Raw genomic sequence first — 57,671 nt, forward strand, 5'->3', positions numbered from 1 at the left:
TGCGTAGTCTGCTGCGCTCATTGAGCCCAGTACCTCATCCTGGTAGGTCGTTAAATTAAAGATTGAAACACCATCTGTATCACTACTACCATCATCGCAAAGCGCATAAGGAGCCGACGGCTCTATAGCAATTGGCCTTGGATGTGCTATCAGCTCTACCGTTACAAGGGTAATACAACCCGGAGCCAGTGTAGATTCTAATCGTATATAAAGCGTTTGGTTAAACGCCACTACATTATTGTAGCTGTCAAGATCTGTTATAGCATTGGTACCAAACTGAGAATCTTCCTCGGTTTCATAAATGCTTACGGCAACGTTAGGCTGTCCGTTAAGGGCTTCGGCAAGAGCCGGATTAAGGTTAAATGTACCATGGCCCAAGTCATCGAACGCGCAGGTTGTTAACGGCTGCGGAAACGTAGCAAGCGGTGGCTGCACTATGGTTATAACAAAATCGCTCTCATCGGTACAATTAGGTACTGTATTGGTTTCACCAAAAATATAAATGGTTTGTGTATTGGTAATAACCGTACCCGGAGGCAGCAATGTGCCCTGCCCACCCGGTTGTGTAAAATAATTACCTACCGCTAACTGAGGTAGCGTATAGGTTATACATGCGTAAAAGTCATCTATTTCAGGAACATCAATACTGTTAACCGTTACGTGGTACACGTGCTGATCTGAACAGGTTGTTGTTGGCGAACCCGTAGCGGCATAAATATATATATTCTGGCTCTGGGTAATCTGGGTACCGGCTGCAAGTTGTGTACCGCCCCCGTTGGTTTGTGTATAATAGTTACCTACGGTTAACGCAGGCAGCGTATATGTAAAACATACCGCAAGGTCGCCCTGGGTATCATCTACCACAGGTGTTACAAAAATAGTAATCGGCATTAGGTGCTCATCATTACAGTTTAGCCTTCCGCCAAGTTCGGCATAAACGTATAATGTTGTTGACTGTGTAATTACATCGCCAGCATTCATCATTACCTGGCCGGGTACATCGGGCCCGCCCGAAAGTGTATAATAATTGCCCACGGTAAGCGCAGGCAGCGTGTAACTGTCGCAGGCTTCCTGAGGGCCGGGATTATCGGCATCTATAGAAAGTACATCGATCTGGAAACTGTTTTGCGTAAAACACTCGCTGCTCGTGGCCGACTCTGCATAAATATACATAAGCATACTCTCTGTAATAAGATCATCCGCGCTGTAGGCTATCTGCCCCGGCACGTTTGGCCCGCCCGGCAATGCAAAGTAGTTGCCTGTAATTAGCGGTGTAAGAGTGTAGCTATCGCAAATTTCTACGGCAGATCGTGCATCTGCAATTGGGGTAACGTGTATAATAACATCAAAACTTGCCTCATCGGTACAGTTTGGCGATGTGCCTGTTTGTGCGTATACATAAACCGTTTGGTTCGTAGTAAGTACCGTGCCGGCATCAATCACACTGCCGGTACCGCCTGCTCCGGTATAGTAATTACCTATGGCAAGTGGCGGAAGCGTATAACTGTCGCATCGTTCAACTATAGCATCAAACGCAGGCAATACCGGGGTTTGGTTAATGGTTATGGTAAACACATTATTATCGGTACAGTTTGGCGTGGTGCTGCTGGCTACGTAAACATACAAATCTTGTGTGGCGGTAATAACATTACCTGCAAATTTAGGTGTACCGGTACCGGCAGGGCCGGTAAAGTAATTACCAAAAAGTAATGGTGGCAGTGTATAGCTATCGCAGGCCGAAACATCCGGTGGTGCCTGTGGGTTAACAATAACCTGGAACATATGTTCGGCTACACAGTTTGGTGTACCGCCGCTCTCTGCATAAATATAAATATTTTGTGTAGATGAAATAGCCTGGCCTTCTACCAACTGCGTACCTGAGCCGCCAGGGCCTGTATAGTAGGCACCCACGGTAAGGTCAGGCAATATATAACTTCCGCAGACTGCTATTACTCCCGGGTTAGGGATTTGAGGTAACGGAAGGATGGTTAAATTAAAGCTTTCTTCATCCGAACATATAAAGGTAGTGCCCGTTTGCGCATATATGTAGATAGTTTGCGATGCAGTTACATTGCTACCCACAGGCAACAAGGTACCCTGGCCGCCACTTTGTGTGTAATAATTACCCACAGTTAAAGCCGGTAAAATGTACCCGCCACATGCTGTTTGATCGGGCATATCGGTTACCGTTGGGCCCGTTACCGTAACCTGAAAACTGTGCTGGGCACGGCAGTTAGGGTATTGCGGATTAAAATTAAAGGTATAAACGGTTTGGCTGGCAGTTAAAACCGTACCAGCTGGCAATAATGTACCGGTACCGCCCGGGCCTGTGTAATAGTTACCGTTTACATTAGGTAGAAGGGTGTAGCTTCCGCACGACATTACATCGGCAGGGTCATCTGCAATAACCGGAGGTAGTATGGTAATTATAAAACTGTCATCGTTAGTACAGTTAACCCCTGATGTTACGGTAGCATGAACATATAGTGTTTGGCTTGCTGTAATCACGGTTCCGGATGGTATTACACTTCCACCACCATTAGGCTGATTCCTGTAACTGCCCATTGGCAACTGGGGCAGCGTGTACCCAGAAGCACATGCGGTTACGTTTACAGGTGCAATAGAGCCTGATATTATGGTAACGGTAAAGGAGTCCTGCGCAACACAGTTAGGCGTGCCGCCGCTTTGCGCATAAACGTATATAGTTTGAGATGTAGTAATGCTGCTGCCCGCTGCAAGTACAGTACCGGTACCATCGGGCCCCGTGCGGTAGCTTACTCCCGCAGGAAGCGCCGGTAAGGTATAACTGTCGCACACACGCACGTTAGATACTGCCGGAACAACAGGCTCCGGCGTTACAGTTACTATAAAGTTGCTTTCGGCAACACAAAACGGCTCTGCTGTAGACACTGCATAAACATAAATGGTTTGGCTGGTAGTAATTTCTGTACCTGCCGGTATAAGCGTACCTGTTGCTCCGGGGCCGGTGTAATAATCGCCTATTAGGAGCTCCGGCAAGGTATAGCCGCCGCAAACACTGTGGTCTCCGGGATTATCAGCTTCTTCTCCAATAACAATTACATCAAATACCCTCTGCCTCCTGCATCCAAACTGGTTGGGTGGGCTTAGTACATATACGGGCTGGCTTTCATCTAAAATAGTACCCGCAGGTATAGGGCCCTGCCCATCAGGGAGGTTAAAATACCCTGCGCCTGCCGGTAAAGGTGGCAGTGTATAGCTACCGCAAGCCTCAGCGTCAGTAATCGGATCAAAAACAGGCAACGGGTTTATGGTTACTGTAAACACCTCTTCATCGGTACATGTACCTCCTTGCGAAAAGGCATAAATGGTTTGTGTTGTAGCAATTGCAGCACCCGCGGCAATTGGGTTACCTGTGCCACCTGATCCTGTAAAATATCCGCCTATTGGCAACTCCGGTAAATTGTAAGGCCCACAGTTGGTTACATTTGCAATATCGGGTATATCGATGTTATAAACCGTTACTGTAAAGCTGTTTTCGGCAGTACATGCCGGGGTTGTATTTGTAGTGGCGTAAATGTATATGGTTTGTGTACTGGCTATAACTGTACCGCCCGGTATAACTGCACCTGTACCGCCCGGGCCTGTATAGTAATTTCCTGTTGTTAATACAGGCAGTGTATACGGCTGGCAAACGGCCATGTTACCTGGATTTGGTATAACCGGGTTGGGAACTATGGTTACCGTAAAGTTTGTAGTTTGGGTACATGCTGCTACAGCAGGTATATAAAAATAAATGGTTTGTGTTGTTGTTATAACCGTACCGTTTGCTAACTGGGTACCGGTACCGCCCGGGCCTGTGTAATAAAACCTTCCCGGCGGCAACGCAGGCAATGTGTAGCTTTGGCAGGCTGTAACACTTGGAGGAACCGTAGCGCCCGAAGTAGCAATATTAACCACAAAGGTGTGCTGGTTGGTGCAATATGGAGCTACGTTAGATTGTGCGAAAATATAAATTGTCTGGGTTGTGGTTATCTGCGAAAAGTTAGGTATTTGTGTACCTGTACCGTTAGGGCCTGTATAATAATGCTGCCCGTTAGGAAGAAACGGCAAATTATAAAAATTACAGGCAAAAACATTTGCCGGGGTTGCAACTACAGGCACCGGCCCCACTGTAATAGTAAAGCTTGTAATATCAAAACACGAAACCGAAAAATTACGCTGTATTCGTGCATAAATGGTAGCGCTCGCACTGGTATAGTTACCAGGGTTTAGTATGGGGCTGGTATTATTGGTGGCATTAGCCATACTGGTAAAATACGTAATGGTATTTTGGTTGGCAGGCTGTGCACCCAGTATAGATGCATCTAATTGTGTAAGGTTAAATAATGATGTTATACCCCCCGCCGTAGTGGCACACTGTATTATATTAGCCGGTTGGCCGGCCACCGGAGGCTCTACCGTTAATAACTGAAACGATACTACAACATAGCAATCGTTATTACTGTTTTTTACCCTTGCATAAATAGTCTGGTTACCGGCACTGGTATACATACCCGGCAGTCCGCCGGTATTAGCTTCGGCAGCAGCCTGGGTAGTATGGTAAGTTACAATCGTTGCAGGGTCTAAAGTCTGCTTAATAATCGGGGTATTAATATTAAGGTCGTATACATACTGTCCTCCGGAGTTTTCGCACGCCAAAAGGTCTACCGGCTGTGTGGCAGGTATAGGTAAGGCGGCCTCTATTAGTACCGTTTGCTCCGCTGTACACCCTGTAACAGGGTTGGTAATAGTTAGCTCATAGCTGCCTGTTTGCGCTATTGTAATGGTGCTTCCGCCTGCAACAGGCTGGTTATCTTTAGTCCATGAAAGGTTAAAATCGGTTTCGCTAAGGCCTGTATTTATTGTATAGGTATTATCGTTACACAATGCACCGCCATTTGCCACGGTTTGGTCTTCGCCCACCACCTGGTGGCCCAGGTTAAAACTGCCTTCCGGGAAAAACACTGCCGAGTCATAAGCACCATCTACACCCGATTGGCCTGCGTCATCTGCAATTACTAATTTTATATGGTACTGGTCTCCCACCACAAGATCGTGTGAGGCATTTAGCAAAACGGTCTGGCCTTCAAAATTAGTGGCCGAAGCCAGTGCATTACCCCCACCGTTAAATAATCCAAAATATTGAGAATTTACGCCGCACGAAGAGTTGTATAGAGCATTGCTTATTGTAGCTACAGATATAGGCTGCGAGGTATTTGGCACTACTGCCACATTTGTGGTAACACCTGTGTTAAGGTTGGTAAGTAAAAATACAAATGAATCTTTAGAGTCGCACTGGTAGGTGCCGTACTCTTCGGACGCGAAAAGAAAATCGACTGAGAAATTACTTGTTACAGCCTTAAAATCAAACTCAAGCACAGTAGCATTGCGGGAATTCATGGTAATACCCTGGGCTGCAAGTGCCGCTTCCAGGCTGGCATCACCAAGCCATAACGGCGATGTAGCGCTTGATATACCTGTATTAGGCCCCTGTGCTGCCGTAGCATTACCAGTAGAAAGTACTACACCACTCGCGATAGGAAAATTGGGATTGGTATTTTGAAAGTATCCAATACCATTACCCTGCGCGTAGCCATAATCAATACCGGTGCTTTTTGTAATATTGGCAACTTCGGCAAGGCATGCATCCCTTACCAAAATTTGATTTACCAACTGCGCAGGCGTATAAGCATTAGTGCTTACAGTAATGTTTTGGCTAAAACCCTTAACGATAAACAAAAGGGCAATAATCAGTAATTTTTTCTTCATAATTTATAAACAATAAACAAGCAATTTCTCACAACTCACAAATCCTCTTTTAAACCCTTAGTTTACAATGTTTTAAATATTTTACGCAAATATAAAACAGATAGTAAAATGTTCTTATTTTTTATGATAAAATATTATAGAATAATCATTTTTTAGATAAAATAGCGAATAAATCCGATAAATAACAATTATTTACATTGCATAAAAAGGTATTTAATCATATATTGAAATCTAAAACTTATTAATAAATGTTAATTGGCAATTAATTTGTATGAAATTATGTGCAAAAGTAATCTAATAAAATTCCCGTCATAGTGTCAAAAAGTTATTTATATGTTAAACAGCTTGACATATATTTCCCCCGCTATTTTAACAATTGTTGAGTTAACATTAGGTCTCTAAATGTTATTATTACGTAAAACAACTACGCAAAATTGCGGCGGGAAGTTTAACAAATTACCAATAAGTTTAACCAATTCGGTAAAGTGCTATGTATTGTCGCCAAACTGTACTACATGAATAATTCACAATTAAAACAATTTAACATTCGTTGAATATTTTCTTATATTTTAATTGATTATTTTTGCGTAAAGCAATAATGATATGTACGACAGGATAAGGGAAAAGCTAACAATTTTAGCCGATGCAGCAAAGTATGATGTGTCCTGCTCATCAAGCGGTGGCAACCGCAAGAACGACAATAAAGGCATTGGGGACAGCAGCAATGGCATTTGCCACACCTATACCGAAGATGGCCGTTGTGTATCGTTACTAAAAATATTGCTTACCAATCATTGTATTTACGATTGTGCTTTTTGCGTGTCGCGCAAGAGTAACGATGTTAAACGTGCCGCTTTTACGGTAGACGAGGTTGTGGAACTTACCATGAGCTTTTACCGCCGTAATTATATTGAAGGTTTGTTTTTAAGTTCAGGTATTTTTAAAAACGCCGATTTTACTATGGAACGCCTCGTGCGTATTGTAAAGCGCCTGCGTATAGAGGAGCGATTTAATGGTTATATTCATTTAAAGACTATTCCCGGCGCGAGCCAGGAACTGCTTACCGAAGCGGGCCTGTATGCCGACCGTATGAGCATCAACCTTGAAATGCCCACCGAGGCCGGACTTAAATTATTGGCTCCGGAAAAATCGCACGAGGAGGTTAAAAAACCATTGGGGTTTATTCAAAGCACCATAACCCAGTTTAAAGACGAGAAAAAAACAGGGCTTATAAAAAGTGTTCCCAAGTTTGTGCCTGCCGGGCAAAGTACCCAGATGGTTATTGGTGCCACGCCCGAGACCGACATGGAAATTATGTACAGTGCCGCCCAGTATTATAAAGATTTTTCACTTAAGCGGGTATACTACTCGGGTTACATCCCTATTAGTCATGACACGCGCATGCCGGTTATTGGCAGCCAGCCTCCCCTATTGCGGGAAAACCGTTTATACCAGACCGACTGGCTAATGCGATTTTATGGCTTTGAGGTGCAGGAGCTGCTTAACCTTAAAAATCCGCATCTTGATACCGATATGGACCCCAAGCTGGGCTGGGCATTGCGCAACCTGGACCAGTTTCCTATAGACATTAATACGGCAGATTACAGGATGATACTCCGCGTTCCCGGTATAGGTGTGAGCTCCGCCCGAAAAATTGTGGAGGCCCGTAAATTTGGCAGGCTGCGTAGCGACCAGCTTAAAAAAATTGGTATTGCCTACAACCGCGCCAAACACTTTATACGCTGTGCCGATAGCCCTTATTTTATTAACGAGCCCGATGCACCGCACCTTAAAAACCTTATCCTGGCAGAGAGCAGCAGTAAATACCTTAAAGTGCCGCAAAGCCAATTGAGTTTGTTTTAACTCCTGCAAGGTTTTAAAAACCTTGTAGGTATAAGCCATTAAAATAAATGACCACCTATATTTTCGACGGTTCTTTTGAAGGGCTGCTTACCGCAATATTTGAGTTTTACGACCGTAAGGAAACGGCCGTACAACTGGTATGGGATAAGCTGTACCAGCCTGCCATATTGCAGGAGTCGTTAGAAAGTGTAAATGATGAGGCCAAGGCCAAACGCGTGTGGGCAGGGCTTAAAAAGAAACTGAGCCCCCAATGGCAGCAGATGTTTTACAAATCGTACCTGAGCGAAGACCCGCAAACTTTTCAGGACCTGCTGGATTTTGCCCGATACATTTTTGACAATCCGGCAGGGGCCGAAAACAACTTTGGCAATCCGTATGTAATGGCGATCTCTAAAATGGATAGGAAAGTTAACCGCGAAAAGCACAGGATGAAGGCGTTTATACGGTTTCAGCAAACGGCAGACGGAATATATTACTGCCCTGTAGAACCCGACTTTAATGTATTGCCTTTAATAGCCTCTTTTTTCAAAAACCGCTATGCCGACCAGCAATGGATAATTTATGATATAAAGCGTAAATATGGCTTATTTTATAACCTGCACACCGTTGAAGAAATTACGTATGAATTTGTATCTGCAATTGATACCAAAAAAATAGTTCTACCTGCCGAATTGGTGGATGCGAAAGAAGAATTGGCATCTGTTTTATGGAAGGATTATTTTAACAGCACCAATATACCTGCACGTAAAAACATGAAGCTGCACATACAGCACGTACCTAAACGCTACTGGAAATACCTTAACGAAAAAGAAGGAAAAAATTAATGCTGGGGTAACCTTTAGACAGCCAAACAATTACCCCGAAATGCTATAAAATAAGAAAGGGAAAACCGTTAGATTTTCCCTTTCTTTGCCCCCAAAAATACCGTAAAAATTAATTTACTAATGCTATTTTGAGTAAAAGTATATGCTTTCTTATTATCATGCAAATTTTTTAGCTAAAAAACTTAAAAATTCGTTGAAATACACAATATTTAAGTTATCATTCAAATATTTCAGCTTACGCAAACAATTTCGTAAATTTAATTATTAAATATTACCTAATAATTAATTAATACGCCCTTGCATCATTTCCTTCATAAAAATTAATAAAGGCACGGTTAACAACACGGTTACCACCCGGTGTTGGGTAGTCGCCTGTAAAGTACCAGTCGCCTAAATTTTTAGGGCAGGCAACGTGTAAATTATCCACGGTTTGGAATATGATCTTTACCTCTGCATTAATATCTTTTGTTGTTAATATCTCTGCAATTTTATCAGATATCTCCTGATCGGTAAACGGAGCATAAAACTCAGTAACGTGGTTTACCACTTCGCTATCCGGCAGGTTTTCCTGTGCTTTACATTTTTTGTAAACATCATCTACTATATGTGCAAGTCCACGCTCTTTAAGCAATGCTAAAGTAGCCTGAAATGCCACTAAACCTTCCAGCTTAGCCATATCAATACCATAACAGTCAGGGTACCTTATTTGCGGTGCACTTGATACCACAACGATACGCTTAGGGTTAAGCCTGTCCATCATTTTAATGATACTCATTTTAAGGGTAGTACCGCGCACAATAGAGTCGTCTATAATAACAAGGTTATCTGTAGGCTTAATAACACCATAGGTAACATCATACACGTGTGCCACAAGGTCGTCGCGGCTGCTGTCTTCGGTAATAAATGTTCTAAGCTTAGCATCTTTAATCGCTATCTTCTCGGTACGTATCTTAACCGATAGCAGGTCTTTAAGGGTTTCCTCGGTAAGGGTGTGCCTGTTTTCTAATATATGGTTGTTTTTCCTGTCGTTAAGGAAATCCTGAGCCGCCTCTACCATACCGTAAAACGACGTTTCGGCCGTATTAGGAATATAAGAGAATACTGTGTTATCGGTATCGTTATCTATAGCTTTAAGCACATCAGGCAAAACAAGTTTACCTAAGTTTTTACGCTCTTCATAAATCTCGGCATCGCTACCGCGGGAGAAATAGATCCTCTCAAAAGAACACGCTTTTTTAGGCAGTGCCGGGATAATTTCTTCTACCGATACTTTACCGCTTTTTTTGATGATGATGGCGTGGCCCGGATCAAGTTCCTGAACATCTTCAAAAGCTACGTTAAATACGGTTTGGATAACAGGCCTTTCTGAAGCTACAACTGCAACTTCATCGTCCTGGTAATAATATGCCGGGCGTATACCTGCCGGATCGCGGAAAACAAATGCATCGCCATGCCCTATAAGGCCGGCCATTGCATAACCACCATCCCACTGTTTAGAGGCACGTTTAAGTATACGTGCAATATTTAATCGTTCTGATATAATAGGAGAAGCCTCCTGCTTGCTATATCCTTCGTTTTTACAATCCTGATACAGGTCGCTCACTTCATCATCAAGAAAATGACCAATCTTTTCCATTACAGTAACCGTATCGGCAAGTTCTTTAGGATGCTGGCCAAGCTCAACAAGGCTGTCAAAAAGCTGCTTAACGTTAGTAAGGTTAAAGTTACCTGCTACGATAAGGTTACGGTGCATCCAGTTATTTTGGCGCAGGAACGGGTGAACGCTCTCTATACTGTTCTTGCCAAAAGTACCGTAACGCACGTGACCCAAAAGCAGTTCGCCTATGTAAGGCAACTGGTCTTTTTGCAGCTGAACGTCGTTAGCATACTCTGGGTGGGCAGCCATTTCTTCGCTAATGCGGCCGTTTATTTGTGCAAACACATCCTGTATAGGCTGTTGCTGGTTAGAGCGTACACGGCTAATATAGCGCTGGCCGGGTTTAACATCTAATTTTATACTGGCAAAACCGGCACCGTCCTGGCCACGGTTGTGCTGTTTTTCCATTAATAGGTACATTTTTTGAATACCGTAAAAGGCAGAGCCATACTTTTCTTTATAGTACTCCAGTGGCTTTAATAATCGTACCAGTGCTATACCGCACTCATGTTTTAAAGCGTCGCTCATAGTTGTTGTGTGTTGTAGTTATATTAAAAAAAGCCCCGCAATGAGGCCTTAGTATTCTTTACTCTTCTTCCAGCGCTATATCAAACTGGGTTAACATTTTAAACTGTTGCAGGCGCTCTGTTACCTCCTCCTTCTGGAGGCGTTCCATGCGCTGGGTGCCAAACTCCTCTACACAAAACGATGCAAAGTTAGAGCCGTATATTATAGCATTCTTCATGTTCTTAAAGCTCAGGTTTTCGCTTTGCGCAATATAACCTGTAAAACCTCCGGCAAAGGTATCACCCGCCCCTGTTGGGTCAAACACTTCCTCAAGCGGAAGCGCCGGTGCAAAAAATATTTTCTTCTCGTTAAAAAGCAATGCGCCGTGCTCTCCTTTTTTAATGACCACATACTTAGGGCCAAGTTCCTGAATTTTAGCTGCTGCCTTAACCAGGCTGTATTCGCCTGTTAGCTGGCGTGCCTCTTCATCATTAACCGTAATTACATCTACGCGCTTAATAACCTGCAATAACTCTGCCAAAGCACAGTCCATCCAAAAGTTCATCGTATCCAGCACCACAAGCTTAGGCGTAGCAGTAAGTTGGTCTAAAACACCTATTTGCACCATAGGGTGCAGGTTGCCCAGCATAACCACATCGGCATCCTTAAAACTTTCAGGAACCTGGGGTTTAAAATCGGCCAGTACGTTAAGTTGGGTATCTAAAGTATCGCGGGAGTTAAGGTCGTTGTGGTAACGCCCGCTCCAAAAAAAGGTCTTGCCACCTTTAACGACCTCTATAGCAGAAATATCTATGCCGCGGCTGCTAAGCATATCAAGGTACTCTTGGGGGAAATCTTCGCCCACAACCGAAACAATAGCCGACTTAACATTAAAAAATGAAGCCGACAGGCCAATATAAGTAGCTGCGCCACCTAAAATCTTGTCGGTTTTGCCAAAAGGCGTTTCTATAGCATCAAAAGCCACAGTACCCACAATGAGTAATTTATTCATTGGTTTTTGTTTGAAGCCGCAAAGATAATGCATTAGTTACATAGTAACAACATACCTACTATCAATTTAGCTTATGGTTTGATACCGCATAATCGCAGTAATGTAAATTACATCGGTTTAGTAAATTACACTCAAAACACACCTTATAAATGTATCATCAGCACAATAAACTTTATGTTTAAAATAATGAGGGTTTTTAACGTATATGATTATAAAAATATTAGAAATAAAGCATGAATATTGATAGATTCTAATATTGACATTCCACAGCTAAATAATCCTGGATTTTTTTTATAAAGTCAGATGCTTAAACCATCTTACTCCCCACATCTTCATAAAAAGCATCAACATTTAAATTAGGTAAGCTTGATGCCATAACCGCAAGCTGGTCGCAACGTTCGTTTTGTGGGTGGCTGTTGTGGCCTTTTATCCATTTAAAGTCAACTTTATGCTGACGATAAATTTTAAGGAAGCGTTTCCAAAGGTCAGGATTCTTTTTGCCTGTAAAAACTTTCTTTTCCCACCCAAAAACCCAATTTTTGGTAACCGAGTCTACCACATATTTAGAATCCGACACCACAAGCACGCTGGTTCCGGGTGTTTTTAATTTCTCTAAACCTACAATAACAGCAAGCAGCTCCATACGGTTATTGGTGGTGAGCCTAAAGCCTTCGTAAAACTCTTTACGGTACGGCTGGCCAACCAGTTCCATAACCACGCCATAGCCCCCCGGGCCGGGATTGCCCTTAGCAGCGCCATCGGTATATATGTGTACGGTGTGCATTTTTAGTTGATTTGAAGATTTGATAATTTGTTGATTCGAAGCTTTAATTGCTGCATTTATGAATCATGAGAATTGAATTGCTACATTAAAACATTGCTATATTGAACCATTAAGTATCTCCTCAATAACCCTCGGGAAATGCTCATGCTCCAAAGCTAAAACTTTCAGGGCCACATCTTCGGGTGTTAAGCACTGCTCTATAGCCACCGCCTGCTGAAAAATCGTGTTGCCTTCATCATAATTATCGTTTACATAATGTATGGTAATGCCGCTTTCTTTCTCTTTATTTTCTAAAACGGCACGGTGCACGTGTATGCCATACATGCCTTTTCCGCCATAATTGGGCAATAATGCCGGGTGAATGTTAATAACCCTGCCCGGATAAGCCGCAATAATGTCGGCCGGGAACTTTAATAAAAAGCCGGCGAGCACAATTAAACCCGGATTAAAAGCCTGCACATGCAGCAGCACATTGCCGTTATTTAGCTCGTCTTTTGTAAATACCAGCGCAGGTACATTGTAAGCCCCGGCTTTGACCAAAACACCGGCATTTGCGTTGTTAGTTAGCACTACTGCCACTTTATGGGTTTTACTTTGTGAGAAATATCTCATTATTTGTTCAGCATTAGAGCCTCCCCCCGATGCAAAAAGCACTATATTTTTCATGTGGCGGTAATTTTTATTGTGCAAAAAAAAGAATAATATCCCGCAAAATAACGCATCTTTCACATTATTGTAAAATTAATTTTTTACTTTAGTACTCACATTTTTTGGGTAAACCTCGGTTTTAAAATAAAGTTTTTTATTTTTGCCGTTCAATTTAAATTCTAAAATTAAAGATTATGTCAGACATTGCATCAAGAGTAAAAGCGATTATCGTAGACAAATTAGGTGTTGACGAAAACGAAGTTGTAACAGAAGCTAGCTTCACAAACGATTTAGGAGCAGATTCATTAGACACTGTTGAGCTTATTATGGAGTTTGAAAAAGAATTTGATATTCAGATTCCAGACGATCAGGCTGAGAACATCTCTACTGTTGGTCAGGCTATTTCTTACATAGAAGAAGCAAAAAAATAATAAATATCTAACATCCATGTAACCTTATAATTGCATGGATGTTATTATTTATTGGCGGTTTTTAAGCCTTATTAAAAAGATTACCTAAAAGGCTAAAAGCCTGTATATTATACAAGTGCCCATGTATTGTTTATCTTTATTTGTTTAGAGAAACGCATGGGTATTGTTTTATAATTTTAAACTATAAAATTAAGTTTATGACGTTAAGGAGAGTTGTGGTAACCGGTTTGGGCGCTCTAACCCCCATAGGCAACACAGTGCAGGAGTACTGGGATAGCCTTATTAACGGTGTTAGCGGTGCTGCACCCATTACATATTTTGACACCACAAACTTTAAAACCAAGTTTGCCTGCGAAGTAAAAAACTTCAATGTTGAAGATTTTATAGACCGTAAAGAAGCCCGAAGGATGGACCGTTATGCCCAGTATGCACTTGTTGCTACAGAGGAGGCCGTAAAGGATGCCAACTTTAACTTTGACACCCTTGATAAAGACAGGGTGGGCGTTATATGGGGATCTGGCATAGGCGGACTGGAAACCTTTCAGGAAGAGGTAATTAACTGGACAAACGGTAACGGAACCCCTAAATTTAACCCCTTCTTTATCCCTAAAATGATCGCTGATATAGCAGGTGGACACATCTCTATAAAATACGGTTTCAGGGGGCCTAACTTTACAACGGTTTCTGCCTGTGCATCATCTACAAACGCGCTTATAGATGCGTTTAATTATATTCGCCTTGGGCATGCCGATGTTATTGTAACAGGAGGCAGCGAAGCAGCAGTAACCATTGCCGGTATGGGCGGGTTTAATGCCATGCACGCACTTAGCACACGAAACGACGACCCTAAAACAGCAAGCCGCCCTATGGATAAAGACCGCGAAGGCTTTGTTCTTGGCGAAGGCGCAGGTGCCCTTATTCTTGAAGAGTATGAGCATGCCATTGCACGTGGGGCTACTATATACTGCGAAGTTGGAGGCGGCGGCATGAGTGCCGATGCGCACCATATTACTGCACCACACCCTGAGGGGCTTGGCGCACGCAACGTTATGAGAAACTGCCTTAAAGATGCAGGCCTTAAACCGGAAGATGTAGATGCTGTAAACATGCATGGTACATCTACCCCGCTGGGCGATATTGCAGAAAGCAAGGCAATTATTGAGGTTTTTGGCGATCATGCTTATAACCTTAACCTAAATTCTACAAAATCTATGACGGGGCACCTTCTTGGTGCTGCCGGTGCTATAGAAACTATATCGTGCATATTAGCCATTAAACATGGTATAATACCACCTACCATCAATCATTTTACTGATGATGAGAATATAGACCCTAAACTTAACTTTACCTTTAACAAAGCCCAAAAAAGGGATGTTAAAGTGGTTATGAGCAATACCTTTGGTTTTGGCGGCCACAACGCCTGCGTACTGGTTAAAAAACTTGAAGCGTAATGAACCATTATGGGTATTTTTAATAAAATATTTTCTAAAAAATCCCGTCTGCCGGAAAGTGACGGGATTTTTTTTACCGAAATAAAAAATATGCTGGGGTTTGATCCGCTCGATCTTAACCACTACCGCAAGGCATTTACCCACAGGTCATCTAATAAACTCGACGAAAAAGGCTTTCCTATCAATTACGAAAGGCTGGAGTTTTTAGGCGATGCCATGCTGGGATCGGTCATTGCAGCCCATCTTTTTAACGAGGTACCCACCGGAGATGAGGGCTACCTTACCAAAATGCGCTCTAAAATTGTAAGCCGCGAACACCTTAACGAGCTTGGCCGCGACCTTAACCTTATTAAATGGGTAGAAAGCAAGGTTAGCGCACAGCATTTTGGCGAAAACATCCACGGTAACCTTTTTGAAGCTTTTATAGGCGCCATTTACCTGGACAGGGGTTTTGAATATTGCGAAAAATTTATCCACGAAAAAGTGATACTCCCTTATGTAGATATATCCAAGCTTGAAGGCAAGGTTATAAGCTACAAGAGCCTTGTTATAGAGTGGTGCCAAAAAGAAAAGAAACCTTTTTTATACGAAGTTTATGAAGACAACGGTGTAGAGGGGCAAAAGCATTTTGGCGTTAAACTTAAGATAGATGGCAGGGTGGTTTCACGCGCACGCGCTACTTCTAAAAAGAAAGCAGAGGAGCAGGCATCCAAAAGAGCATTTTTTGCATTTCAGGAAAAAATTAACAAAAAATAAATCAACCTGATAGATTACTCAAACGTTTTCGTGAAAAAAATAGCGTTAACTTAATTTTAAGAGTGTTTATTGTAAGTTATAAATAGTATATTTACGACTTATTTGGATTTGGAATTTATGGCTGTTCATAAATTAATGATTGACGATTTTGTTTCTGTTGATTATGGATTAGTAGCCATACACTCCTCCCTTGAAGATTGCCGCCTGGCTTATTTTATAAACCGCCATTTAGAGTTAAGGCTCGAAAGATGCCCTAAAGATGTAAGTTTTAAACGTAAGGATGGCGAAAGCTTTTTTTCCAGGTACCTTTTTGAAGACGACACTAACGATGCCGCCTGGAGCCTTATCCAAAATAAAAACAGCATGGTGAGCACGCAAACAAACAATACATCGCTTTTCTCGGGGGCTGGCCAAATGGGCACTTCCAGCGCTTTGTTTTTACCGGAGCTTAAAACGGTAGACTATATCTTAAAGATTGAAGACACAGGAGATGACGATACTGCAACAGAAAATGCCATTACAGGCCTGCTTGCCATTAAGTATGTTGCCACTGCTTATAAAATAAACCACCATAAACTAAAATCGAAAAACAATTTAATTTTCTAATAGAATGCCGACAAAGAAAAAAACCAAAATTGTAGCCACATTAGGGCCTGCATGCAGCACTAAGGAAGTGATTAAGAACATGATCGACGCCGGAGTTAACGTATTCAGGATTAACTTTTCGCACGCTGATTATACCGATGTTAAAGAACGTATAGATATCATCCGCGGCCTTAACGAAGAGTTTGGTTACAACACTTCTATACTTGCCGATTTACAAGGCCCAAAACTTCGCGTGGGTGTTATGGGCGAAGATATTATAGTACATAAAGGTGATATCATTACCTTCCAGACTGCCGAAGATGTTATAGGTACTGCAAGCAGGGTTTACATGAACTACAAGCAGTTTCCTAACGACGTTAACCCGGGCGAAAGGATCTTGCTTGATGATGGTAAGCTTATGTTTGAGGTTATTGAAACTAATAAAGTAGACGAGGTTAAAACTGTAGTTGTACAGGGTGGGCCGCTTAAGTCTAAAAAAGGGGTTAACCTGCCTAATACAAAAGTATCGTTACCGGCACTTACAGAGAAAGATATCAGGGATGCTATTTTTGCCATTGGCCAAAATGTAGACTGGTTAGCTTTATCTTTTGTACGTACGCCACGTGACTTACAAGACCTTCAGGATCTTATTGCTGAACATTCAGACCATAAAATTCCTATTATAGCTAAAATTGAAAAACCGGAAGCGGTGGAAAATATAGATAAGATCGTTGCTTACTGCGACGGACTTATGGTTGCCCGTGGCGACCTTGGTGTAGAGGTTCCTGCACAGGAAGTACCACTTATCCAGAAAAAACTAATAAACCGCGCTAAAACTGCACGTATACCTGTAATTGTTGCAACCCAGATGATGGAAACAATGATTACTAGCCTTACCCCTACCCGTGCCGAAGTTAACGACGTTGCCAACTCTGTAATGGATGGTGCTGATGCCGTGATGCTTTCGGGTGAAACATCAGTAGGTATGTACCCTGTAGAGGTTATCGAGAAAATGACACAGATTATTGAAGCTGTTGAAGATTCTCCGCTTATCACTGTGCCTCAAAACACACCACAGGTACGTACAAAGCGTTTTGTAACTAAATCTATTTGCTACCACGCTGCACAAATGGCTAACACCATTAAAGCTAAAGCAATTGTTACATTAACAAACAGTGGTTACACAGCATTCCAGATCTCTGCATGGAGGCCAATGTCTCAAATATTAGTATTTACAGATAATAAAAGGATACTTACACAAATGAGCCTTTTATGGGGTGTTAACGCGTTTTATTACGATAAATCGCTTAGTACCGATGAGACTGTAACAGAGGTTAACGAAATAGCTAAAGAAAAAGGCTACGCCGAAAAAGGTGACATCCTTATTAACCTTGCTGCTATGCCCGTGGCAGAACGCGGTATGGTAAATACCCTAAGGGTATCTGAAATTGAATAGTTTTATTCTTAATTCGTTTTTAATAGTGGAAAAGCTGCCTTAGGGCAGCTTTTTTTATGGGATATTATAACACAGGAATATTAAATGTCATGCTGAGCTTGTCGAAGCACGACATTTAATATTTATATATGTAAAAAAAATAGTGCCGCGCTTCGACAAGCTCAGCATGACATTATTTTTGCAACTGTAACTATTTAATTTCCTCTAAGAATGGGATATCGGCATTTAATATTTCATTAATGAGCAACACCAGTTGCGATTTAAATTCTTCCAATACAGCATCATCCACAACCTCTAAAACAGGGGCGCTTTTATCATAGCCATCTTTAAAATTAAAGCCCATAAAGCCGCTTTTCATATTTTTAAAGGATATGATACCTGCTTCAATCTCCATGCCTTTAGCTTCCGGTTCATACATAAAAACGTAACACAACAACTGGATTATCTTATCGTTTTTAATGTCGGTTGTAAGTCCGTCCCACGTTTTAAGTACAACATTAGCTTTATCAACCTTCCCGGTTTTATAATCGGTAATGCGGATGCGGCCATTGCGCTCCTCAATACGGTCTATGTTACCCGATATCACAACCGGGTACGGCAATAGGCTATCAGTAAGTGTACGCTCATATTTATGCTCCAGCGCCAGGATCTTAACGGCATCGCCATTTGCAAGGCCTTGCTTTTCCTGCCTTAAAAAGTTATGCACGTTACGCTTGGCGACCTCAAAAGCCAGCAGGTTTCGCCCTTTGCGAATCTCACCCTCTTTATAAACGGTAACAAACTGCTTCATAACCTCATCATCCGCCAATGCCGCCATAGAGGCAATACTATCTTCTGAAAGAAATATACCCACATAGGGCTTATACAACTCCTCCAAAGCGCCATGAATAATAGTACCCAGCGTATTAAGGGCGATGCTTTCCTCTACCTCATCGGTCTCTCGTATGCGGAGGATCCGCTGGTAATAAAACTGTATTGGGTTGCGCAAATAACCTGTTAGTGCCGATGGCGAAAAACCTTTGCCTGTGGCAATTTCTTTAAGGCGTTGGGTTACGGCAGTGGTTTTAGGCACCGTCATGGGTTCGTAAGCCTTTTCGGGCAGGTGGGCATTGTAAATAACGCTGGTTAAATTATGCGCAGGCTTTTTCTCAATTTCAAGCTGAGTTAAAAAACGGCTGCGTTCGCCGGCATCAAGGCCTTCGCTTTCGGTATTATAGAGCAGGTAAATATTTTTAGCGCGCAACAGCAGGTGGTAAAAGTGGTAGCTGTAAATAGCGTCTTTTTCTTTATAAGTTGGCAGTCCCAGTTCGCGCTTAACATCATACGGAATAAACGAGTTCTGGCTCTTGCCGGCAGGAAATTTTCCCTCATTCATACTTGTAATGATAACATTTTCAAAATCGAGCACACGGCTCTCCAGCACCCCCATGATCTGGAGACCAGATAGCGGTTCGCCCTCAAACGAAACCTCAGCCAGGTCTATAACCTGCTTGTAAATAGCATGCAGCACTGTAAGGTTATTTATTTGCGGATGTGCCTCATGGTAATTGATCAGCTTATTGATTACCTTAAATATTGAGTATAGAAATGCTTTGGCTATCTTGTCTTCCTCATCATCGGTACTCAAGAACGATTTTAAGCCCAGCATGATGTTGGAAAGGCGCGTGAGTACTTCGCCTACATTATCATCCCAACGTTCAAACAGGAGCCTGAAAAACGGCGAAGCATTGCCTTGTATCTCAAACAGTTTGTTAAGCGAAAAGAAGGTTATATTGTTCTTGTTGATTCTATCTACCAAATAAGATGCATTAGCATACGGTTCCACCAACGGATGGGTTAAAATATCCAATACCTCACGGTAATAAAGCGTGTAGCTTTTCTCACTGCGGTTAATGGCATTGGTATGCATTTTAAACAGCTTTTGAACCAGTATTTGAGCCGGGTTATTGCGGCTGCTGTAGCCCATAGTAATGTTAAGGCTGCCCACATTGGCCGGAAGGCTGTATAATAAAGGTATCAGCAGGCTTTCTTCACCTAAAACAAGAGCTGTTTTATCAAGGCTATGGCCTGCGTTTTGAAGCTGCTCGGTTATCTCTCCCGCAATCTTGGCCTGGCCTACGGTTTTAGGTGTACCAATGATATGGATATTTTTTTCCTGGCTAAACTCATTTGTAATCCATTCAAAAGGGTTGGCACTGTATTGTTTCCATTCTTTCTGAAAACGGCGCACAAACAGCCCGGCATCATGATAAGGGTCGCTTAAAAAAGCATAATCAATATCCCAGTACACTTTTGCCTGCCCGCCCGACATAAGGTGCTGAATGATTTTTTCCTCGGCAGCATTAAGTGCATTAAAACCTGCAAACACGTGTTGCCCTTTGGTATAACTATTACTAAAATGGGTAATGTTACGCACGGCCTCGCGGTAAATAAGCCCCTGATAGCCCACGCCCTTATCTAAAAGATGGGCATAAAGTGTATTGTAGTATGATGGCAGTAGTTTCCAGAATTCAAGATACGCCTCTATCATGGTAGTGCGCTTATCTACATCAACCGCCCAGTGCTCTATCTCCTGAATGTTTTCCAGATACGATAGTACGTGCGCCGGGTTAAGCAGGTAACGGTCTATCTCGTTAAAATCCTGTAGTAGGGTTTTACCCCAGTTGGCAAAGGTTTCAAAGGTTTGCTGCTTGTCATTCGGCGTGAGGCCAAGGTATACATTGTAAAATTCGAATAGCAGTTCGATAGAATCTATTGCGCGAATACCGGCCACATCCTGCACAAAATCTTCTATACTGATTATATTTGGGGCGAAAATAGTGCCGCTTAATTGCTTTTTTAAAGCTTCCAGTAAAAATATACGGGCGCGCTTGTTGGGTAGTACTATAGTAACATCAGGTAATGTGTTGCCATATATCTTTATTATTTCTGCACTTAGCTTATCTAAAAAGGTGGGGTTTGCCATGGCATAAAAATAAAAAAACGCCCCCGATAAATCGGGGGCGTTCCTTATAAATATTTGGTCTTTTAAAAACTATTAGTTAGTTTTTATCAGTTTAACTTCAACCCTACGGTTTTGAGCTTTACCTTTTGCATTTTTGTTAGATGCAATTGGTTTAGTTTCACCAAATCCTGTAGATGTTAACCTATCAGCCTGAATACCGTTCTCTACTAAGAAGTTTTTAACTGCTGCAGCACGGTTTTCAGATAGTGTTTGGTTAAGCGCGTTGCTACCATCGCTATCAGTGTGTCCTTCGATGCTAAACTGTGCTTGTGGATATTCTTTGAATATTGAAAGCATAGAAGCTAATACTGGAAGAGTTTCTTCTTTGAAAGTTGCTTTACCGCTGTTGAACAGGATAGTTTTAGCATACTCGTTAAGACGTTTCATTACTTCTTCAGTAACTTCAGGACAACCTCTGTTTGCAGAAGTACCTTTAACTGAAGGGCAAAGATCATCTTTATCTAATACACCGTCGCCATCAGTATCTGGCCATGGGCAACCACCGTTTTCTTTAGGACCTGCAACTTCAGGACATTTGTCATCTTTATCAGCTATACCGTCACCGTCACCGTCAGGGCAACCGTTAAGTTCTTTAGGACCGGCTACTGTAGGACAAGCATCATCTTTATCAGCTATACCGTCACCATCAGTATCAGGACATCCCTGGAATTCTGGTTTACCAGCTTCTGTAGGACATGCATCGTCTTTGTCAGGAATACCATCGGCATCTGTATCAGGACAGCCTTGGAATTCTTTTAAACCAGGTACTTCAGGACAAGCATCATCCTTGTCGTATATACCATCTTTATCAGTGTCTTTTCCACCAAATTTAAATGTAAGACCTGCAAAGTGCTGTATGTGCCTTGGCACGTTAGCTTCTGCCTGATCTTCAAATGTATGTTTGTAAGTAGACTGAACAGTAAGGCCAACATTTTCTGTAAACCAGAAGTTGATACCAATACCACCGTTTACTGTACCGTTTCCTTGCTCATCTAACCAAGTATAACCTCCACCAACGTGAACGTATGGGTTAAACCAGCTTTTTGTAAGGAAACCGTATTTTACGATACCGTCTACTGCATAGTAAGTAACATCACCCGGGTCAGTTACTAAATAATCCTGTGTACCCGCCGGGCGGTTAACCACTTTATCAATTTTGTTAACAGATCCTGTAACACCAAAAGAGAAGTTGTCTCCTATGTGCCTTGACACATTAAGGTAAGATACAGAAGGTAATACATTCCAATACTCGTCAGTTTTAAAGAAACCGCCAAATTGGTCCTCAAATTTAGAAGCAGCGCCAAAACGGTTGCTCACTGCATTGACACCAAAGGAGATAGCCCAAGGGTTGTCTTCGTCCTGCGCCTGAACGTTTAGTCCAACGACTAACAGTGCAGCAACGAATAGTTTGTTAAGATGTTTCATACTTTTTTGTTTTAATTACAACATAGGTTATATAGGACAAAATTACTGTGTTAAAATATAACCACAAAACGTTTTAATACAAATTATCCTACTAATCTACCTAAATTATAGTTAAATTACACTTAACATTTTGCCAACTTGTGAAAATGAAGCAATTGCTTTATCCAAATGCTCCTTAGAATGAGCAGCCGAAAGCTGTACTCTTATTCTTGCTTTTCCTTTTGGGACTACTGGGAAGAAAAATCCTATAACATAGATACCAAGCTTTAAAAGTTCATCGGCCATTTGCTGCGAAAGCTTTGCATCATAAAGCATTACGGGCACAATAGCACTATCGCCATCTACAATATCAAAACCTGCCGCTTTAATACCTTCCTTAAAGTAATTGGTGTTCCACTCCAGCTTGTCGCGCAGGGTGGTATCCTTCTCTAACAGCTCAAAAACCTTTAATGACGCCCCTACTATAGACGGTGCCAGCGAGTTAGAGAATAAATACGGCCTTGAGCGCTGCCTAAGCAGTTCTATAATTTCTTTTTTACCGGTAGTATAACCACCCATAGCGCCACCAAGGGCCTTGCCAAAAGTACCGGTTACAATATCTACACGGCCCATTACACCTTTAGCTTCAAGCGTACCTTTACCGGTTGCACCTATAAAGCCGGCAGCATGGCATTCGTCTACCATTACAAGGGCATCATATTTATCGGCCAGGTCGCATATTTTATCCAATGGGGCAACAACGCCATCCATAGAGAAAACACCATCGGTTACAATTATCTTAAACCTGCGGCCTTCTTCGTTTGCTTTTATTAGCTGCTGCTCCAGCTCTTCCATATTGCTGTTCTCATAACGGTAACGCGCAGCTTTACACAAACGCACACCATCTATAATAGAAGCGTGGTTAAGGCTGTCACTTATAATTGCATCCTCTTCGCCTAATAATGGTTCAAACACACCACCATTAGCATCAAAGGCCGCCGCATATAATATAGTGTCTTCGGTACCGTAAAAATTAGCTACTGCTTTTTCAAGGTTTTTATGGATATCCTGCGTACCGCATATAAAACGTACCGATGACATACCAAAACCGTGCGTATCTAACGCATCTTTAGCTGCCTGTATTACTTCCGGATGCGATGAGAGCCCCAAATAGTTGTTGGCACAAAAGTTTAATACTTTTTGTCCGCTATCCAGCGTAATCTCTGCCCCTTGTGGCGATGCTATTATGCGTTCTTTTTTAAACAGGCCGTTTTCTTTTATAGATTCTAATTCGGCTGTAAGGTGTTCTTTGATTTTTCCGTACATTATTTTGTTGTTTTTGTAGCCTCACCCCAGCCCCTCTCCTAAGGAGAGGGGAGAGAGCATCACTCAGTTGTGTTACAAAGGTATTTAAAGTTTTTATTTATTAGCGTTTGTCGCAATTCCCCCTTTGGGGGTTAGGGGGCTACAGATTTACAATCTCAATACCTTCTCCTATATATACAATAGCTTTTCGCTCTACAATTAAACCCATAGCCTGCAATGCATTTTGGTATCCCTGCAACTGTTTTGCGTACTTATCTAAGTGCGCACCGGTTTTATAATCCAGCAAATAAGCCTTACCATCGCGCACGGCTACCCTGTCGGGTTTTATGTTAGCGGTTTGCGGCGCTATAATACTCTGCTCATTAAAAATCATGTTGCCTTCTGCAAAAAAGATATTTAGCTCAGGGTGGAAAATCACATCTTTAAGCGTTTTCTCAACCTCATCTTTTTGCGAATGAATAATGAGCCCGTTCTCTATGGCTTTCATTATTGCGATGGGGATATCGTTCTCTGTTTTTATGTACGATAAAATTTCGTGGGTAACGTTACCAAATTCTATAGCCTGTAACTGGGTGCTGCCCCACATAAGTGACTCCCGCTGTGCAATTTTTACCGATCGCGGATTAAAATGCTCTTTTACCACCTTAATAATATGCTGCCCGCCCACGTGCGCTTCTGGTTTAGAAAGACGTGTGGCATTGCCAAACTCATATTCGGTAACGGTATTATCAAACATATGCTTTTGCATCAGGAATTTTATAAAATAACTCGACATGTTATTGGTCAGTTCTCCCCTCGATGTAAAATTGCGGTTGGATATTATATAGAGCTGCTCTTCGGCACGGGTAAGCGCCACATATAATATATTAATGTTATCCAGCAATTCTTCCTGGCTTTTTATAAAATAGATCTCGGCAGCCTTTTCGCCATATTCGGCTACAGCCTTGCTGCTGTCTATTAAGGCTTTTTGGAATTCAAAGGTTTCATCGTCCAATTCCAGCCACAGTTTATCGCGGCGGGACCGGGCATAATCTTCCTCCGCAAAAGGAAAGATAACTACCGGAAACTCCAGGCCTTTACTTTTATGTATTGTCATTATCCTTACGGCATCGTTACCTTCCGGCGATGGTATGCTGAATTTCGACCCGTTATTATCCCAATATTCCAAAAAGTCGGATATACCGCTTTGCGTACGGATGTCACGCTCCAAAACAAGGTCTAAAAAATACTGCACATAACTTTGGTTGCTTTTGACTTTAATAAAAGCATCTATAATAGTCTCAACTGCCTCATAAAGCGATTTTTTACGGCAGTTTTTAAACGAGATATTTATATTATAATTCGCAAGCCACTTTTCTAACGCCTCTTCATCGGGCTGCTCCATGCCCTGGGCAATAAAATCGTGTACGCCGGCCTCGGTTTGGGTGTTAGCTGCAAAATATAAAAAGTGTGCCTTAGCTTCTACATTCTCGTTACTTTTTAGGTAACGCAAGAGGTTGATTATAAGCTTAACCTCAGTAGCATTCTCTATCAGCAATGTTTCAGATGATAAGATGGGTATGGCATTTTCTGTAAGGTAGTTGGCAAGCAATATGCCCGGCTGCCTTTTACGGGTTAACAGCACAATATCTTTATACTGAAAGCCCTGTGCCTGTGCCTTTTTAATAGCAGCAAGCGTAGCGGCAAGGTACAGGTCGTTCTTATCGGTATCTTCGTCCGGTTCCTGCTGAATTTCCAGCAGGAATGAGATGTTTACGAAGCCACCAAGTTTAGGGTTAATATCCTGAATACTGGTGGCATACATGGCGCTGTAGTCTTCGTTCTCAAATTCGCCCGAGAGGAACGAAAAGAAATCATTGTTAAATCCAATCACTTCGCTGTAACTCCTGTAATTAGTACCTAACGGAATGGTTTCCCTGCTCGGGTTGCTAAACGGGTTATGGCCTTTGCCCAGTTCTATAAACTGCTCGGCCTTACCCCCGCGCCAGCGGTAAATAGATTGTTTTGGATCGCCCACTATCATAAGCGAACCCGGTCCTGCCAGTGGATCTTCGCCCGCAAGGGCATTATCTATAAGCGGAATAAGGTTATGCCATTGCATTTGAGATGTATCCTGAAACTCGTCTATAAAAAAGTGGCGGTAGCGTTCGCCCAATCTTTCGTATATAAATGGGGCGGGCTGGTTTTGTATCTCGCGATGAATGATCGCATTAAACTCTGATATACTGAGTACATTTTGCTCTTTCTGGATGCGTTCCAGCTCCTGTCCTATCGAATTCAATAACGATAGCGGTGTAATATTTTTGAGGAAGGCGGTGTAAAAATTCTTTTTTTCGTAGTTTTTATACACCTTTTTAAGAAGCACCAGCAACGGGTCAAGCAGGCCTTCTATAATTAGCCTGTCTTTGGCCGTTTTATTGATCTTGATATCCTCCGGCTCGTGGTATTTTTTGTGCGATGATGTTAGCCTGCCTTCTTTAATATAACTTATATGGTTAGGAAAATGACCTGCCGAGAACGACTTCGGGTCTACCCCACTCCCATCAAGCAGCGCTGTCATTTCATCGGCAAGAGCTGAACATTCGACCTCTAAAGCGGTAACCGACTCTTTTAATTTCTCTTTTATAAAGAGAAACTCTTCAATACTCTTATCCTTAAATTGCACCAGTTCGTTGCGGTTGTTCTCATCTACTAAAAGTCTGCCGGTTTCAAAGAGCTCGCGGGTAACATCCCAACTCTTGTCGTTATCCAGTTTATCCAGCGAGAAATCTACCAATAACGATGTTAGCACCTCATCGTCGCCTGCCTTGGCAATAATAGCATCTACGGCTTCCTGCAATAAAATATCGGTCTCCAGCGATACATCAAACGAAACCGACAAGTTAAGGTCGTGCGCAAACGCGCGGATCACCTTATGGGTAAAACGGTCAATAGTACTAATATCAAACGAGGCGTAATTGTGTATGATGTTTTTTATAATAGAACGGCTCTTGTCTTTTATCGTTGCGAGAGATAATCCCGTCTCTCCGCTAAGTACTTTCATGAGCAACTCTGCCCTTTCGCCCGGCTCATCTTTGCTAAAATCGGAAAGGTTGAGTATGATACGCCCCTTCATTTCCTCTACCGCTTTGTTGGTAAAGGTTATGGCGAGTATGCGGCGGTAGGCATCATCGGTGGGGGCTTCCAGCAAAATACGCAGGTATTCTTTAACCAGTGTGTAGGTTTTACCGGAGCCTGCCGAAGCGTTGTATATAGAAAAAGCAGTTTTACTCACTTAAAATGTGGGTTTTATAGTTTGGCATTATAAATTATAACAATTTCTTATTTTTTGTAATGCTTAAAATCTGTAAATTTGGATTAAAATTAATACTAATCTTTTAAAAATAAGATATTATGGCTTTTGAATTACCAAAACTACCTTACGCATACGACGCCCTTGAACCACATATTGATGCTAAGACGATGGAAATACATCATACTAAGCACCATAATGCATATACTACAAACTTAAACGCTGCAATTGCAGGCACCGACCTTGAGGGCAAAACCATAGAGAATATCTTATTGAACCTTGACCTTAACAACACTGCTGTTCGTAACAATGGTGGTGGCTACTACAACCACAACTTGTTCTGGACGATACTTTCGCCTAAAGGCGGAGGCGAGCCAACAGGCGAACTTGAAGAGGCTATAGATAAATCTTTCGGTTCTTTTGAGGAATTTAAAGCTAAATTTAACAAGGCTGCCACAACACGTTTTGGATCTGGCTGGGCTTGGTTGTGCATACAGGAAGATGGCAAGCTTGAAGTGTGCTCTACCGGCAACCAGGACAATCCGTTAATGCCAGAAGTAGGTTGCAGCGGAACGCCAATTCTTGGCCTTGATGTTTGGGAGCATGCTTATTACCTTAATTACCAAAACAGAAGGCCTGATTATATTGAGGCTTTTTGGAGTGTTGTAAACTGGGCGGAAGTAGCAAGACGTTACGCAAGCGAAAAATAGTATTTAGTACTTATAGATAAGAAAACGGGCATCATTTGTGCCCGTTTTTTGTTTTTACTGCGCCACCCGTAGCGAAATATGAAAAATAGCGTCACCCTGGTAAACAATAGGGGCATCGTTACTATTAATGATATAACCGCTATTAGGGGCTTTTACCTTTTGCTCAAACTTGCCAAAGGGATCGGTTATAAGGGCAATAACGTCGCCTTTCTCTACAAATTTACCTGCGTGCGCCTTGTTCTGAAACAATCCGGAATGACGGGCTCTTATCCATGTAGAAGTTTCAATATAAATAGATGGCGCATCAGGGGTTCGGGCATTTTTACGGATGCCAAGCATACCCAGGTGCTGCAAAACGCGCTTAGCGCCATGCACACCCTCTTGGGTAATATCATCATTAAGGTCTAACGATTTTCCCCCTTCAAACAATAATATTTTAACCCCTAACTTCATGCAGGCGCTGCGAAAAGATCCCGGTATGTTCTTGGAGGAAAGGGTAAACGGTGCGTTAAAAATATCGGATAATCCTTTAAGCTCAGGATTGTTGGGCACAATACGAATTTGTGGTGCGTTAAAGCGGCTGGCGCCTCCGGCATGAAAATCGATACAATAATCAATATGCGGAATGATCTCTTTAACAACGTGGTAAGCAAAACGGCTGGCTAACGATCCTAATTTAGTGCCGGGAAAAACACGGTTAAGGTCGCGCCCATCGGGAAATTCGCGGGTTTTATTCACAAACCCAAAAATATTAACCACCGGTATGCAAATAATGGTTCCGCGCTTGGGCTTGTTGATTTTGCGTACGATGATTTGCCTTACGATCTCCGTTCCGTTAATCTCATCTCCGTGCAAACCTGCCGAAAACAGCACCACGGGGCCATCTATTTTAGAGCGTTCTACAATTATTGGTATTTTAAGTTTGGTCATGGTATGCAGGCGGGCAATTTCCATTTTAATGGTTTTGCTCTCGCCGGGCAGGATGCTTTCTCCAAGTATAGTAATATCTTTATGGGGCATAGGCATTTGTTAAAGCATAAAAATAGTAATTTGCAGTAATATAGGCGTAACAAATTGGGGTATTTAAACGTTTATAGTTACCCATTTGTTTTTTAACTTTGTTACATGCAAACTCCGCTGGAATTACAAATACAAACATTGCCGGACAGCCCGGGCGTTTACCAATATTTTGATAAAGACGAAAAGCTTCTTTACGTAGGTAAAGCCAAGAATTTAAAAAAACGGGTAATGTCTTACTTTAATAAGGTGCACGAGGTAGGCCGCACCCGCGTTATGGTACGCAAAATTGTTGCCATTAAGCACATTGTAGTGCCTACCGAAAGCGAGGCTTTACTGCTGGAAAACAACCTTATAAAAAAGTTGCAGCCGCGTTACAACGTGATGCTAAAAGACGATAAAACCTATCCGTGGATATGCATTAAAAAAGAACCTTTTGCACGCATATTCTCTACGCGTAACGTGGTTAAAGACGGTAGCGAGTACTTTGGCCCGTATACAAGTTTCAGGACGGTACACACCCTGTTAGACCTTATAAAAGAGCTGTACCCGCTGCGCACCTGTAATTACGACTTAAGCCCTGCCAACATACAAAGCGGTAAATATAAAGTGTGCCTGGAGTACCATTTGGGCAACTGCAAAGGCCCCTGCGAGGGTTTTGAGCCGTATGATGTGTACCAGCACCATGTAGATGCCATTCGCGAAATTTTAAAGGGTAATTTTAAGGAAAGCCTTAAAGATTTCAGGAAGCTGATGATGGAACTGGCTACCGAAATGCGTTTTGAAGAAGCACAGCGCATCAAACAGAAAATAGAAGTGCTGGAAAATTACCAGGCACGCTCAACGGTGTTCAACCCGCGTATAAGCAATGTAGATGTGTTTACCATTATAAGCGATGAAACCATGGCTTATGTAAATTTTATACAGGTTTCGCACGGGGCTATCATCCGTTCGCACACCATGGAGATCAAAAAGAAGCTGGAGGAGCCCGATGAAGAATTGTTAGAGCTTGCCGTGGTAGAATTGCGCGAACGCTTTAACCTTATGAGCCGGGAGGTTTTAGTAAATTACCCTATAGACCTTGGCGAAAAAATAAACGTTAACGTGCCCAAACTGGGCGATAAAAAACTGATATTGGACCTAAGCGAGCGCAATGCCCGCTTTTACAGGATGGATCAACTTAAGCAGGAAAAAATAGTGGACCCGGACAGGCATACCAACCGAATTATGGCGCAAATGAAGAAAGACCTGCGCCTGCCCGAAGAGCCCCGCCATATAGAATGTTTTGATAACTCTAACATTCAGGGTACTAATCCGGTGTCGGCATGCGTTGTATTTAAAGATGGTAAGCCCAGCAAAAAGGATTACCGCCACTTTAATATCAAAACAGTAGAGGGGCCAAACGACTTTGCCAGTATGGAGGAGGTAGTGCACCGCCGTTACAAACGCCTGTTGGAAGAAAACCAGCCACTGCCGCAGCTTATTATTATAGATGGTGGTAAGGGGCAGCTGTCTTCGGCATTAAAAAGTTTAGAAGAGCTGGGGCTTCGCGGTAAGATTACCATTATTGGCATTGCAAAAAGGCTGGAAGAGCTGTTTTATCCCGGCGATTCGGTACCTTTATACCTCGATAAAAAAAGCGAAACCCTCAGGATCATACAGCATCTGCGTAACGAGGCGCACCGTTTTGGCATAACGCATCATCGCGATAAGCGCAGCAAGGGCGCATTGCAAACATCGGTAGAAACCATACCGGGCATTGGCGAAAAAACAATGGTTACGCTCATAAAGCACTTTAAGTCGGTTAAACGGTTATCGGCTGCACCCGAAGAAGAAATAGCCAAAATTATAGGCCCATCCAAAGCAAAAAAAATCACTGAGTTTTACCAGACTAAGAACCAATAAATGAAGAACCTGTTACTCCTGTTTGTGTGTATTTCACTTTTCGGAACCATGTCCGGACAGGAGAAACAACCTGCTAAAAAGCCTAAAATAGGTGTTGTGCTTAGCGGTGGCGGCGCAAAAGGCCTGGCGCATATAGGTGTGCTAAAAGTGCTTGAGGAGGCCGGCATAGAGGTTTCTTACATAGGCGGCACCAGTATGGGGGCTATTGTAGGCGGTTTGTATGCAGCAGGCTATTCGGCAACCGAGCTTGATTCTATCTTCCGGTCGTTAGACCCTGATGCCTTGCTTCGCGATTTTACACCACGGGGCACCAAGAACTTTTTCGAAAAGCGTAACGATGAAATCTATGCGCTTACGCTACCTTTTAAGGGCTTTAAAATCGGCTTCCCTACGGCTTTTTCTAAGGGCTTGTATAATTACACAACCGTTAACCGGTTAACAGAACACGTGCGCCATGTGCGCGACTTTAATAACCTGCCCATACCCTTTGTTTGTATTGCTACGGATATTGAAACCGGTAAGGAGGTAGTGCTGCGCAACGGTGTATTGCCCGATGCCATACTGGCAAGCGGGGCTTTCCCATCATTATACAGCCCAGTAGAGATTGACGGCCGATTACTTATAGATGGTGGTGTTACTAACAACTACCCTATTGAGGAGGTAAGGCGCATGGGTGCTGATATTATTATTGGTGTAGATGTGCAGGACCCGCTTAAAACCCGCGACCAAATTAGGGGTGCTACAGGTGTATTGGTGCAGATTAACAACTACCAGATGATACAAAAAATGGAGGCCAAGAGCAAGTTGACCGACATTTACATTAAACCGGATATTTCTGGCTTTTCTGTTATATCTTTTGATGATGGAGAAGCTATTATTAACAAAGGAGAAGAAGCCGGGCGCAAGATATTAGATACCCTAAAAACATTGGGCATAGGCCGCCCAATTATTAAGGAGCATATACCCGTGCAGGATTCGATATGTGTAGACCAGGTGCGCATTAACGAGCTTAAAAACTATACCCGCTCTTATGTTATTGGTAAATTGGGTTTTAAACCCGGCTCGCGCATTAATTATAACAAGTTTAATGATGGTATAAGCAAGCTTAATGCTACGCAAAACTTTACATCGATATCCTACTCATTTAATGAAGCGCCCGATGGTGGCGAGGTGCTAAGCCTCAGGCTGCAGGAAAACCCAATTAACCGCTTCCTTAAATTTGGGCTCCATTACGATGGGCTATATAAAAGTGCTGTATTGGTAAATGTTACCCAAAAAAATCTTGTTAAACGTAATGATGTGGCATCGCTTGATGTTATACTGGGCGATAATTTTAGGTATAACCTTGATTATTACATTGATAACGGTTTTTATATAAGTTACGGACTGCATTCGCATTATTACCAGTTTAACCGTAATATATCTGCTGTGGCCGCGAGCCAGTTTGGCGAAGAGTTGGGCAATAATTCTTTTAATCTTGATTTTGCCGACTTTACCAACCAAATATACATACAAACCATTTTTGCCCAGCGCTTTTTATTGGGAGGCGGTGCAGAATACAAACATATTAAAGCAAAATCGGAAACATTGCAGGGCATTGACCCGGTTTTTGATGACAGCGATTATGTTTCGGCATATGGCTACTTAACTTTTGATTCTTATGATGATAAGTTTTTCCCAAGCGAAGGGTACTATTTTTCCGGCGAGGCTAAAGCGTTCCTGTACTCTTCTAACTACACTAAAGTGTTCGACAATTTTACCATTATAAAAGGAGAGCTGGGTACTGCGCAAACCCTTACTAAAGGGCTTACCGTTAATGTTAGGGCCGAAACAGGATTCTCGTTACGGGAAAACCCCGTTCCTGCTTTTGATTTTATATTGGGAGGGTACGGATATCAAATGTCGCACACTTTCAGGCATTTTTATGGATATGATTTTCTGAGCCTTAGTGGAAATAGTTATATTAAAGGTACAGTATCTCTTGATTATGAATTCCTTAAAAAGAACCACTTAAATTTTACGGCAAACTATGCCAATGTGGGCGACGACCTTTATGAGGGTGGTAAGCTCTTCTCTTTACCACAATATAGTGGTTACGCCTTAGGTTATGGTATGGAAACCATTATAGGCCCACTGGAAATTAAACACAGCTGGTCGCCCGAAACAGGAAAACATTATACCTGGTTTAGTGTAGGTTTTTGGTTTTAAAATAGCCTATTGCTAATACTTTTTTTTAATCTGGACTATTGCCCGCAATGCTGTTCGTAAAGTTCTACAACTACTTCTAAGCCCTTCGCTTTAAAATCTTCTTTGGTAAGGTTTTCGGTAAGGTTAGGGCAGGCATCTTTAAACAATTGAGAAAGTGTGATTTTAAAGTCTTTAAAATCGCGGTCATTTATGTGGTGCCCAAAGGTGGTAACGTAAATATAAGTGCAAAAATCGTCGCCGGGTTTCTGGATGTAAAAAGCATAGCATGGTGTGGCGGCAACATCTACCGCGCCACCTGTTGCCGGAACAATGTAGTAATATGAAAGCAGGCTTATTTTACCCCTTTTTACAATTTGCAGCCATGCTTTATCTTCAGAAGCTTTTTCACGCCCCATACCGGCTGCTTTAAGGGCGATAAATTTTACCGTTTCATTATCATCATCCAAAATAGTAAATTCACGTACATCTTCAATTGCGTAACGTTCAATTTCAGCATTGGGATTTTGCTTAAATTTAAGTTTAGATGTACGGTATTTAGGTAGGGTAATAAGTCCGCTTTTTAACGAACCGTCGTTAAAAGTTATTGTACCATTATACATTTTTGCATATAATGATAATGGCAACAGGAGTAAGAATAGCAACAGCTTGTTCATAAGGGGGAAGGCTTATATGAGTCACTAAAAATAAAGATTTTTAGTACATACTGCATAGCCGGGAACAATATTTTTGCCCCAATAAAGACATTAAAAAATATAAACCATACAAGCGCTAATAAATAAAAAGCCGCCCCGGTTAAGGGCGGCTTAGTTATATATTATCGCTGCATATTCTTAGCTTCGATGCTCATGGTTGCGTGCGGAACCAATTTTAGCCTGTCTTTATTTATAAGCTTACCGGTTACTTTGCAAATGCCGTAGGTTTTGTTCTCTATACGAACAAGGGCATTTTTAAGGTCGCGGATAAACTTTTCCTGGCGGATGGCCAGTTGCGAGTTGGCTTCTTTGCTCATGGTTTCGCTGCCTTCTTCAAACGCTTTAAAGGTAGGCGATGTATCATCGGTACCGTTATTAAGGTCGTTCATGTAAGCACTTCTAATAAGGTCTAAGTCAGCTTTAGCTTTCTCTATCTTTTTCGAAATTAATTCCTTGAACTCTGCCAGGTCTGCGTCAGAGTATCGTATTTGCTGCTCATCTACCATTATTCAATCTATTTTGAAATTAATATTAGGGTTTTTATATCGTCAAACTCAATTTCTGTACCATTTTGTACTTCTGTACTGAAAATCAGTACATCAGTAAGCGTTTCGCTCTTAATATACCCTTCATTTGCCATAACGGCATCCTGTAAGGTATTATTGTCTTTAAGCGTAACGGTAATCCTGTCAGTCACCTCAAAGCCACTATCTTTACGGATGTTTTGTATCCTGTTTACAAGCTCGCGGGCAATACCTTCTTTCCTTAGTTCATCGTTAATAGTAATATCCAGCGCTACGGTAATACCGCCTGCATTGGCTACCAGCCATCCCGGTATATCCTGGCTTGTAATCTCTACATCTTCAGCGGTTAAAGTAATACTTTTTCCGGAAACTGCAATATCAAGCGTGCCTTTGCTGTCTATCTCGTTTATCTGCTCCTGGTTAAGATTTTTTATCTCGTTGGAAACCAGATTCATATCCTTGCCAAAACGTGGCCCAAGTGCTTTAAAGTTAGGTTTTACCTGCTTAACCAACACACCGCTTGCATCATCTAAAAGCTCTATTTCCTTAACGTTAACCTCGGCTTTAATAAGCTCTGCAACGGCTTCAATTTCTCCTTTCTGATTAGCGTCAAGCACCGGAATCATTACCTTTTGCAGCGGCTGGCGCACTTTAATCATCTCTTTCTTACGTAAAGATAGCACTAATGATGATATGGTCTGCGCCTTCTGCATGCGGCTTTCGAGCGATTTATCAACAAAGTTATCAGCATACTTTGGAAACTCGGCCAAATGTACGCTGTCATATTTTTCCGACTGTGAAGCCTGTGTTAAATCTTTATACAATCTGTCCATAAAGAATGGAGCTATTGGCGCACTAAGCTTGGCTACCGCTACAAGGCAGGTATACAACGTTTGGTAGGCCGCGATTTTATCCTGCGCGTACTCGCCTTTCCAGAAACGGCGGCGGCATAGGCGTACATACCAGTTGCTCAGGTTTTCCTGAACAAAGTCGCTTATTGCCCTTGCAGCCCTCGTAGGCTCATATTCGGCGTAGAAGCTATCAACATCTTTTATAAGCGTATTAAGCTCTGATAATATCCAACGGTCTATCTCAGGGCGTTCGTTAAGCGGAATTTCCGGCTCGGCATACGTAAAGTTGTCAATATTTGCATACAGCGCAAAGAACGAGTACGTATTATATAGTGTACCGAAGAATTTACGGCGCACCTCGGCAACACCTTCTATGTCAAACTTAAGGTTATCCCAAGGGTTGGCATTGCTAATCATGTACCAGCGCGTAGCATCGGGGCCGTACTCGGCAAGGGTGGTAAACGGATCTACCGCGTTGCCAAGCCTCTTGCTCATTTTTTGCCCGGCCTTGTCTAACACAAGTCCGTTACTTACTACATTTTTATAAGCTACCTTATCAAAAACAAGGGTAGCAATAGCGTGCAGTGTATAAAACCAACCACGGGTCTGGTCTACACCCTCGGCAATAAAATCTGCCGGGAACGCCTCGCTGTTATCTATAAGTTCCTTATTTTCGAAAGGATAATGCCATTGTGCATACGGCATGGCACCGCTATCAAACCAAACATCAATAAGATCGGTCTCGCGGGTCATTGGTTTGCCTGTAGGCGAAAGCAGTACAATTTTATCTACTACATTTTTATGCAGGTCGATTATGCTGTAGTTCTCCTCACTCATGTTGCCCGGCTCAAAGCCTGCAAACGGGTTAGCGTCCATAGCGCCTGCTGCAAGCGATTTTTCGATGGCGTTGTAAAGCTCTTCTACACTGCCAATAAGAACTTCTTCGGTTTTATCTTCGGTCCTCCAAATAGGCAACGGGATACCCCAGTAGCGTGAGCGGCTAAGGTTCCAGTCGTTGGCGTTTTTAAGCCAGTTGCCAAAACGCCCCTCACCGGTAGCTTTAGGCTTCCAGTTAATGGTATCATTAAGGTTAAACATACGCTCTTTAACATCGGTAACTTTTATAAACCAGCTATCAAGCGGATAGTATAAAAGTGGCTCATCAGTCCTCCAGCTGTGTGGGTAACTGTGAACGTATTTTTCCACCTTAAAAGCTTTGTTATTTTCTTTTAGGTAAATGGATATCTCTACATCTGCCGATCGCTGCGGAGCCGCGCCGGCATCATAATACTCGTTCTTAACATATTTACCAGCAAGCAGTAGCGGCTCGCCGTTAGGGTTGTCCAGGCTCTCTACGTGGCTTGTAAATTTACCCTGAAGGTCTACCAGTGGCACAGGGTTACCGTTGTGATCTAACACCAGCATTGGCGGAATCTCCGGCTTGGCCTCTTTAGCTACCTTGGCATCATCGGCACCAAAAGTTGGGGCAGTGTGCACAACACCGGTACCATCCTCTGTAGTAACAAAGTCGCCCGCAATTACCCTAAAGGCATCTTGTGCATTTTGGTACGGTAATACAAACGGTAACAGCTGCTCATAGCGGATGCCTACAAGGTCTTTACCCTTAGCTTCAGCCAGTATTTTGTATGGGATGTTCTTATCACCTTCTTTAAAGTTATTAAAGCTGCTATCTTCGTTACTTTCGAAATAGCCTTTGCCAAACTGCTTGCCTATAAGATTTTTAGCCAGCACTACATTTATAGGCTGAAAGGTGTATTGATTAAACGTTTGCACCAAAACATAATCTATGTTTGGGCCAACAGTAAGTGCGGTGTTACTTGGAAGCGTCCACGGGGTGGTAGTCCACGCCATGATATCAACTTCGCCATAGCCCTGTAAAAATTCAGGCAGCGTGTGCGGCACGGTTTTAAACTGCGCTACAATGGTAGTATCGGTAACATCGCGGTAAGCACCGGGCTGGTTAACCTCATGGCTGCTTAACCCTGTACCTGCCTTAGGCGAATACGGCTGTATGGTGTAGCCCTTGTAAAGCAAGCCCTTATCGTATATCTGCTTAAGGAGCCACCAAACGGTTTCCATGTATTTAGGCTTATAGGTAATGTATGGGTCTTCCATATCTACCCAGTAGCCCATTTTTTCGGTAAGGTCATTCCACACATCGGTATAGCGCATAACGGTGCGTTTACAGGCCTCGTTATACTCTTCTACGGTAATGGTTTTGCCTATATCTTCTTTGGTAATGCCAAGTTCTTTTTCGGTACCAAGCTCTACCGGAAGCCCATGTGTATCCCAGCCGGCTTTACGTTTAACCTGGTAGCCTTTTTGCGTTTGGTACCGGCAAAAAATATCTTTAATGGCGCGGGCCATAACGTGGTGAATGCCCGGAAGGCCGTTTGCCGATGGCGGCCCCTCGTAAAATACGTATTGCGGCTTGCCCTCGCGGGTGGTTACGCTTTTTTCGAATATTGTCTCTTTCTTCCAGAAATCAAGGACTTCGCTTGCTACCGTTGGCAGGTCAAGCCCCTTGTATTCAGTAAACTTAGTGCTCATTTTTTATAGCTTGTAAAAATCAATTTGCGAAAGTAATGATTTTTTTCATGTAATGGTAAAAATGAGCGCAGATGTGGGCGGGTATAACGGTTGCGAGAGAATTATTAACTATAATTTTTAAGGATGTTTTTAAATGATGCTTTATTATATATTTGCGAAAAAAAATTAGAAACCAAATTTTAAATCTATGATTAAAAATTACCTTACGCTTATTATAGCACTGATCTCATTAAGCACCTTTTCTCAGGACAGAGTTAATGCTACTGTACCCGCAATTGATGCAGTTGCCAATGGAAAGTTAACAGAAGCAACCGGATGGATTAAAAACGATGATGGGAAATGGGTTTCCAGAAAAAATAAAATCCCGGCTAACAAAATTGAAGAATTTAAGTCTTTAATTGATTATGAAGCGGATGGCCTTGGGGAGAATAGGGAAAATTTTATTTATATTGAGCATCGAAATATAAAAATAGCAGATTCATCTTACACTATACTTATCAAAAAATTTAAAGATGGCTATTACAAGTACGAATCAATAAGCCAAGGTTGGGTACCGCAAAATAGCCTAATCTATTACGTGTTTAAAACTTCGGAACTGGATAAGCTAAAAAATCTCGAAGCCGATAAAACCCATGCAATAAAAATTAAAACTATTTATAGCAACTTCATTCTCTACCTTGACCCAAAGTCTTCTTTAAATACGGTTGCAAAAGATCTTTATAAAAAAATATCAGATAATTATAACATGTACGACTTGGGGGTATATCTAAAAGTCTACAAAGGCAACGTTCGTTTTATAATTCAGAATTTTGAAGAGTACCTACCTCAGGATTTAGAGAAAGCGTACTACGAAACGCCGATTGCAAATTTTGAAAAACTTTTTAAACTCAAATAATCATATGCCCACCACTCAGGTGGGCATTTCTAATTTACAATTAACATTACTTTCCACTTAACAAAATATTAGTAAGAAATATTTTAAGCAGCATAGTTATTTATTTGTTAAATAAATTATATTTGTTTTAGCAAATTACAATCTAATTTTTTGGGGAAATACAATGAAGAATCTCTACCTCTTGTTTATTTGTTTTTTAACTACTACTATTTTTGCACAGGGCAGCATGACCGCTCCGCACTCTATAAATATCGGTTCTGTAGCAAAAGGTAAAATGTGGGATGTGTACGGCTGGCTGCAAAATGATACCGGAAAATGGATATCGGGCCGCAACAAAATACCGGCTAACCTTGCCGCCCAGTTTAAGAATCTTTCTGATTTTGAACAGAATGGCCTTGGCGAAAATGGCGAAAACTTTACCTACATGGAGTTGCGCGACATTACCATTTACGATTCGCTATACACCATCCTTATAAAAAAGTACAAAGACGGCTACTACAAAAACCCTGCCTACCACACCGGTTGGACCCCACAAAATAGCATTACCTATTATGTTTTCAGGACAAATGAACTGGAAAAGCTTAAGGGCCTTGATAAAAACGAGCTTTACAATATTAAGATAAACACTTTGTATTGCCGCACGATACGCAATATAGACCCTAAGTTTAGCACGGTAAACATTGCACAGGACCTCGCAAAGGTTATTAGTGGTGCCGAGGCAGCGCCATTTAAAGAAGACCTCATGGTAACCCTTAAACTTTATAAAGATAATGTACGTTTCCTTATAACTACCTGTGTGAGTTATACCGCGCCATTTGACCTTATAAAATATTACTACGAAACCCCAACCGAAAACTTTATTAAGCTCTTTAAACTGGAATAGATTTTAGATTTAACAACTGTTTAACTATAATAGCTAAAATTTTGGGAAGTTAAAGCAGTATATTTAACGATTAATTTATTATCCTAAAATGGAAAAACACATTTGTTTCCTTATTGATGATGATGAAGATGATCGCGAGATATTTACAATGGCTCTTGAAAACGCCAATGAATCGTACACTTGTGTAGAGGCTATTAATGGCAGGGAAGCTCTTAAACTGCTTGCTAAGGACACCGCTTTTAGTCCCAACTTTATTTTTATCGACCTTAATATGCCGTACCTTTCGGGTAAGGAATGCCTTCAACAATTAAAAAAAGACAGCCGGTTTAGCAATACGCCCATAATAATGTACACTACATCTTCTTACAGTAAAGATATAGAGGAAACACAGCAGCTTGGTGCAGCTCATTTTTTAGTAAAACCGTCGGGCATGGCTGTACTTATAAACGCACTTACTAAAGTTTTAAATAACGAGCCGCTGCCGTACTACCTTGATTACAGCGAATAACTACTATAACTTAATAAATACTGCACAATGGAAAGCATACAGCCACAAGCCTACAGCCCCTTTGGTATCCCTGAATTATCGGGGAACGATGGGCAGGGCAGTATAGAACTGCTTCCTACTGCAATTTATAGTTGCGATGCTAATGGTGTAATAACATCTTTTAACAAGGCTGCCGAAGAACTATGGGGACAAAAACCCAGGCTCGGCGATACCATATGGTGCGGGCAGGTTAAGATTTTTAACCCGGATGGTAATGAAGTACAACCCGAGTTTTGCCCTATGGCAATAGCCCTTAAAGAGCAACGTGCAATTACAGGTGTAGAAATTATACTGGAACTGACCGATGGCAAACTGATTAATGTACTACCCACCGCAACCACGGTGTATGATGCATTAGGCAATTTTGCCGGTACCATAAACATGCTGGTTAATATATCGCACAAAAAAAACGAAGAGCTCTTTAGCGAGTTAAAATACAAGTCGGTATCTGAGGTATTAGAGCGCAAGGTGGAAGAACGCACCCTGCACCTGAAACAAAGCGAAGAGCGTTACCATAAAATGGTAGACGAGGTTCAGGATTATGCCATTTTACTGCTTGATCCCGAAGGCACTATCGTGAACTGGAATAAAGGTGCCGAAAAGATAAAAGGCTATACTGAAAAGGAAATTTTAGGAAAGAATTTCAGAATATTTTATCGTGACCACGACCGCGAAAGCAAGCTTCCGGAAACACTAATTAAGCAGGCACATGATACCGGCCGTGCCATGCACGAGGGTTGGCGACTGCGCAAGGATGGCACCGCTTTTTGGGGTTCTATCGTGATAACCGCTTTGCATGATGATGATAACAATATAATAGGCTTCAGTAAGGTTACCCGCGACCTTACCGAGCGCAAACTGGCCGACGAACAAGTGGCGATGTATGCAAAAGATATAGAGTTCAGGAACAGGCAGCTGGAGGAATATGCCTATATAGCATCGCACGATTTACAGGAGCCTTTACGAAAAATACAGGTTTTTGCCGAGTTGCTGGAAAACAATATTACTAATGAGGGCGCAGCCCGCCGCCACCTCGACAAAATTAATATGGCAGCCAAGCGAATGACGAGCCTTATTAAAGATGTACTCAGATACTCCCAGCTATCGCGTGCCGATGAGCTTTTTGCCGAGGTTGACCTAAACACCACTTTTGAGGCTATAAAGGAAGATTTTGACCTGCTTACACACCAAAAGAGTGTTACCATAAACCATGGCAACCTGCCCACCATATACGGCATACCCATACAGCTTAACCAGTTATTCTCTAACTTGCTTAGCAATGCCATAAAGTTTAACAACGGCGAGCCGATAATAGAAATTTATGCCAACGAGCTTACACCCGAAGCTACAGCAAATTATCCGCAATTAAACAAGCTGCACCGCTATACGCGCATAAGTTTTAAAGACAACGGCGAGGGCTTTGACCAGCAGTATGGCGACCAGGTATTTAAAATGTTTAAGCGCCTTAGTACCAATCCCGGTACAGGCATAGGGCTCGCACTCTGCAAAAAAATTGTAGAAAACCACAGCGGCCATATAGATGTTGTAAGCGAAACGGGTAAAGGCACAACTTTTACTATTATACTCCCTATACAAAATATACCCGATGTGGTTTTATAGTGCAATGTGCTAAAATATACCGGTCAGTATAATTTTTTTGGTTTAGGACTATGCCCAAGTTAAATATACCGATTGGTATAATCTAAGTAGCCTCTCTAAAATATTATTAGTATTTTAGTGCTTTCCAAAACATCCAAAGCCTCTCTTATGAAAAAAAGTTTACTGACACTACTTGCCTTTTTTGCGCTGCACATTGCCATTGCGCAGGAATTTAAAACCCTTACCTATTTTGTAAACGACACTACCAAACTGGAGCTCGACCTGTTTTTGCCAAAAACAAAGAGCAAAGATAAGCTGCCCATGCTAATACACGTGCACGGTGGTGGGTTTTCCGGTGGTAAGCGCGAAGACGGCCACCACATAGCCAAATACGCTGCGGGTCAGGGTTATGCAGCAGCTTCAATAACCTATACATTATACATGAAGGGCAGGAAATTCAGCTGCGATGGTATCCTTACCGAGAAGGTAAAGGCTTTCCAGATAGGTGCTAACCAACTATGGCAGGCAACGCTATTCTTCATCAATAATGCCGAAAAATACAATATAGACTCTTCTAAGATATTTATTTCGGGTAGTAGTGCCGGTGCCGAAACCGCCCTGCATGCCGCTTTTTGGGATAGGAATATAATGGCACTGTATCCTCAAAAATTGCCTGAAAGTTTTAAGTATGCAGGTATCATATCGGGGTCGGGTGCCCTTATGGATGTTAACCTTATCACCAAACAAAACCTCATTCCGGCTTTATTTTTTCACGGCAGCTGCGACCGCACCGTGCCTTACGGCACCGCTGCCCACCACTACTGCCCTACCAACTCCAGCGGGTGGTTAATGCTGTTTGGGTCATATTCTATTTACAACCATATAATCGGGTTAAACGGGAGTACGCATTTGTACACCTATTGCGGTGGCGGGCACGAATACAGCGATGAGCTTTTTGCCAAGGGCCAACAGCAAATTGTGGATTTTATGAATGCCGCCCTTAAAGGCGAAAAACAACAGGCACATACCGTTATTACCACTGGTAAGCCTTGCAAAACCGGCGATTACGATTTTTGTAAATAAACTACACTGATGAAGAACCTCGTTTCACTGTTAAGCTGTATTCTCGCTATGAGTTGCGGTTCTGATAAAAAAGAAACCAACCGGCCGGTAGCTGATACATTGAACACAGAAAGCCTTAAAAAGCAGTTCCTGCCTGTAATACAGGGTGTATGGGTAACATCGGATTACATTAATGACATAAGGCAGAACAAATCGCCTTATAAAGCTTACGAAAAACTTAGTGGCGCGGCAGCAATTGTAATAAATAGCGAAGCATCCGATAGCCTTGTGGCCGGAATAAGCTTTAACAATCATGAGGGCAGCAGCCTTACGATATATTTTAAACCGGGACATACACCACATAGCCTGCTTACCGATCATAACATTTACGAAAGCAGCGATAGCTTTGAATTGGCCTATACTATTACCAAAAACGATACGCTGCTCTTTATGAACCGCTATACTGCGGCTGGTAAATTACTACAATCACGATCGTATACCCGTGTGAGCACTAACACGGCTCATGATAGTATGGACTGGGGTATAGAGCAGGTAGTAAATGCTGAACTCCTTGCAGGTACGTATACCGTAGATGGCACTAAGCCTGCCATTACGGTTACTTTTAACCAAAATGGTACGGTTACGGGTTTTGAAGATTTTACAACCTATTTTGTTGGGACTGATTTTGCCGTAAACGACCCCGATGAACTGCCGGGCAATGACTATATCTATTTTTATAAAAAGGGCGACGACCTCAACAGCATTTCTTACGACTTTAAAATTAAAGCCGATACCCTTGTACTTAACCACAGTGGCTCACATTATAAACTGGTAAGGAATCGATGATGTCGAATAACAATAGCACACCTATTAAGAACATCGTATTAAGACAGGGTGCCATCTTTTTGGCTTATCTTATACTGTGCTCACTGTTTTTATTCAATCATTCGGGTGGAGCAGATATGGCATTTATTGCTTTTATGGTAATTTGTGTTATACTGCATCTTATAATACTGCTCATCTTAACAATAGTACAACGCAATAGTTTATCCCCAAAGAGATATTGTCTTGAAGATGTGCTGGCACTTATTATTATAGCGTTTATATTCGGATTGTTATACGGTTATTATATTGATTTTATGTGGTGGCTTAGTCATCGTTTAAAGCATTTCTATTAAAATAGGATTTATGTTTGAGATATTTGAAAAGTACATTAGCCAGAAGGTTGAAATTTCGAGTGAAGAGCTAAAAATAGTTCAGGAAGCCAGCAGTATAAGAAAATTGCGCAAAGGGCAGTCTATACTGCACGAGGGCGAAGTTTGGGCCATAACCTGCTTTATCGCTTCGGGTTGTTTCAGGCTGTACCGTTATGACAAAGAAGGCACCGACCATACTGCCCGCTTTGGAATACAAAACTGGTGGATAAGCGACCAGGAAAGCTACAACCACCAAAAACCATCAGAATATAATATTGAGGCACTCGCGGCAAGTACCGTGATTGTATGGCCAAAACAGGCATGGGACAATTTACTGGTAACCATTCCTGCTATGCGCAAGTTTAACGAAGAACTGCTGGCAAGAGGTTATGAAGCCAGCCAAAGGCGCATCTTCTCACTAATTAGCCATACGGCTTCAGAAAAATATTTAGACTTTCAGCAAACTTACCCCGGGGTTTTTAATAGCGTACCATTGCACATGGTGGCTTCTTATCTGGGTATTTCCCGCGAAACCTTAAGCCGTATACGGGCGAATTTATAAACCGTTAATAACTACTACTATATGCAAAAGCCCTTTACTTAAATTGTAAAGGGCTTTTGCAGTATAAGGTAACTAAATTATTCTACACCTTCAAGAAAGAGCGATACCTGGCTTATAAAAAGATTGGGGTACTGGTACAACGCACCATGGTTAGAGTCAGGATAAATTATAAGATGTGCATTGGGCAGGTTTTGCTGTAATAATACCGAATTTACAGTAGGGAAAATGATATCACTATCTCCACTCACTACCAGCGTAGGTTGTTTAATGAGTTTAAGATAGTCAAAATTACCGCGGTTTATTTGAGACCATCCCGCTATGGCAGTTGCCTGAGCAGGCGCTACCTTATCGGTAATGTTACTGTCGCGATCTACAACCCTTTCCCTTATCCTGTTTAAAAATTGGCTGCCCGCTTTTTGGCTTGCCGCCGATGGCGTAAATAAGGTTTCCAGCAAAAGTTCATCGGGTTGGTTGTATTCTTTTTCAAACATTGCCCAAACTTCAGGGCTAAAAGTTTCAATATCCCGCACGCCACTTGGTGCAGTACCTACAAGTATAAGGCGGTTTATTAGCTCTGGCCTGTTTAGTGTAATTTGCTGTGCAACCATACCACCCATAGAAAAGCCTAACAGATCAATTTTTTCAAGTCCCAGCGCATCAATAAATGCAATAGCATCTTTGGCAATAGCGGCAATACTATCGGGTGTTTCGCCTCCTGTACCGGCAACGCCCCTATTATCAAAAATAATTACTTCGCGGTTTTTAGAGATACCATCCAGCACATAAGGGTCCCAGTTCTCTAAAGTACCTGTAAAGTGTTGCAGTAATACAAGGGGCAGGTTTTGTTTTTTACCAAAACGGCGGTAAGCAAATGCGGTTCCGTTAACATCTGCAAATTGTGTAGGTACGGTAAGTGCTGTAAAATCAGTGCTTGTTTTCATTTTGTTTTTTATTATGGTTTATAACCTTTGTTAAATACATCAGCTTATATGCTGAAATTCTTTTACAAAGTTGGCGCTAAACCCAAACTTAAGACCAAGCCATATGACACAAAATGGCGTTGACATTTGTCACATTTTGATTCCTTTATTTCCTTACTATACGATAGTAAAGGACTCACCACCTGTATTTTTGTTTTACTACCTTTGCATACTTAATTTATTACCATGAAAATAGAGATCTGGAGCGATATAATGTGCCCGTTTTGCTACATAGGCAAACGCAAGTTTGAGGTAGCCCTGGCACAATTAGAGAGTATAGACAATATAGAGATAGAGTGGAAAAGCTTTTTGCTTTCGCCCGATATGAAAACGGATGACACTAAGAACATTCACCAGTTTTTAGCAGAACACAAAGGCATATCGCTGGAAGAAGCTACGGGGCTAAACGATAACGTAGCGCATCTTGCTGCTAACGTGGGGCTTGAATATAATTTTGATAAGACTATACCCGCCAACAGCTTTAATGCCCACCGCCTTTTGCATTTTGCAAAACAGCACGGCAGGCAGCAGGCCGCCGAGGAGGCACTTTTTGCCGCCTATTTTACCGAAGGCAAAAACATAGATGATGCACAAACACTGGTAACCCTTGCCGCGACACTTGGCCTTGACGGAAATGCCTTTGCCCAGGCTATGGGTGCAGGAGCCTATGTAGAGGCAGTGCTTGATGATATTAATGAAGCACAACAATTGGGCGTTCGTGGGGTTCCTTTCTTTGTTTTCGACAGGAAGTATGCGATATCAGGCGCTCAGGAACCGGCTGTATTTTTAGAAACGCTGGAAAAAGTTATGAGTGAGGTATAGTAAAAGTAATATGGCATTTGCTTTACGTAAAGCAAATGCCATATTGTTATTTTATTTCAAGTTTTATCAATCTTATACAGACGCATAGCAATGCGTCTCTACACTTTAAACCGCAATCCTTTTCCACCTTCCCTTTCTAAACAGGATAAAGCTGGCTATGCTCATACAAGTTTCGGCAATGGGTATGGCAAGGAACACACCTGTTGGCCCCAAGTTAAACTGCTTGGCAAGCAGGTAGGCCATAGGTATCTGGAACAGCCAGAACCCAAAAAAGTTGACCCACGTAGGCGTTTTGGTATCGCCCGCGCCGTTAAAAGCATTAATGAGTACCATCCCTATACCGTAAAATATATAACCCGCGCTAAGTATCCGTATGGCTTTAACAGCAATATCGTGCACATCGGCATTATTAGTAAAAAACCACATGAGCGGGTCGGCTGCCAATAAGGTTATCACCATAATGATTCCCATATAAATAACATTGAACTTTGCCGTAACCCAAACTGAACGCTCAGCACGCTCTTCCTGCTTAGCCCCTAAATTCTGGCCTACCAGCGTTGCAGCGGCACCGCTCAGCCCCCATGCCGGCAACATAAAGAACATCATAATACGCAACGCGCTTTGGTAACCTGCAGAACCCTCATCACCACCTGTTGTAGCAACCAGTTCGGCTAAAAATATCCAGCTGCACGAGGCTATTACAAACTGCAATACGCCCGGTGCGGCAATTTTTACCAATACTTTTATCTGCTCCATATCCGGAATAAAATAGGATGCTACCACTTTTAGCATGCCTTTGCCATTAAACAGGTTGTATACCTGGTACAACACACCTATACTGCGCCCGATAGTGGTTGCAATGGCAGCGCCGGTTAACCCAAAGGTGGGTATCGGGCCAAAACCGTTTATAAAAACCGGGCAAAGGATTATATTAAATATGTTGGCTATCCAAAGGCTTTTCATGGCAATGGCTGCATTACCCGCCCCACGAAAAATACCGTTAAACAAAAACAACAACATGATTATAAAGCTGCTGCCCATCATGATCTGGATGAATGGTGTACCATATTCTGCCGAAGCCTGAGAGGATCCCATTGCTACTAAAATATCGGCTGCGAATATAAAGCCCACTACAGCAAGCACTATATTAACACCTATTGCCACTATTATGGCCTGCATACCGGCTTTGGCCGCAGCCACAGGGTCTTTTTCGCCCACACGGCGTGCTACTGTAGCAGTAGCCGCCATACTCATACCTATGGCAATGGAGTATATGATGGTAAGGACCGACTCTGTTAACCCCACCGTTTGCACGGCAAAGCTGCTGTTTTCTAAATGGCCCACAAAGTAAAGGTCTACCAAGGCGAAGACCGATTCCATCATCATCTCCAGCATCATGGGTATGGCAAGCAGTAGCACCGCACGGCGAATGCTGCCCGTAGTAAAATCTATGCTTTCGCCGTTTAGCGATTGTTTTAGTAATAAGAAAAAACGTGATACGGCACTGGGGGATTTCCCTGTTTGTGTCATGATATGTTTGGTTTGAAAAATTAATGAATAGTACTACAGGCACAGGTGTTGCGCCTTATGGTTTGCGAAGAGAGGTGTCCTTTTTATTAGCGGGTGCGGACAGCAAATACTATCATATTCATAAAAATGAATAACAAATATAGCAGAATTTTTTAAGGGGGAGTGACTTTTTTATTAACTTTCTAACAACGCCTCGCCAACCCTTCCGGCAGCAATGCGCGAAGCTAAGATACCCAGCGTGAAGATGGTAAGCACTACGATAACCACATTTTCAAACAGTAATTCGGCAGGATAAGCCATTGTAGGGGTTATCATGAGGAGTGAGAATTGCTGTTGCAGGATCACGATAATTATAGCAAGCACCAACCCGAAAGATGTGCCCAAAGCAGTTATAAAAATACCCTGATAAAAAAAGATGCGGCGGAGTGTTTTAACCTCAGCACCTAAACTATAAAGGGTTTTTATATTCTCTTTTTTATCAAGTATCAACATTATAAGCGCCCCGGCAAGGCAAAATAGTGTAAGCACTACCACAAGCGAGCAGAACAGGTAAGTAACCAGGTTCTCGGCATTCAGCATTTTGTAGAGGGAATCATTTAGCTGTGCGCGGTTTTTAATGGTAAGCTGGTTCTTAAAAATAGCCTGCAATTTTTCATTAACGTCAGCTTCGTTAGCCTTTGGCGCAAGCTTAATTTCTATAGCGCTGTACTGGTTGGGTTTGTATTGCAGGAGTTGCTGTGCGAGGTCTATACTACAATACACATATTGATTATCTATATCCTCGTTAATAGAATAAATACCCACCACCATTAACTGCTCTTTGTTAAAGCCCTCCTCGGCGCTATCAATAGTACCCTTACCGGCTTTGGGCACAAAAACCTCAAGGGCACGGTTAAAGTCGAATAACCCCAAAGAAAGTTTCCTGAAAACACCGGCACCGGCAACCACCTGACCCGTGTACATTTTTAGCCAGCGGGTGCCACCTAAAAGGGTACTGTCCATCTGGGTTACCTTATTGTAAAGGGTGTCAACCCCTTTAAGGTAGGCCACACAGCCTTTATCTTCATAGCTAAACATCACACGCTCCTCAGCTACGGGGCTAAAAGCGGCAATGTCTTTAATATTTTTAAGCTGTTTTTCCTGATCTGGGGAAACCATGAACCACTTGCCTGTTTTAGGCAGGACCTTAAGGTCGGGATCGGTAGTATTGGCGAATGAGAGGCTAAAATCCCTCAGCCCGCTAAAAACTGAAAGTATAATAAAAAGGGCTGCCGTACTTACAAAAATACCCAAAGAGGCAATGCGCGTAATAATATTTACGGCAGTGCTCTTGCTGTTGCTAATGGTGTAGCGGCGGGCTATGTAAAACGGAAAGCTCAATAGATTTATAGTTTCTTACGCCTGTCTAAAAGCTCAGGGTTAGTAATTGGGTTGTTTTCGCCCGTAAGCTCTTTGTCCAGTTTTTCCATACGGTCCAGGCTGTCATCAAGGTAAAATACCAGGTTAGGCACTTTACGCAGTTGCAGTTTTACACGTTGCGAAAGGTCGTGCTTAATAAGCGGTGCATTGCTTTTTACCGCGTTAAGTATTTCGCCGCCCCTCTCTGTAGGGAAAACGCTAAGATATACTTTTGCAATAGAAAGATCTGTAGTTACCACCACTTTAGATATAGAGAGTACCAGGTTGCTCACGCCGTTTTTGCGCACTTCGCCCTGTAAGATATCTACAAGGTCTTTTTGCAGGAGTCCGCCTATTTTTTTTTGCCTATTTGTTTCCATCCTGCAAAAATACTCAAAATTTTAATCGTTTGGGTTTTAAAGTTCGGGCTTTCAAAAGTTAGTAGTGGTATGTGTTGGGAAAAGTTTAGGGATTGGAAAGTGTAGTATAAGTAAAACTTCCTCAAAGATGTAATCTTTATTGAATAATATACCATTTAGTTTTTTCATATAATTCACACCCCACTATCAAAAATTATTGATAAATTGCAGATACAAACAAGCATAAATTATCAATTTTTGAAAATCAGTTAACCAATGAGTACTCAAAAACAAAACATATTAATTATTGGCGCTACGGGCCAGGTTGGGTTAAAAACTATTGAGCTTTTAGAAAGTGTACAAGACGATAGCATCCAAATAATTGCAGCAGTGCGCAGTACCGAAAAAGCAAAACAATTTACCGAAAGGGGGATTGCTTCTGTGTTAATCGACCTGAATAACGAGGCTACATTTACCAGAGCTCTAAAAAATGTTAACCGCCTGTTTATAGTAACGGGTTACACGGTAGACATGCTTAGGCAAAGCAAATCACTTATCGATTATGCTAAAAAGAGCGGCGTGCAACATATTGTTCACCTTGGCGCCTGTGGAAGGGATGATACCACCGTGGCCCACTGGGCATGGCACCAGCTCGTTGAGCGCTATATAGAATGGGCAGGCTTCTCTTTTACACACCTTCGCCCTGAAACATTCATGCAAAATTTACTAAGTTATGGTGGTGCTCCGGTTATTAAGAATGGAATCATCATTCAATATGTTAAAGATGCCCGCAAAAGCTGGGTAGATGTTAACGACGTTGCGGCCGTGGCGGCACAGGCGTTATTAAAGCCCGAAATTCATAACGGTAAGACCTACCGTCTGAGTTACGATGCCAAATCCTACTACGATATTGCCGACCTGCTTACTGAAGCTATAGGCAAGCCGTTTAAGTACGTACCTCACCCACCTGAAGATTTTTTAAAAACGATGAAAGCTAACGGTGCCGATATGGCGTATATGGATTGTGTGTACAAGCATTACATCCGTTATGCAGAAGGATCGATTCCCGGGGCTGATGATGTGTTTGATAATTTTTATGAAATTACCGGAAAACAGCCAACCCGCTGGGCTGATTTTATAGAAAAGCACAAAGAGGCGTTTACTTACTAAACTCAGAGTCCAAATGAGAAAAATTGAGCACATTGGCATCGCTGTAAACAGCCTTGAAGCATCTAATACTTTATTTGAAAAACTGCTGGGCACACCTCCCTATAAAATGGAAGAGGTGCTGAGCGAAGGTGTGAAAACGTCGTTCTTTATGAATGGCCCGAATAAAATTGAGCTCCTGGAAGCCACCACGCCCGATAGCCCCATTGCCAAATTTTTAGAGAAAAAGGGGGAAGGCATTCATCACATAGCATTTGATGTAGAGGATATTACGGCAGAAATTGCCCGTCTTAAAGCCGAAGGATTTACCGTGCTTAACGAAACACCAAAAAAAGGCGCTGATAATAAGCTGGTTGCATTTTTACACCCAAAAGGCACTAATGGTGTTTTGGTAGAGCTTTGCCAAGAAGCGCCGGAGGCGGTTTAAAATTGTTTAAAGTTTCAGGTTGCTTACTCGAATGGCTATTGCACATGAGTGGCAACCTGAAACCTGAAACTTTAGACCTGAAACTAAAATTTACTCTTCGCTTTCATTTTGCAGCGCGTTCCAACCTCTTGATTTTAAAGGTATTTTGGTATTGGCACGGGTAATAAGGTGGATACCTTCGCTTTCCTGGGTCATGTGACCGATTATGGTAAAGTTAGGGTTGCCTTTTATCTTTTCGAAGTCTTCCATTTTAATGGTAAACAACAGCTCGTAGTCTTCGCCGCCGTTAATAGCCACGGTAGTAATATCAAGGTTAAATTCCTCGCATACGTTAATAAGCTGCGGGTCTACCGGAATTTTCTCTTCGTATAAATTACAGCCCACACCGCTTTGCTTAGCAATATGTATAATTTCAGATGATAACCCGTCCGACACATCAATCATGGCCGTAGGCTTAACATCAAGCGCTTTTAAAATCTCTTTAATATCCCTACGGGCTTCCGGTTTAAGCTGGCGCTCAATCAGGTAACTGTAAGCATCCAGGTCGGGTTGGTTTTGCGGATTTACCTGAAACACCTGCCTTTCGCGCTCTAAAACCTGCAGCCCCATGTAAGCAGCGCCCACATCTCCGGTAACCACTAAAAGGTCAGTACTGCCGGCGCCATTTCGGTAGGCAATAGCATCGGCGTCAGCCTCACCAATAGCGGTAATGCTTAAGATCATCCCTTTTTGAGACGATGTAGTGTCGCCACCCACAATATCTACGCCATATATCTTTGCAGCAAGCTTAATACCGTCGTACAGCTCATCTAACGCCTCCACCGGAAAACGGTTAGACACCGCTATAGAAACCGTGATTTGTGTTGGCACAGCGTTCATAGCATAAATATCGCTTACGTTTACCACAACTGCTTTATAGCCAAGGTGTTTAAGCGGCATGTAGGCAAGGTCGAAGTGCACGCCCTCCACCAACAAATCGGTAGAAACCACCACTTTTTTATCTTTAAAATCAAGCACGGCAGCATCATCGCCAATACCTTTAAGGGTACCCACATTGCTTGTTGTAATATCGTGGGTAAGGTGTTCTATAAGTCCGAATTCGCCAAGGTTGCCCAGGCTGGTACGTTGCTGGTTTTTATCTTCTATCATGAGAGTTTGTAAAGTCGTAAAGTTAGAAAGTCAGAAAGTAGCAAAGGTACTTTAAAAGTTACAGAGTGACAAAGGTACAGAGCAGCTGGTTTTTAGGTTAAGACGTACTATATCCGTCGAAGTCATTGCGAGGAGGAACGACGAAGCAATCTCACTTATAGCTTAGGTTATGTTTTGCCATGCCGGAGAATAGTAATAGAGTTACGAGTGAGATTGCTTCGTCGTTCCTCCTCGCAAAGACGGCGGGTGAAAAATGTTGTGTATTATTAGTTACGCTTTAAACTTTCTGAATGCCTGTATCATTTCGTAAATACCAAAGGCAATGAAGATTTTGCCGAGGAAAAACACTATCCAACTAAAGCCATTATTAAGATATTGCCGCTCCATAAAAGGACTGTAAAAGTCCGTTACCAAAAAGAAACGGAACAACCCTGAGGTAAAGCTTTGGTTATCATTATTCAAATTTAAAGCTACATAAAATTCAATGAAATACAATACACTGAACCAAAAAACTCCACTTAAAACAGTAAAAATTAATGCTCTTCTCCAGCTATGATCGAATCCCGTTGACAATTTCGTTGCACCTAAAATAAATTTATCTTTGAAACCTCTTTTCCATCCCCATCCTAATTCCTGGTAATAAGCAGATAGTTCATAGGCTCTAAATCGATTATAATCTATTTTATTCTCAGTTTTTTGAAGTTGTTGTTTTATTGTTCGTATAGATTTTCTGTTACAAAAGTTCAAGCTATCTATTTTGATTTCATCAAAAAAAGCAGCTTTTTCAAAAATTGTTTTATCAAGATTAATAACACTTAACTTCGCAGATTGAAAAGAACATATATCTGCAAACGTAGTAACAAATATATCCAAAAAACTAATTTGTAATCTTTCGAAATCTGCATCTTCATTAAAGTTACAATAATAAATTTTTAAGCTTGTTTCACAATCATTTCTTAGATTCCTAAAACTAATTGTACCGTTAAAATTACATCTATGGAACACGCAAATTCTGTTAAACATTGCACTGCTAAACTCAGTTTTTTCAAAATGATTATTATAAAAAGTAGTTGATTTAAATCTTTTACTTTTCAATTTTTCAGAATCATATTTAAATTTAGATTGAAAGAATGTCGTTTCACAAAGAAATTTATTGTCTTGAAAAAGTACGTTGTGAATGTTAGATTGTCGAAAGGAAACTTTTTTAAAACCATCATCATTATTTGATGATCCTAAAGTGTTGTTATGAAAATTAAATTCGCCCTTACCCATATATACATTTTCAAAACGAAAAACATCAGAAAATTCACCTCCTCTAAAATCAAAAATAGTATTTAAGATAGGGACATTTTTATTCTTCAGATCATAACTAAAATTAAAATCTTTAATTTTTGACTGAAAGTTTTTAAATGATTTTAGTGAAAGCTTCTCTATTTCTAAAGTTTCTTCAAACCATAACATATCTAAATTACAGTTGAAAATTTCTACCTGACATTTAAACGTACATTCTAAAAAATATAAGCCTTTATCAGGCTGATTAATATGTTCAATTTTTAAAACTTGGCCCGTAAATGAACAATTTGAAAATCTTATATTATAAAGTAACTCTACTGGAAAAATAATATCATTTTTCCCAAAATTGAAAATTTCGTCATAGAACTCTTCAGCGGATTTTAGTTTGGTGATAAATTCCTCGCTGGTAATATTCTGCTTCATAATTTTTAAGATTTTAAATAAATCTACAAAAAAACCCGGCACATAAGTACCGGGTCTGTTATCTATCTCTTTTATCTAAAAATCTAAAAGATTAGTCATTCAATTTAAGTACCGCCATAAATGCCTCTTGCGGAATCTCTACGTTACCTACCTGACGCATACGTTTTTTACCTTTTTTCTGTTTTTCAAGAAGTTTACGCTTACGCGAAATATCGCCACCGTAACATTTAGCGGTAACGTCTTTACGTAAGGCCTTAACGGTTTCGCGGCTAATAACCTTAACACCAATAGCGGCCTGAATAGGAATATCAAACTGCTGACGCGGTATAAGTTCTTTAAGCTTTTCGCACATTTTTTTGCCAATGTTGTAGGCGTTGTCTTCGTGTATCAGTGCAGATAATGCATCCACAGGCTGTGCATTTAGCAATATGTCAAGACGTACAAGTTTTGAGGTACGCATGCCTATAGGCGAATAATCAAACGAGGCATAACCTTTAGAAACCGTTTTAAGGCGGTCGTAAAAGTCGAATACGATCTCGGCCAACGGCATGTCAAAGTTAAGCTCTACACGCTCTGTAGTAAGGTAGGTCTGGTGGGTAATAATACCACGTTTTTCTATACAAAGGCCCATTACGTTGCCTACAAAGTCAGACTTGGTAATGATGGTAGCTTTAATATACGGCTCCTCTACATGGCTTAGTTTGGAAGGCTCGGGCAAATCGCTCGGGTTGTTTACAATAAGCCCTTTTTCAGGTTCTTTTTTAGTATAGGCAAGGTACGATACGTTGGGTACCGTAGTAATAACCGTCATATCGAACTCACGCTCTAAACGCTCCTGGATAATTTCCATGTGCAGCATCCCTAAGAAGCCGCAACGGAAACCAAAGCCCAGTGCTGCCGAACTTTCCGGTGAAAATACTAACGATGCATCGTTAAGCTGTAGTTTTTCCATCGAGTTTCTAAGCTCTTCATAATCTTCGGTATCAACCGGGTAAATACCCGCAAATACCATTGGCTTAACATCTTCAAAACCACTTACCATATTTTGCGTAGGGTTTTTGGCATCGGTAAGCGTATCGCCCACCTTAACCTCTTTAGCCTCTTTAATACCAGATATAAGGTATCCAACATCTCCTGCCCCAACAACCTGTTTAGGAACCTGGTTTAGTTTAAGCGTACCAATTTCATCGGCATAATATTCGTTACCGGTAGCCATAAATTTAATTTTCTGGCCTTTGGTAATTTTACCATTTATTACCCTGAAGATAACCTCTATACCACGAAACGGGTTATAAACCGAGTCGAATATAAGTGCCTGTAATGGCTCATCCGGGTCGCCTTTTGGCGCCGGTATACGCTCTATAATAGCCGCTAATATAGCCTCTACGCCAAGGCCTGTTTTACCACTGGCCGGTATAATATCTTCGAGTTTGCAGCCTAAAAGGTCTACAATATCATCGCTAACCTCTTCCGGGTTGGCGCTTGGTAAGTCAATTTTATTTAGCACCGGGATAATTTCCAGGTCGTTCTCTAACGCAAGGTAAAGGTTAGATATGGTTTGCGCCTGTATGCTCTGGGCAGCATCTACAATAAGCAGTGCACCTTCGCAGGCTGCAATACTACGCGACACCTCGTAGCTAAAATCTACGTGTCCCGGGGTATCTATAAGGTTAAGTATATACTCCTGCCCCTTATAGGTATACTCCATTTGTATGGCATGGCTTTTAATGGTAATACCGCGCTCACGTTCCAAATCCATGTTATCAAGCAGCTGTGCCTGGCTTTCGCGTTTTGTAACCGTTTGGGTAGCATCTAAAAGGCGGTCGGCCAGCGTACTTTTACCGTGGTCTATGTGGGCAATAATGCAAAAATTCCTAATATGCTTCATCTTCTTCGTATATCAATTTCGTTGGGCAGCTTGTCCTGAGCCTGCCGAAGTGGAGGCTTACCTGTAAAGGCAGCTATTAATCGGCAAATATAGTTAAAGTTAGCGAGTTGCAAAGCTATGGCGTAAACTTACTTGTAGCAACGCAATGCTTTGCGTTTCGCATCCTGATTAATAAAATGATATTGTTTCCTAAAGACGCAAGGCATTGCGTCTCTACCATAAAAAAATACCTCAGCGTTTACACATTGGAGCATTTAATAAAAAGATATATATTTTTAGTTTTAGATGCCAGGTACATAAAAAAACAGTGCATATGTGGGAACTCACATGCACTGTTGTTAAATAGCAAGGTATTTATTAATCATATTTAAAACGTGTGTTTATAAATATGTAATTCAAATGTAATAAAAAAAATCTAATTAACTAAAAATCAATACATAAATAATTAATCAGATCATAAATAAAATAATATTGACTCACTTACTGAGTTTATTGGAGAAATCATTAAACGTAAAAAGCACATGCAAATGCATGTGCTTTGTTACTGATTTAATATAAGGCGTTTATAAAATTATCTTCTTAGCTACACGCCCTTTTTCGGTATTAATTTCTACAATAATTACTTCCTGTTGAATTTTAAGACCGCTTATGGTGGCGTTAGTATTATTAATGTCTGACTGGCCATACAATTTCCTTCCGCTAATGTCGTAAACAGTTACATTATTCATAATCGCTGTACCACTTGTAATGTTTACAACCCCGTCTTTTTGGTAAACAATTACGCTATTAGCATCAAATGCAAACTCATTAGTATCAAGTGCCTGTTGAGGCATGTATAGTATTTCGAATCGGTTTGCAAATGTACCTGCATCTGTAGTAAAAGTGTAGGCACCTTCACTAAGATTATGTGTAGCATTTAGTAAATTATCTTTTATAAAAACATCTTGGCCTTGTGCAAATACGCCATCAAAATGGTCTAACGCTATTGTAAATTCACCGGCAGCAATGGCTTTATATCCCATAGCAACAACATCAGACGATGTAAAAGCCGGCCTTGCCTGTATAGCAAGATTTTTGTTTGCAACGGTAGTATATAGTTCGGTACTACCATTATCTGTTAGCCTTGCACCATCATAACCATAATCTAAACCTGTGGTTGCTCCATCTATATAAGCAATAGCAGTCTGGCTAAAGCTGCCCGCACCTTTAATATTTACCCATAAGCGCGATGCTGTAGCAGCGTTATTTTGGGCACCTTTAAAGAATGACTGGTTACCGCCTGCCGCAGCTGCCCTTCTCATAGAATTATTAAATGTTAACTGTCCTGTAGCGTCCTCTTTTGCCCTTACAATAAATCCCTGCCCGGCAGATATCATCCAGTTGGCATTGTCATCATTTATATCGTAGTACATTGACTGGTCCTGCCCGCCATACATATAACCCTCGGTGTCTTCGCCGGTTGTTTCAGATGTTGCAGCATTTGCCACAAGGCCAGCCATTGTTAAAGTACAATAAGTAGAAACAGCACCGTCGTTTTTCTTTCTCCACATATAAAACCCTGAAAGCGAATCAAGCACGCCTGCATTTTGCTCAAAAAACTCTTTAACGCTTATAGGTGATGGGTACGGGTTACCAACTGCCATATACCTGTTACCTAATGTATTTGGCGTAACATTAATAGTACCGTTATGTGGGGTTCCGGTAAAATTACCCTGATATGAGTGTGTATCAGTACCGTCATAATAACCACCTGTTGCAGTACCTGTTATAGAGTTAGGCATACGGATAAGGTAAGCTGTTGCAGGCTCAAAATTTTGAGTAAGATCGGCCAATGTAGCATATTGGTCTGATGCGCCATCGTAAGTATAAAAGCGGGTTGACACTGTAAAAGGAGAAAATGTGCCTATTGGCTGGCCACTAACTGGTGATGACCACATAGTATAATCTAACCTGAACAATGGGTTGCTGTTCTTTTTAACTACCACAAGTCCTGAATTGTTTACCTCGTCGTCCTGTACTAACGCTGCATTGTTTTGTATAAGCAGGGTTGCGCCATCATCTACACTAACATCTTTAGATACATTAAGTGTTGCGCCGGTAGTAACGGTAACCGATGCACCTTCATCTATAGTAAGGCTTTTTGCAAGTGCAGTTGCACCTGTAATTACAGGCTGGTAAGCCGGGAACGATGGTATTATAACGTGCTGCTCTTTAGTAGGCACC

Annotated in this window: 41 protein-coding genes (1 of these 41 running past the window's edge); 20 read left to right on the top strand and 21 right to left on the bottom strand. The window is 41.7% G+C overall.

Annotation, left to right across the window (positions count from 1 at the left end; all coding sequences use genetic code 11):
* The coding region (locus tag FMM05_RS16615) for a choice-of-anchor L domain-containing protein (RefSeq protein WP_143374545.1) at positions 1–5,790 on the bottom strand (5,790 nt) is incomplete at its 3' end.
* A 603-nt stretch (positions 5,791–6,393) separates the two neighbouring features.
* On the opposite strand from FMM05_RS16615, the gene FMM05_RS16620 reads away from it, so the two are divergent.
* Positions 6,394–7,653 (top strand): putative DNA modification/repair radical SAM protein, encoded by a 1,260-nt coding sequence (locus FMM05_RS16620; RefSeq protein ID WP_143374546.1) that lies wholly within the window; start codon positions 6,394–6,396, stop codon positions 7,651–7,653.
* A 47-nt stretch (positions 7,654–7,700) separates the two neighbouring features.
* A complete protein-coding gene (locus FMM05_RS16625; protein ID WP_143374547.1) occupies positions 7,701–8,477 on the top strand; it encodes a TIGR03915 family putative DNA repair protein in 777 nt (258 codons plus the stop codon).
* Between the two features lie 286 nt (positions 8,478–8,763).
* On the opposite strand, the gene FMM05_RS16630 is transcribed toward FMM05_RS16625, so the two are convergent.
* The 4 genes from FMM05_RS16630 to purN form a co-directional block, all read right to left on the bottom strand.
* Entirely contained in the window at positions 8,764–10,662 is a 1,899-nt protein-coding gene (locus tag FMM05_RS16630; RefSeq protein WP_143374548.1) for an amidophosphoribosyltransferase, read from the bottom strand.
* A 58-nt stretch (positions 10,663–10,720) separates the two neighbouring features.
* Positions 10,721–11,653, bottom strand: a complete 933-nt coding sequence (locus FMM05_RS16635; RefSeq protein WP_143374549.1) for a PfkB family carbohydrate kinase — start codon at positions 11,651–11,653, stop codon at positions 10,721–10,723.
* A 307-nt stretch (positions 11,654–11,960) separates the two neighbouring features.
* Positions 11,961–12,437 carry a ribonuclease HI gene (gene rnhA / locus FMM05_RS16640; RefSeq protein ID WP_143374550.1) on the bottom strand — a complete coding sequence of 159 codons (477 nt, stop codon included), beginning with the start codon at positions 12,435–12,437 and terminating at the stop codon, positions 11,961–11,963.
* Positions 12,438–12,533: 96 nt separating this feature from the next.
* Complete coding sequence (purN, locus tag FMM05_RS16645) at positions 12,534–13,103, bottom strand: phosphoribosylglycinamide formyltransferase (RefSeq protein ID WP_143374551.1); 570 nt, start codon at positions 13,101–13,103, stop codon at positions 12,534–12,536.
* A gap of 176 nt (positions 13,104–13,279) precedes the next feature.
* Between purN and FMM05_RS16650 the strand changes: the two genes are divergently transcribed.
* From FMM05_RS16650 to pyk, 5 genes are all read left to right on the top strand, one after another.
* Positions 13,280–13,516, top strand: a complete 237-nt coding sequence (locus tag FMM05_RS16650; protein WP_019037482.1) for an acyl carrier protein — start codon at positions 13,280–13,282, stop codon at positions 13,514–13,516.
* Positions 13,517–13,713: 197 nt separating this feature from the next.
* Positions 13,714–14,967 carry a beta-ketoacyl-ACP synthase II gene (gene fabF, locus FMM05_RS16655; protein WP_143374552.1) on the top strand — a complete coding sequence of 418 codons (1,254 nt, stop codon included), beginning with the start codon at positions 13,714–13,716 and terminating at the stop codon, positions 14,965–14,967.
* A 9-nt stretch (positions 14,968–14,976) separates the two neighbouring features.
* On the top strand, positions 14,977–15,723 hold the full coding sequence (rnc, locus tag FMM05_RS16660) for a ribonuclease III (protein ID WP_143374553.1): 747 nt from the start codon (positions 14,977–14,979) through the stop codon (positions 15,721–15,723).
* 135 nt (positions 15,724–15,858) lie between these two features.
* On the top strand, positions 15,859–16,329 hold the full coding sequence (locus FMM05_RS16665) for an IPExxxVDY family protein (protein WP_185965615.1): 471 nt from the start codon (positions 15,859–15,861) through the stop codon (positions 16,327–16,329).
* Between the two features lie 4 nt (positions 16,330–16,333).
* A complete protein-coding gene (pyk, locus tag FMM05_RS16670; RefSeq protein WP_143374555.1) occupies positions 16,334–17,764 on the top strand; it encodes a pyruvate kinase in 1,431 nt (476 codons plus the stop codon).
* A 190-nt stretch (positions 17,765–17,954) separates the two neighbouring features.
* Here pyk and FMM05_RS16675 read toward each other — a convergent pair whose 3' ends face one another.
* The 4 genes from FMM05_RS16675 to FMM05_RS16690 all read right to left on the bottom strand — a co-directional run bounded on the left by FMM05_RS16675 (position 17,955) and on the right by FMM05_RS16690 (position 26,772).
* A complete protein-coding gene (locus FMM05_RS16675) occupies positions 17,955–20,729 on the bottom strand; it encodes a PD-(D/E)XK nuclease family protein (RefSeq protein WP_143374556.1) in 2,775 nt (924 codons plus the stop codon).
* Positions 20,730–20,801: 72 nt separating this feature from the next.
* Positions 20,802–22,193 (bottom strand): OmpA family protein, encoded by a 1,392-nt coding sequence (locus tag FMM05_RS16680; protein WP_143374557.1) that lies wholly within the window; start codon positions 22,191–22,193, stop codon positions 20,802–20,804.
* A 111-nt stretch (positions 22,194–22,304) separates the two neighbouring features.
* Positions 22,305–23,498, bottom strand: a complete 1,194-nt coding sequence (gene kbl, locus FMM05_RS16685) for a glycine C-acetyltransferase (RefSeq protein WP_143374558.1) — start codon at positions 23,496–23,498, stop codon at positions 22,305–22,307.
* 139 nt (positions 23,499–23,637) lie between these two features.
* Entirely contained in the window at positions 23,638–26,772 is a 3,135-nt protein-coding gene (locus FMM05_RS16690) for a UvrD-helicase domain-containing protein (protein ID WP_143374559.1), read from the bottom strand.
* A 119-nt stretch (positions 26,773–26,891) separates the two neighbouring features.
* Between FMM05_RS16690 and FMM05_RS16695 the strand changes: the two genes are divergently transcribed.
* Entirely contained in the window at positions 26,892–27,500 is a 609-nt protein-coding gene (locus FMM05_RS16695) for a superoxide dismutase (RefSeq protein WP_143374560.1), read from the top strand.
* A 54-nt stretch (positions 27,501–27,554) separates the two neighbouring features.
* Here FMM05_RS16695 and FMM05_RS16700 read toward each other — a convergent pair whose 3' ends face one another.
* The gene (locus FMM05_RS16700; RefSeq protein ID WP_143374561.1) at positions 27,555–28,520 is read right to left on the bottom strand and encodes a succinylglutamate desuccinylase/aspartoacylase family protein; all 966 of its coding nucleotides are present in this window, start codon (positions 28,518–28,520) and stop codon (positions 27,555–27,557) included.
* Positions 28,521–28,625: 105 nt separating this feature from the next.
* On the opposite strand from FMM05_RS16700, the gene uvrC reads away from it, so the two are divergent.
* Both uvrC and FMM05_RS16710 read left to right on the top strand, forming a co-directional pair.
* Positions 28,626–30,422, top strand: a complete 1,797-nt coding sequence (gene uvrC, locus FMM05_RS16705) for an excinuclease ABC subunit UvrC (RefSeq protein WP_143374562.1) — start codon at positions 28,626–28,628, stop codon at positions 30,420–30,422.
* A complete protein-coding gene (locus tag FMM05_RS16710; protein ID WP_143374563.1) occupies positions 30,423–32,630 on the top strand; it encodes a patatin-like phospholipase family protein in 2,208 nt (735 codons plus the stop codon).
* Positions 32,631–32,665: 35 nt separating this feature from the next.
* On the opposite strand, the gene FMM05_RS16715 is transcribed toward FMM05_RS16710, so the two are convergent.
* The 3 genes from FMM05_RS16715 to ileS form a co-directional block, all read right to left on the bottom strand.
* Entirely contained in the window at positions 32,666–33,283 is a 618-nt protein-coding gene (locus FMM05_RS16715; RefSeq protein ID WP_143374564.1) for a hypothetical protein, read from the bottom strand.
* A gap of 161 nt (positions 33,284–33,444) precedes the next feature.
* Complete coding sequence (locus tag FMM05_RS16720) at positions 33,445–33,828, bottom strand: TraR/DksA family transcriptional regulator (protein ID WP_143374565.1); 384 nt, start codon at positions 33,826–33,828, stop codon at positions 33,445–33,447.
* Positions 33,829–33,836: 8 nt separating this feature from the next.
* Positions 33,837–37,268, bottom strand: coding sequence for an isoleucine--tRNA ligase (gene ileS, locus FMM05_RS16725; protein ID WP_143374566.1), 3,432 nt, complete (start codon positions 37,266–37,268; stop codon positions 33,837–33,839).
* A gap of 187 nt (positions 37,269–37,455) precedes the next feature.
* On the opposite strand from ileS, the gene FMM05_RS16730 reads away from it, so the two are divergent.
* The 7 genes from FMM05_RS16730 to FMM05_RS16760 all read left to right on the top strand — a co-directional run bounded on the left by FMM05_RS16730 (position 37,456) and on the right by FMM05_RS16760 (position 44,012).
* A complete protein-coding gene (locus FMM05_RS16730; protein ID WP_143374567.1) occupies positions 37,456–38,163 on the top strand; it encodes a hypothetical protein in 708 nt (235 codons plus the stop codon).
* A 163-nt stretch (positions 38,164–38,326) separates the two neighbouring features.
* Entirely contained in the window at positions 38,327–39,046 is a 720-nt protein-coding gene (locus FMM05_RS16735; RefSeq protein WP_143374568.1) for a hypothetical protein, read from the top strand.
* An 88-nt stretch (positions 39,047–39,134) separates the two neighbouring features.
* The gene (locus FMM05_RS16740) at positions 39,135–39,554 is read left to right on the top strand and encodes a response regulator (RefSeq protein WP_143374569.1); all 420 of its coding nucleotides are present in this window, start codon (positions 39,135–39,137) and stop codon (positions 39,552–39,554) included.
* A gap of 27 nt (positions 39,555–39,581) precedes the next feature.
* Positions 39,582–41,213, top strand: a complete 1,632-nt coding sequence (locus tag FMM05_RS16745) for a PAS domain S-box protein (RefSeq protein WP_143374570.1) — start codon at positions 39,582–39,584, stop codon at positions 41,211–41,213.
* 147 nt (positions 41,214–41,360) lie between these two features.
* Positions 41,361–42,275: an alpha/beta hydrolase gene (locus FMM05_RS16750; RefSeq protein ID WP_143374571.1), complete on the top strand. Its 915-nt coding sequence runs from the start codon at positions 41,361–41,363 to the stop codon at positions 42,273–42,275.
* Between the two features lie 9 nt (positions 42,276–42,284).
* Positions 42,285–43,100: a hypothetical protein gene (locus FMM05_RS16755; RefSeq protein ID WP_143374572.1), complete on the top strand. Its 816-nt coding sequence runs from the start codon at positions 42,285–42,287 to the stop codon at positions 43,098–43,100.
* Between the two features lie 342 nt (positions 43,101–43,442).
* Positions 43,443–44,012 carry a Crp/Fnr family transcriptional regulator gene (locus FMM05_RS16760; protein ID WP_143374573.1) on the top strand — a complete coding sequence of 190 codons (570 nt, stop codon included), beginning with the start codon at positions 43,443–43,445 and terminating at the stop codon, positions 44,010–44,012.
* A gap of 77 nt (positions 44,013–44,089) precedes the next feature.
* Here the strand turns inward: FMM05_RS16760 and FMM05_RS16765 are convergent, their stop codons facing one another.
* Positions 44,090–44,953, bottom strand: a complete 864-nt coding sequence (locus FMM05_RS16765; RefSeq protein ID WP_143374574.1) for an alpha/beta fold hydrolase — start codon at positions 44,951–44,953, stop codon at positions 44,090–44,092.
* A 225-nt stretch (positions 44,954–45,178) separates the two neighbouring features.
* Between FMM05_RS16765 and FMM05_RS16770 the strand changes: the two genes are divergently transcribed.
* Positions 45,179–45,814: a DsbA family oxidoreductase gene (locus tag FMM05_RS16770; protein ID WP_143374575.1), complete on the top strand. Its 636-nt coding sequence runs from the start codon at positions 45,179–45,181 to the stop codon at positions 45,812–45,814.
* Positions 45,815–45,919: 105 nt separating this feature from the next.
* On the opposite strand, the gene FMM05_RS16775 is transcribed toward FMM05_RS16770, so the two are convergent.
* From FMM05_RS16775 to rbfA, 3 genes are all read right to left on the bottom strand, one after another.
* The gene (locus FMM05_RS16775; RefSeq protein WP_143374576.1) at positions 45,920–47,344 is read right to left on the bottom strand and encodes an MATE family efflux transporter; all 1,425 of its coding nucleotides are present in this window, start codon (positions 47,342–47,344) and stop codon (positions 45,920–45,922) included.
* A 174-nt stretch (positions 47,345–47,518) separates the two neighbouring features.
* On the bottom strand, positions 47,519–48,724 hold the full coding sequence (locus FMM05_RS16780) for an ABC transporter permease (RefSeq protein WP_143374577.1): 1,206 nt from the start codon (positions 48,722–48,724) through the stop codon (positions 47,519–47,521).
* 5 nt (positions 48,725–48,729) lie between these two features.
* On the bottom strand, positions 48,730–49,122 hold the full coding sequence (rbfA, locus tag FMM05_RS16785; protein WP_143374578.1) for a 30S ribosome-binding factor RbfA: 393 nt from the start codon (positions 49,120–49,122) through the stop codon (positions 48,730–48,732).
* A 255-nt stretch (positions 49,123–49,377) separates the two neighbouring features.
* On the opposite strand from rbfA, the gene FMM05_RS16790 reads away from it, so the two are divergent.
* Positions 49,378–50,271: an SDR family oxidoreductase gene (locus tag FMM05_RS16790; RefSeq protein WP_143374579.1), complete on the top strand. Its 894-nt coding sequence runs from the start codon at positions 49,378–49,380 to the stop codon at positions 50,269–50,271.
* A 13-nt stretch (positions 50,272–50,284) separates the two neighbouring features.
* Complete coding sequence (gene mce, locus FMM05_RS16795; protein WP_143374580.1) at positions 50,285–50,695, top strand: methylmalonyl-CoA epimerase; 411 nt, start codon at positions 50,285–50,287, stop codon at positions 50,693–50,695.
* A 90-nt stretch (positions 50,696–50,785) separates the two neighbouring features.
* On the opposite strand, the gene thiL is transcribed toward mce, so the two are convergent.
* From thiL to FMM05_RS16815, 4 genes are all read right to left on the bottom strand, one after another.
* Complete coding sequence (gene thiL, locus FMM05_RS16800) at positions 50,786–51,844, bottom strand: thiamine-phosphate kinase (protein ID WP_143374581.1); 1,059 nt, start codon at positions 51,842–51,844, stop codon at positions 50,786–50,788.
* A 270-nt stretch (positions 51,845–52,114) separates the two neighbouring features.
* Positions 52,115–53,560, bottom strand: coding sequence for a hypothetical protein (locus tag FMM05_RS16805; RefSeq protein ID WP_143374582.1), 1,446 nt, complete (start codon positions 53,558–53,560; stop codon positions 52,115–52,117).
* A gap of 91 nt (positions 53,561–53,651) precedes the next feature.
* Positions 53,652–55,448 (bottom strand): translation elongation factor 4, encoded by a 1,797-nt coding sequence (gene lepA / locus FMM05_RS16810; protein ID WP_143374583.1) that lies wholly within the window; start codon positions 55,446–55,448, stop codon positions 53,652–53,654.
* 563 nt (positions 55,449–56,011) lie between these two features.
* Positions 56,012–57,671, bottom strand: the 3' portion of a protein-coding gene (locus tag FMM05_RS16815; RefSeq protein WP_143374584.1) for a T9SS sorting signal type C domain-containing protein. It continues 1,010 nt past the right edge of the window; 1,660 of the gene's 2,670 nt are visible here — the last part of the coding sequence; its start codon lies off the right edge, out of view; the stop codon is at positions 56,012–56,014.

Origin of the sequence: Flavobacterium zepuense (genome assembly GCF_007097145.1) — a bacterium.
GTDB classification, from domain to species: domain Bacteria; phylum Bacteroidota; class Bacteroidia; order Flavobacteriales; family Flavobacteriaceae; genus Flavobacterium; species Flavobacterium zepuense.

What these genes read in the sequence shown, in the direction of transcription:
- uvrC (WP_143374562.1), top strand. Translation starts at nt 28,626, where the DNA reads ATGCAAACTCCGCTGGAATTACAAATACAAACATTGCCGGACAGCCCG.
- FMM05_RS16775 (WP_143374576.1), bottom strand. Translation starts at nt 47,344, where the DNA reads ATGACACAAACAGGGAAATCCCCCAGTGCCGTATCACGTTTTTTCTTA.
- fabF (WP_143374552.1), top strand. Translation starts at nt 13,714, where the DNA reads ATGACGTTAAGGAGAGTTGTGGTAACCGGTTTGGGCGCTCTAACCCCC.
- lepA (WP_143374583.1), bottom strand. Translation starts at nt 55,448, where the DNA reads ATGAAGCATATTAGGAATTTTTGCATTATTGCCCACATAGACCACGGT.
- ileS (WP_143374566.1), bottom strand. Translation starts at nt 37,268, where the DNA reads ATGAGCACTAAGTTTACTGAATACAAGGGGCTTGACCTGCCAACGGTA.
- FMM05_RS16760 (WP_143374573.1), top strand. Translation starts at nt 43,443, where the DNA reads ATGTTTGAGATATTTGAAAAGTACATTAGCCAGAAGGTTGAAATTTCG.
- thiL (WP_143374581.1), bottom strand. Translation starts at nt 51,844, where the DNA reads ATGATAGAAGATAAAAACCAGCAACGTACCAGCCTGGGCAACCTTGGC.
- FMM05_RS16700 (WP_143374561.1), bottom strand. Translation starts at nt 28,520, where the DNA reads ATGCCCCATAAAGATATTACTATACTTGGAGAAAGCATCCTGCCCGGC.
- FMM05_RS16715 (WP_143374564.1), bottom strand. Translation starts at nt 33,283, where the DNA reads ATGAACAAGCTGTTGCTATTCTTACTCCTGTTGCCATTATCATTATAT.
- FMM05_RS16680 (WP_143374557.1), bottom strand. Translation starts at nt 22,193, where the DNA reads ATGAAACATCTTAACAAACTATTCGTTGCTGCACTGTTAGTCGTTGGA.
- rnhA (WP_143374550.1), bottom strand. Translation starts at nt 12,437, where the DNA reads ATGCACACCGTACACATATATACCGATGGCGCTGCTAAGGGCAATCCC.
- FMM05_RS16710 (WP_143374563.1), top strand. Translation starts at nt 30,423, where the DNA reads ATGAAGAACCTGTTACTCCTGTTTGTGTGTATTTCACTTTTCGGAACC.
- FMM05_RS16625 (WP_143374547.1), top strand. Translation starts at nt 7,701, where the DNA reads ATGACCACCTATATTTTCGACGGTTCTTTTGAAGGGCTGCTTACCGCA.
- FMM05_RS16730 (WP_143374567.1), top strand. Translation starts at nt 37,456, where the DNA reads ATGATTAAAAATTACCTTACGCTTATTATAGCACTGATCTCATTAAGC.
- FMM05_RS16770 (WP_143374575.1), top strand. Translation starts at nt 45,179, where the DNA reads ATGAAAATAGAGATCTGGAGCGATATAATGTGCCCGTTTTGCTACATA.
- purN (WP_143374551.1), bottom strand. Translation starts at nt 13,103, where the DNA reads ATGAAAAATATAGTGCTTTTTGCATCGGGGGGAGGCTCTAATGCTGAA.
- FMM05_RS16735 (WP_143374568.1), top strand. Translation starts at nt 38,327, where the DNA reads ATGAAGAATCTCTACCTCTTGTTTATTTGTTTTTTAACTACTACTATT.
- FMM05_RS16745 (WP_143374570.1), top strand. Translation starts at nt 39,582, where the DNA reads ATGGAAAGCATACAGCCACAAGCCTACAGCCCCTTTGGTATCCCTGAA.
- FMM05_RS16635 (WP_143374549.1), bottom strand. Translation starts at nt 11,653, where the DNA reads ATGAATAAATTACTCATTGTGGGTACTGTGGCTTTTGATGCTATAGAA.
- pyk (WP_143374555.1), top strand. Translation starts at nt 16,334, where the DNA reads ATGCCGACAAAGAAAAAAACCAAAATTGTAGCCACATTAGGGCCTGCA.
- FMM05_RS16805 (WP_143374582.1), bottom strand. Translation starts at nt 53,560, where the DNA reads ATGAAGCAGAATATTACCAGCGAGGAATTTATCACCAAACTAAAATCC.
- FMM05_RS16740 (WP_143374569.1), top strand. Translation starts at nt 39,135, where the DNA reads ATGGAAAAACACATTTGTTTCCTTATTGATGATGATGAAGATGATCGC.
- FMM05_RS16675 (WP_143374556.1), bottom strand. Translation starts at nt 20,729, where the DNA reads ATGGCAAACCCCACCTTTTTAGATAAGCTAAGTGCAGAAATAATAAAG.
- rbfA (WP_143374578.1), bottom strand. Translation starts at nt 49,122, where the DNA reads ATGGAAACAAATAGGCAAAAAAAAATAGGCGGACTCCTGCAAAAAGAC.
- FMM05_RS16720 (WP_143374565.1), bottom strand. Translation starts at nt 33,828, where the DNA reads ATGGTAGATGAGCAGCAAATACGATACTCTGACGCAGACCTGGCAGAG.
- mce (WP_143374580.1), top strand. Translation starts at nt 50,285, where the DNA reads ATGAGAAAAATTGAGCACATTGGCATCGCTGTAAACAGCCTTGAAGCA.
- FMM05_RS16665 (WP_185965615.1), top strand. Translation starts at nt 15,859, where the DNA reads ATGATTGACGATTTTGTTTCTGTTGATTATGGATTAGTAGCCATACAC.
- rnc (WP_143374553.1), top strand. Translation starts at nt 14,977, where the DNA reads ATGGGTATTTTTAATAAAATATTTTCTAAAAAATCCCGTCTGCCGGAA.
- FMM05_RS16750 (WP_143374571.1), top strand. Translation starts at nt 41,361, where the DNA reads ATGAAAAAAAGTTTACTGACACTACTTGCCTTTTTTGCGCTGCACATT.
- FMM05_RS16650 (WP_019037482.1), top strand. Translation starts at nt 13,280, where the DNA reads ATGTCAGACATTGCATCAAGAGTAAAAGCGATTATCGTAGACAAATTA.
- FMM05_RS16630 (WP_143374548.1), bottom strand. Translation starts at nt 10,662, where the DNA reads ATGAGCGACGCTTTAAAACATGAGTGCGGTATAGCACTGGTACGATTA.
- FMM05_RS16765 (WP_143374574.1), bottom strand. Translation starts at nt 44,953, where the DNA reads ATGAAAACAAGCACTGATTTTACAGCACTTACCGTACCTACACAATTT.
- FMM05_RS16790 (WP_143374579.1), top strand. Translation starts at nt 49,378, where the DNA reads ATGAGTACTCAAAAACAAAACATATTAATTATTGGCGCTACGGGCCAG.
- FMM05_RS16620 (WP_143374546.1), top strand. Translation starts at nt 6,394, where the DNA reads ATGTACGACAGGATAAGGGAAAAGCTAACAATTTTAGCCGATGCAGCA.
- FMM05_RS16695 (WP_143374560.1), top strand. Translation starts at nt 26,892, where the DNA reads ATGGCTTTTGAATTACCAAAACTACCTTACGCATACGACGCCCTTGAA.
- kbl (WP_143374558.1), bottom strand. Translation starts at nt 23,498, where the DNA reads ATGTACGGAAAAATCAAAGAACACCTTACAGCCGAATTAGAATCTATA.
- FMM05_RS16755 (WP_143374572.1), top strand. Translation starts at nt 42,285, where the DNA reads ATGAAGAACCTCGTTTCACTGTTAAGCTGTATTCTCGCTATGAGTTGC.